57 protein-coding genes and 1 riboswitch (2 of these 58 only partly in view) are annotated in these 55651 nt (G+C 62.4%); of the genes, 29 read left to right on the plus strand and 28 right to left on the minus strand.

From position 1 onward, the window contains the following. Positions 1-669, minus strand: the 5' portion of a protein-coding gene (locus AUR04nite_RS06930) for a hypothetical protein (protein WP_141363335.1). 123 nt of this gene lie to the left of the window's left edge; 669 of the gene's 792 nt are visible here — the first part of the coding sequence; it begins with the start codon at positions 667-669; its stop codon lies off the left edge, out of view. Positions 670-1161: 492 nt separating this feature from the next. Between AUR04nite_RS06930 and AUR04nite_RS06935 the strand changes: the two genes are divergently transcribed. Beyond that, the gene (locus tag AUR04nite_RS06935; RefSeq protein WP_141363337.1) at positions 1162-1962 is read left to right on the plus strand and encodes a MerR family transcriptional regulator; all 801 of its coding nucleotides are present in this window, start codon (positions 1162-1164) and stop codon (positions 1960-1962) included. Between the two features lie 60 nt (positions 1963-2022). Here AUR04nite_RS06935 and AUR04nite_RS06940 read toward each other — a convergent pair whose 3' ends face one another. Further along, positions 2023-2232, minus strand: a complete 210-nt coding sequence (locus AUR04nite_RS06940; RefSeq protein WP_141363339.1) for a helix-turn-helix domain-containing protein — start codon at positions 2230-2232, stop codon at positions 2023-2025. A gap of 225 nt (positions 2233-2457) precedes the next feature. On the opposite strand from AUR04nite_RS06940, the gene AUR04nite_RS06945 reads away from it, so the two are divergent. Then, a complete protein-coding gene (locus AUR04nite_RS06945) occupies positions 2458-2946 on the plus strand; it encodes an Lrp/AsnC family transcriptional regulator (RefSeq protein WP_141363341.1) in 489 nt (162 codons plus the stop codon). Between the two features lie 185 nt (positions 2947-3131). Here AUR04nite_RS06945 and AUR04nite_RS06950 read toward each other — a convergent pair whose 3' ends face one another. From AUR04nite_RS06950 to AUR04nite_RS06970, 5 genes are all read right to left on the minus strand, one after another. Beyond that, entirely contained in the window at positions 3132-4352 is a 1221-nt protein-coding gene (locus AUR04nite_RS06950; RefSeq protein ID WP_141363343.1) for an MFS transporter, read from the minus strand. Between the two features lie 2 nt (positions 4353-4354). Beyond that, positions 4355-4762 (minus strand): arsenate-mycothiol transferase ArsC, encoded by a 408-nt coding sequence (locus tag AUR04nite_RS06955; protein WP_141363345.1) that lies wholly within the window; start codon positions 4760-4762, stop codon positions 4355-4357. Between the two features lie 72 nt (positions 4763-4834). Next, entirely contained in the window at positions 4835-6376 is a 1542-nt protein-coding gene (locus AUR04nite_RS06960) for an APC family permease (protein ID WP_141363347.1), read from the minus strand. Between the two features lie 148 nt (positions 6377-6524). Next, positions 6525-7397 (minus strand): universal stress protein, encoded by an 873-nt coding sequence (locus AUR04nite_RS06965; protein ID WP_141363349.1) that lies wholly within the window; start codon positions 7395-7397, stop codon positions 6525-6527. A gap of 3 nt (positions 7398-7400) precedes the next feature. After that, a complete protein-coding gene (locus AUR04nite_RS06970; RefSeq protein ID WP_141363351.1) occupies positions 7401-8822 on the minus strand; it encodes a flavin monoamine oxidase family protein in 1422 nt (473 codons plus the stop codon). Positions 8823-8930: 108 nt separating this feature from the next. Here AUR04nite_RS06970 and AUR04nite_RS06975 point away from each other — a divergent pair, with 108 nt between their 5' ends. Then, positions 8931-9584 (plus strand): TetR/AcrR family transcriptional regulator, encoded by a 654-nt coding sequence (locus AUR04nite_RS06975; protein ID WP_141363353.1) that lies wholly within the window; start codon positions 8931-8933, stop codon positions 9582-9584. After that, positions 9581-9799 (plus strand): LapA family protein, encoded by a 219-nt coding sequence (locus tag AUR04nite_RS06980; protein WP_141363355.1) that lies wholly within the window; start codon positions 9581-9583, stop codon positions 9797-9799. Before AUR04nite_RS06975 ends, AUR04nite_RS06980 begins: the two co-directional genes overlap by 4 nt. Positions 9800-9846: 47 nt before the next feature. On the opposite strand, the gene AUR04nite_RS17865 is transcribed toward AUR04nite_RS06980, so the two are convergent. The 11 genes from AUR04nite_RS17865 to AUR04nite_RS07030 form a co-directional block, all read right to left on the minus strand. Continuing rightward, the gene (locus AUR04nite_RS17865; RefSeq protein WP_218024644.1) at positions 9847-10035 is read right to left on the minus strand and encodes a hypothetical protein; all 189 of its coding nucleotides are present in this window, start codon (positions 10033-10035) and stop codon (positions 9847-9849) included. A gap of 168 nt (positions 10036-10203) precedes the next feature. Then, on the minus strand, positions 10204-10569 hold the full coding sequence (locus AUR04nite_RS06985) for a hypothetical protein (protein WP_141363357.1): 366 nt from the start codon (positions 10567-10569) through the stop codon (positions 10204-10206). Between the two features lie 195 nt (positions 10570-10764). Further along, the gene (locus AUR04nite_RS06990) at positions 10765-11463 is read right to left on the minus strand and encodes a potassium channel family protein (RefSeq protein ID WP_218024645.1); all 699 of its coding nucleotides are present in this window, start codon (positions 11461-11463) and stop codon (positions 10765-10767) included. Beyond that, a complete protein-coding gene (locus AUR04nite_RS06995) occupies positions 11456-12826 on the minus strand; it encodes a TrkH family potassium uptake protein (protein ID WP_141363360.1) in 1371 nt (456 codons plus the stop codon). Before AUR04nite_RS06995 ends, AUR04nite_RS06990 begins: the two co-directional genes overlap by 8 nt. 191 nt (positions 12827-13017) lie before the next feature. Next, positions 13018-13251 carry a hypothetical protein gene (locus tag AUR04nite_RS07000; protein ID WP_141363362.1) on the minus strand — a complete coding sequence of 78 codons (234 nt, stop codon included), beginning with the start codon at positions 13249-13251 and terminating at the stop codon, positions 13018-13020. 267 nt (positions 13252-13518) lie between these two features. Next, on the minus strand, positions 13519-14007 hold the full coding sequence (locus AUR04nite_RS07005) for an Lrp/AsnC family transcriptional regulator (protein ID WP_141363364.1): 489 nt from the start codon (positions 14005-14007) through the stop codon (positions 13519-13521). A 71-nt stretch (positions 14008-14078) separates the two neighbouring features. Then, on the minus strand, positions 14079-14549 hold the full coding sequence (locus AUR04nite_RS07010) for a DedA family protein (RefSeq protein WP_141363366.1): 471 nt from the start codon (positions 14547-14549) through the stop codon (positions 14079-14081). A 2-nt stretch (positions 14550-14551) separates the two neighbouring features. Further along, the gene (locus AUR04nite_RS07015) at positions 14552-15814 is read right to left on the minus strand and encodes an MFS transporter (protein ID WP_141363368.1); all 1263 of its coding nucleotides are present in this window, start codon (positions 15812-15814) and stop codon (positions 14552-14554) included. Positions 15815-15820: 6 nt separating this feature from the next. Then, on the minus strand, positions 15821-16954 hold the full coding sequence (locus AUR04nite_RS07020; protein WP_141363370.1) for an NAD(P)/FAD-dependent oxidoreductase: 1134 nt from the start codon (positions 16952-16954) through the stop codon (positions 15821-15823). Further along, positions 16955-17272: a bifunctional 3-phenylpropionate/cinnamic acid dioxygenase ferredoxin subunit gene (locus tag AUR04nite_RS07025; protein ID WP_141363372.1), complete on the minus strand. Its 318-nt coding sequence runs from the start codon at positions 17270-17272 to the stop codon at positions 16955-16957. It abuts the gene before it with no gap. Between the two features lie 74 nt (positions 17273-17346). Further along, entirely contained in the window at positions 17347-18261 is a 915-nt protein-coding gene (locus tag AUR04nite_RS07030; RefSeq protein WP_141363374.1) for an N-acetylglucosamine kinase, read from the minus strand. A 326-nt stretch (positions 18262-18587) separates the two neighbouring features. Between AUR04nite_RS07030 and AUR04nite_RS07035 the strand changes: the two genes are divergently transcribed. Together AUR04nite_RS07035 and AUR04nite_RS07040 are read left to right on the plus strand one after the other, a co-directional pair. Next, on the plus strand, positions 18588-19991 hold the full coding sequence (locus AUR04nite_RS07035) for a DUF3100 domain-containing protein (protein ID WP_246055427.1): 1404 nt from the start codon (positions 18588-18590) through the stop codon (positions 19989-19991). A 168-nt stretch (positions 19992-20159) separates the two neighbouring features. Continuing rightward, positions 20160-20603: a MarR family winged helix-turn-helix transcriptional regulator gene (locus AUR04nite_RS07040; protein ID WP_170184125.1), complete on the plus strand. Its 444-nt coding sequence runs from the start codon at positions 20160-20162 to the stop codon at positions 20601-20603. Positions 20604-20625: 22 nt separating this feature from the next. On the opposite strand, the gene AUR04nite_RS07045 is transcribed toward AUR04nite_RS07040, so the two are convergent. After that, a complete protein-coding gene (locus AUR04nite_RS07045; RefSeq protein ID WP_141363377.1) occupies positions 20626-23868 on the minus strand; it encodes a DEAD/DEAH box helicase in 3243 nt (1080 codons plus the stop codon). Positions 23869-24014: 146 nt separating this feature from the next. Next, positions 24015-24133: riboswitch (SAM riboswitch) on the plus strand. Positions 24134-24164: 31 nt separating this feature from the next. On the opposite strand from AUR04nite_RS07045, the gene AUR04nite_RS07050 reads away from it, so the two are divergent. The 14 genes from AUR04nite_RS07050 to AUR04nite_RS18120 all read left to right on the plus strand — a co-directional run bounded on the left by AUR04nite_RS07050 (position 24165) and on the right by AUR04nite_RS18120 (position 39125). After that, positions 24165-24716 carry an OsmC family protein gene (locus AUR04nite_RS07050; RefSeq protein WP_141363379.1) on the plus strand — a complete coding sequence of 184 codons (552 nt, stop codon included), beginning with the start codon at positions 24165-24167 and terminating at the stop codon, positions 24714-24716. Positions 24717-26027: 1311 nt separating this feature from the next. Continuing rightward, positions 26028-26906 carry a TetR family transcriptional regulator C-terminal domain-containing protein gene (locus AUR04nite_RS07055; RefSeq protein ID WP_141363381.1) on the plus strand — a complete coding sequence of 293 codons (879 nt, stop codon included), beginning with the start codon at positions 26028-26030 and terminating at the stop codon, positions 26904-26906. Next, positions 26903-27784, plus strand: coding sequence for a BKACE family enzyme (locus tag AUR04nite_RS07060; RefSeq protein ID WP_141363383.1), 882 nt, complete (start codon positions 26903-26905; stop codon positions 27782-27784). The genes AUR04nite_RS07055 and AUR04nite_RS07060 overlap by 4 nt, the downstream gene beginning before the upstream one ends. Before the next feature lie 8 nt (positions 27785-27792). Further along, complete coding sequence (locus AUR04nite_RS07065) at positions 27793-28761, plus strand: 3-hydroxyacyl-CoA dehydrogenase NAD-binding domain-containing protein (RefSeq protein ID WP_141363385.1); 969 nt, start codon at positions 27793-27795, stop codon at positions 28759-28761. Further along, positions 28758-29207, plus strand: a complete 450-nt coding sequence (locus AUR04nite_RS07070; protein ID WP_246055429.1) for a thioesterase family protein — start codon at positions 28758-28760, stop codon at positions 29205-29207. The genes AUR04nite_RS07065 and AUR04nite_RS07070 overlap by 4 nt, the downstream gene beginning before the upstream one ends. Before the next feature lie 29 nt (positions 29208-29236). Further along, a complete protein-coding gene (locus AUR04nite_RS07075) occupies positions 29237-30811 on the plus strand; it encodes an ABC transporter substrate-binding protein (RefSeq protein WP_307723227.1) in 1575 nt (524 codons plus the stop codon). Then, positions 30811-31767 carry an ABC transporter permease gene (locus AUR04nite_RS07080; RefSeq protein ID WP_141363612.1) on the plus strand — a complete coding sequence of 319 codons (957 nt, stop codon included), beginning with the start codon at positions 30811-30813 and terminating at the stop codon, positions 31765-31767. Before AUR04nite_RS07075 ends, AUR04nite_RS07080 begins: the two co-directional genes overlap by 1 nt. Then, a complete protein-coding gene (locus tag AUR04nite_RS07085) occupies positions 31764-32645 on the plus strand; it encodes an ABC transporter permease (RefSeq protein ID WP_141363387.1) in 882 nt (293 codons plus the stop codon). Before AUR04nite_RS07080 ends, AUR04nite_RS07085 begins: the two co-directional genes overlap by 4 nt. A gap of 1 nt (position 32646) precedes the next feature. Beyond that, on the plus strand, positions 32647-34314 hold the full coding sequence (locus tag AUR04nite_RS07090; protein ID WP_141363389.1) for an ABC transporter ATP-binding protein: 1668 nt from the start codon (positions 32647-32649) through the stop codon (positions 34312-34314). Between the two features lie 11 nt (positions 34315-34325). Beyond that, entirely contained in the window at positions 34326-35498 is a 1173-nt protein-coding gene (locus AUR04nite_RS07095) for a serine hydrolase domain-containing protein (protein WP_141363391.1), read from the plus strand. A gap of 1119 nt (positions 35499-36617) precedes the next feature. Then, complete coding sequence (locus AUR04nite_RS18105) at positions 36618-37094, plus strand: cytochrome P450 family protein (RefSeq protein ID WP_218024646.1); 477 nt, start codon at positions 36618-36620, stop codon at positions 37092-37094. Between the two features lie 18 nt (positions 37095-37112). Beyond that, complete coding sequence (locus AUR04nite_RS18110) at positions 37113-37280, plus strand: hypothetical protein (protein ID WP_218024647.1); 168 nt, start codon at positions 37113-37115, stop codon at positions 37278-37280. 3 nt (positions 37281-37283) lie between these two features. After that, the gene (locus AUR04nite_RS18115) at positions 37284-37772 is read left to right on the plus strand and encodes a cytochrome P450 (RefSeq protein ID WP_218024648.1); all 489 of its coding nucleotides are present in this window, start codon (positions 37284-37286) and stop codon (positions 37770-37772) included. 306 nt (positions 37773-38078) lie between these two features. Beyond that, a complete protein-coding gene (locus AUR04nite_RS18120; RefSeq protein ID WP_218024649.1) occupies positions 38079-39125 on the plus strand; it encodes a hypothetical protein in 1047 nt (348 codons plus the stop codon). 39 nt (positions 39126-39164) lie between these two features. On the opposite strand, the gene AUR04nite_RS07110 is transcribed toward AUR04nite_RS18120, so the two are convergent. Together AUR04nite_RS07110 and AUR04nite_RS07115 are read right to left on the minus strand one after the other, a co-directional pair. Further along, entirely contained in the window at positions 39165-39872 is a 708-nt protein-coding gene (locus AUR04nite_RS07110) for a FadR/GntR family transcriptional regulator (RefSeq protein WP_141363393.1), read from the minus strand. Positions 39873-39900: 28 nt separating this feature from the next. Beyond that, a complete protein-coding gene (locus AUR04nite_RS07115) occupies positions 39901-41577 on the minus strand; it encodes an L-lactate permease (protein WP_141363395.1) in 1677 nt (558 codons plus the stop codon). A gap of 146 nt (positions 41578-41723) precedes the next feature. Here AUR04nite_RS07115 and AUR04nite_RS07120 point away from each other — a divergent pair, with 146 nt between their 5' ends. The 3 genes from AUR04nite_RS07120 to AUR04nite_RS07130 are packed head-to-tail and all read left to right on the plus strand — an operon-like array spanning position 41724 to position 44586. Beyond that, positions 41724-42488, plus strand: a complete 765-nt coding sequence (locus tag AUR04nite_RS07120) for a (Fe-S)-binding protein (protein WP_141363397.1) — start codon at positions 41724-41726, stop codon at positions 42486-42488. A 17-nt stretch (positions 42489-42505) separates the two neighbouring features. Then, a complete protein-coding gene (locus AUR04nite_RS07125; protein WP_141363616.1) occupies positions 42506-43957 on the plus strand; it encodes a LutB/LldF family L-lactate oxidation iron-sulfur protein in 1452 nt (483 codons plus the stop codon). After that, positions 43954-44586 carry a LutC/YkgG family protein gene (locus tag AUR04nite_RS07130; RefSeq protein WP_141363399.1) on the plus strand — a complete coding sequence of 211 codons (633 nt, stop codon included), beginning with the start codon at positions 43954-43956 and terminating at the stop codon, positions 44584-44586. Before AUR04nite_RS07125 ends, AUR04nite_RS07130 begins: the two co-directional genes overlap by 4 nt. 75 nt (positions 44587-44661) lie before the next feature. On the opposite strand, the gene AUR04nite_RS07135 is transcribed toward AUR04nite_RS07130, so the two are convergent. Next, positions 44662-45156 (minus strand): DUF4188 domain-containing protein, encoded by a 495-nt coding sequence (locus AUR04nite_RS07135; RefSeq protein ID WP_141363401.1) that lies wholly within the window; start codon positions 45154-45156, stop codon positions 44662-44664. Between the two features lie 58 nt (positions 45157-45214). Here AUR04nite_RS07135 and AUR04nite_RS07140 point away from each other — a divergent pair, with 58 nt between their 5' ends. The 3 genes from AUR04nite_RS07140 (at position 45215) to AUR04nite_RS07150 (ending at position 47460) form a co-directional block, all read left to right on the plus strand. After that, complete coding sequence (locus AUR04nite_RS07140) at positions 45215-45796, plus strand: TetR/AcrR family transcriptional regulator (protein WP_141363403.1); 582 nt, start codon at positions 45215-45217, stop codon at positions 45794-45796. Beyond that, positions 45793-46953, plus strand: coding sequence for an MFS transporter (locus AUR04nite_RS07145; protein ID WP_141363405.1), 1161 nt, complete (start codon positions 45793-45795; stop codon positions 46951-46953). The genes AUR04nite_RS07140 and AUR04nite_RS07145 overlap by 4 nt, the downstream gene beginning before the upstream one ends. Positions 46954-47028: 75 nt before the next feature. Next, positions 47029-47460 (plus strand): DUF4190 domain-containing protein, encoded by a 432-nt coding sequence (locus AUR04nite_RS07150; protein ID WP_141363407.1) that lies wholly within the window; start codon positions 47029-47031, stop codon positions 47458-47460. A 98-nt stretch (positions 47461-47558) separates the two neighbouring features. Here the strand turns inward: AUR04nite_RS07150 and AUR04nite_RS07155 are convergent, their stop codons facing one another. After that, positions 47559-48116, minus strand: a complete 558-nt coding sequence (locus AUR04nite_RS07155) for a YceI family protein (RefSeq protein WP_141363409.1) — start codon at positions 48114-48116, stop codon at positions 47559-47561. Positions 48117-48337: 221 nt separating this feature from the next. Between AUR04nite_RS07155 and AUR04nite_RS17875 the strand changes: the two genes are divergently transcribed. Further along, a complete protein-coding gene (locus AUR04nite_RS17875) occupies positions 48338-48496 on the plus strand; it encodes a hypothetical protein (RefSeq protein WP_170184127.1) in 159 nt (52 codons plus the stop codon). A 50-nt stretch (positions 48497-48546) separates the two neighbouring features. Here AUR04nite_RS17875 and AUR04nite_RS07160 read toward each other — a convergent pair whose 3' ends face one another. Genes AUR04nite_RS07160 through AUR04nite_RS07175 form a run of 4 tightly spaced genes read right to left on the minus strand, consistent with a single transcriptional unit; the run spans position 48547 to position 52139 of the window. Continuing rightward, positions 48547-49524, minus strand: a complete 978-nt coding sequence (locus AUR04nite_RS07160; RefSeq protein WP_141363411.1) for a glycine betaine ABC transporter substrate-binding protein — start codon at positions 49522-49524, stop codon at positions 48547-48549. Next, the gene (locus AUR04nite_RS07165; protein WP_141363413.1) at positions 49521-50249 is read right to left on the minus strand and encodes an ABC transporter permease; all 729 of its coding nucleotides are present in this window, start codon (positions 50247-50249) and stop codon (positions 49521-49523) included. Before AUR04nite_RS07165 ends, AUR04nite_RS07160 begins: the two co-directional genes overlap by 4 nt. Continuing rightward, positions 50246-51505: an ABC transporter ATP-binding protein gene (locus AUR04nite_RS07170; protein WP_407646669.1), complete on the minus strand. Its 1260-nt coding sequence runs from the start codon at positions 51503-51505 to the stop codon at positions 50246-50248. Before AUR04nite_RS07170 ends, AUR04nite_RS07165 begins: the two co-directional genes overlap by 4 nt. Next, entirely contained in the window at positions 51498-52139 is a 642-nt protein-coding gene (locus AUR04nite_RS07175) for an ABC transporter permease (RefSeq protein ID WP_141363620.1), read from the minus strand. The genes AUR04nite_RS07170 and AUR04nite_RS07175 overlap by 8 nt, the downstream gene beginning before the upstream one ends. Positions 52140-52356: 217 nt before the next feature. Here AUR04nite_RS07175 and AUR04nite_RS07180 point away from each other — a divergent pair, with 217 nt between their 5' ends. Together AUR04nite_RS07180 and AUR04nite_RS07185 are read left to right on the plus strand one after the other, a co-directional pair. Further along, positions 52357-53214, plus strand: a complete 858-nt coding sequence (locus AUR04nite_RS07180) for a fumarylacetoacetate hydrolase family protein (RefSeq protein ID WP_141363414.1) — start codon at positions 52357-52359, stop codon at positions 53212-53214. Between the two features lie 309 nt (positions 53215-53523). After that, the gene (locus tag AUR04nite_RS07185; protein WP_141363416.1) at positions 53524-55005 is read left to right on the plus strand and encodes an alanine/glycine:cation symporter family protein; all 1482 of its coding nucleotides are present in this window, start codon (positions 53524-53526) and stop codon (positions 55003-55005) included. A gap of 56 nt (positions 55006-55061) precedes the next feature. Here AUR04nite_RS07185 and AUR04nite_RS07190 read toward each other — a convergent pair whose 3' ends face one another. After that, on the minus strand, positions 55062-55651 hold the final stretch of the coding sequence (locus AUR04nite_RS07190) for an HNH endonuclease (protein WP_141363418.1). The gene runs 841 nt beyond the window's last position; the window shows 590 of its 1431 coding nt (coding positions 842-1431); its start codon lies beyond the right edge, outside the window; it ends in the stop codon at positions 55062-55064.

Genomic DNA, 55651 nt, shown 5'->3' on the forward strand with positions numbered 1-55651 from the left:
GTTGGCGAAGCCAGCAGCCGCAGAGCCGAAGCTTCTGCCGCTGCTCGACCCCAGCGCCGCAAGCGCCGTAAACACCGCCGGCATCACCCACTGGATCGCCAGCGCCAGCAGCCACATGAGCAGGTGCACTGCCTTCATGAACCCCAAGATTCCCAAGGCCAAACCCAAAACCAGTGGACCCGCATAGTTCAGGTAGGCGCCGTACTCCCCTGCACCGCCGAGCAGCGAGGCGACAATCGTCAGCCACAGGCTGATTCCCGTGGTGAGCGCTGCGGTCAACAGCACGACGATTCCCAGCGGCAGCCGCACCAGCAGGAAATACAAGATCTGGCAGAGGACGAATGCGCTGCCGACGACCCACAGCTGGTGCACCGAAGCATCGGAGATCTTCCCAGCAAAAATTTTCGGATTGAATGCATACAGGCCTTGGAGCACAAAGCCGATGAGTCCCAGCGCCACGCCGACATCCGTGAGGACTGCGAATTTCACCGCACCACGAGCATTGCGCCGGACAAAGTAGGCGCTGAACAGCGTGAGAACAGAGAAGACCACCAGCAGACCCAGCATGTCATTTGATGCATGGGGGAAGATGGCGCTGTCATTCTTGCCGATCCACAGCCACGGCAGGACGACCACTGCCGTCATCAGCAGGCCCGCAACAATTTGCATCCACCAGTTTTGCCACACGCGCGCAGTTGATCTCAAAGTTGCTCCTTTGTGTTCCTCCGCGCTCATTCTGTCAGAGCTGGCGCGTGGACCGCGGTAGCCCAAGGTCGGCGTTTCATCCTCATGGCGGTTAACGCAGCGAACGGCCCGTATCCATTCCATACCCTGTGGAATGCATACGGGCCGTCCGATTCTCACCTCAGCCTCGATACGGATGGTCGATGCCCTCAAACAGGATGCGAGATAACTTTGGTCAAGCTGCCTGCCGGTGAAAGCCGCTTCGGCGGTAGCCTTTGCTGCTTCAACTGATTTCAGTAAACACCAGATTAGTCATAGTGTGCAATGACCTCATTTCTAATTGATCAGTCTGATCAATATGCTCCGAAACATTCCGTCACAACCGGCCATTCTGCACGACACACTGCCAAAAGTGATTCAGAACACTGACTGGACGCTGTTGACCTTGACGTTGCGTCAACCGTTAGCGTGAAACCCATGAACAACATCTCCGCAGCCAACCAAGACTCCAGCGCCTTCAGCATCGCCGAAGTCGCCAAGGCCGCCGGAGTCACCAGCCGCACCTTGCGGCACTACGACCACATCGGGCTTTTGGCCCCTGCTTACACAGCAGCGAACGGATACAGGTTCTACACCCAAGCAGAACTGGTCAGGCTGCAGCGGATCCTGCTGCTGCGCCAGCTCGGACTGGGCTTGGAAACCATCGGTGACGTTCTCGACTCCAAACAGGACCAAGAACTGGCGCTGCGCACACACGTCGAAGACCTGCTGCGGCAGCGCGAGAACCTCGATCGGCAGATCAGCGCCCTGCACCACACCATCAACTCACTATCAACAGGAGAAGCAATGAACTTGGACGCAGCCTTTGAAGGCTTCAACGAACAGTACAAGGACGAAGTCACCGCCCGCTGGGGTGCCGACGCCTACAAGAAATCGAACGACTGGTGGCGCTCCAAGTCTGCCGAAGAACGTTCAGACTTCATGGCCCTGGTCAAAGAGCTCAACGAAGACTGGGCCGCGGTGGGCGAAAGCGGTGCGGCACCAGACAGCGAGGCAGCCCAAGAACTTGCCGCCAGGCATGTCCGGTGGCTAGGCAGCGTCCCCGGAACCCCTGCCGCAACCGGTGATCCGCTGCAGCTGAAAATGTATGTCCTTGGCCTGGCAGAAATGTATGTTGCCGATGAGCGGTTCGCCAAGAACTACCAGGGTCATGCGCCCCTGGTCCGCGATGCGCTGCAGATTTTCATGGAAAACCTGCCGGAGGCCAAGGAGAACTAGATGCAGTCCGCCCTGCGGCATTTCCATCTTTGTTCCGGGATCCGTGGGGCGCTGCCGCCTTTAGTCAAGGTCGGATCCTTGGGCCAGGTCTTCACGGGCTTGGGCGTAGCGCTGTTGGATGTACTCTTCCAGCGCTTCGCGCTCGACGCGCCACATGCCGCGGCCGCCGATCTGAATTGCCTTGAGCTCTCCGCTTTTGACCAGGGCGCGGACCTGCGGGAGCTTCACATTCAGCTCTTCTGCGACGTCTTCCAACCGTAGAAACCTCATGAACTCAGATTACTGTCGTTAGTTGCCGTTTGCTGAACTTGGAAACGATTTGTGGATAACTCGCCCCAGCCCGCCGTGCGCCATCCCTTTTCCTTTCAGCATGTGAGATTGCAACAAAACCGGTCAGTCCGTGCAATACAGTTGGGGTCCACTGATCATTTTGACTAAAATCTAGTACTAGAGCTTGCGCTCTTCTTGCACACGCCGTCACAGGAGACTACACACATGACTTCGGATACGTATCAGCTCGACGAAACCGATCGACGTATCCTCTTGGCTCTTGATGCGGACCCGCGTGTGCCGATCATGATGCTGGCCCAGCAGCTGGGCCTGGCCCGCGGCACCGTGCAGACCCGGCTTGAGCGACTGGCGAATTCCGGTGCGCTGCGCCCGAACACCGCACGGATCCTTCCCGCTGCCATGGGCCGCGGCGTGAGCGCATTCGTCAGCGCAGAGCTGGACCAGGCCCGCCTCAACGAGGCCATCGCCGGCCTGCGCCAGATTCCCGAGGTCCTCGAATGCGTTGCGCCGGCAGGCGACACCGACCTGCTGCTGCGCGTCTCGGCCACCGATCCCGATGACCTGTACCGCGTCAGCGAAGAGATCCGCCTCTGCCCGGGCATTACCCGCACCTCGACCTCGATGATCCTGCGCGATGTCATTCCCTACCGCACCACCGAGCTGCTCAAGAAGCTCAGCGGAGACAAGCACTAGGAATCGGCAGCTGCCTGTACCAGCTCCCGTCCACAATTCTCTGGGCCGCTATGGGGCTGCGGCCAAGCTCGCACATAGCAAGGCTGCCTAGAGTAGTAACTACCTTCTTCAAGGTGCGAGTGATGATGATGTAATTCTGGCTCCGTTGCGCACGGCAACGGAGCCAGAATTCTTTTAACCCACAGCTACGCGTTGACCGCGTCCCTGCTCTTGCCCGGAAGATACTTGCGGGCACGGAACACCTGGATCATAGACAGACAGCACAGCGCGGCCAGCAGGGCGATGAACCACACCGGGTCCGCTGCCATGCGCCACAGGGCGAAGAAGGTCGGGAATGTAAACCCGATGAAGCAGCACATGTAGAACCTGCCGGTCAGCTTGCCGATGTCTGCGGGCCCGGCAAGGTCCAGGACCTGGCTCAGACCCGCGACCAGCAGGATGCCGTTGGCCGATCCCGACAGCACGAAAGCCGCGGCGCCCAGCACCAGCGAGCCGGTCAGCGATACGGCGATCATCACCAGCAGTGCCAGCAGTGACACCGCGAGGCCCGCCATCAGCAGCCGGATCCGGCCCACATCGTTGAAACGCTTAATCAACGGCTGGATCGCGGCGCCCATGCCCATCGTGACCACCACGGCCGTCGTGGTGTACAGCAAGGTCGACTGGCCCGGCGCTGAACTCAGCGCGGGCACCACGGCGAACCCGGTGGCTGCCATGCCGAAGACCCACGGGGCCGCCGGCAGCACCATCCGGGTGAACCTTTTCATGTTCGCTTCGCTGGTGTGCATCTGCGTCGGCGCTGGTGCGGCAGGCAGCGGCACCACTCCGAGCAGGAAATTCTCGCGTTCTTCCCTAGTCGTGAGCATCAGCAGCAGCCAGGCGGCGGTGGCCGCGGCGTGCACCGCATAGGCAAGTTCGGGGTTCTGGGTGCCGCCGACGATCGCCCCGGAAATGGCAGGTCCAATGGCGAAGCCCGCCGAAGTGCAGATCGCCGCCCGGGTGGCCCCGGCGGGTCCCGGGCTGATCAGCTTGACCCAGCTGGTCACGGCGACCATCGCCAGCCCCATGCCCAGGCCGGTGAAGATGCGCCCGGCATACAGGCCCAGCTCGTTGAACACCCCGGTCATCAGGGCCAGGGATCCGAGGATGGAGAAGCCGAGCGCCGCCAGGGTGAAGGGCTTGCGGCCGAATTTGTCGGCCAGCGGCCCGCCGAAGGCCAGGGCAGGGATCATGCCCAAAAGGTAGCTGCCCATCACGAGCATCGCTTCGAATTCGCTCAGTTCGCGGTGCTGCTGGTACCAGCTGATCAATGAGACATACTGGTTGGCGCACCAGCCGGTGAGGATCAGGCATATGCCGGGAAGCCACCACTTGGTGGCGGCCCGTAGGGTTTCTTGCAGGGAAATAGCTACTCCGTAAGTTCGTGGAAGAGTCCGCGCACGCGGCCGGCGATCTCGTCGCGGATCATGTTCATGCGCTCGGCTCCGGTCACGCCGTCTTCGCTGGGCTCATAGGTGACCCAGCGTTCGGTGGCGACCTCGGGGCCGAAGACCGGGTTGGCGTCGGTGCCGAGGATGACCACGCGGTCCACGTCCTTGGCCAGTTGCGCGTCGATCGGCTTGGGCGTTCCGCCGGCCATGTCCGCGCCGCACTCGGCCAGGGAGGTCACCGCTTCGTGATTGATGGCGGCTCCCGGGTTGGTGCCCGCCGAGTAGCTTTGCACCTTGCCCTCGGAGACGAGGTCCATCAGCGCGGCTGCCATCTGGGACTTGCCGGCGTTGCGGGAGCAAATGAACAGTACTGATGGTTTTGTCATAGACACAATTGAACCACCCAAAGCGCACTTTGGGTGGTTCAATGATGCTGCGTGACTTTTGGCCACAAGAGCCTAGATGCTCAGGTTTTTCTGTGCCTGGTTCTTGCCGGTTTTAATGGTCTCGCCCTTGAAGAAGGCCGGGTGCTTGACGCGGGTGTAGAGCATGACGATGACGCCGAGCAGCAGCACGCCCACGCCGAGGATGAACACCATGCCCACCCCGCCGATGTTCGAGCCGGAGCCATAGCTCGGCTTCATCGACTCGATGGCGGTGGCGAAGAACATCACCAGCAGGATGATGCCGCCGACCAGCGGCGCCAGGAACTTGAAGATGATGTTCCGGGCGCTGGCGAACAGCTCGTCGCGGAAGTACCAGACGCAGGCCAGCGCGGTCAGCCCGTAGTAGAAGCAGATCATCAGGCCCAGCGCGGTGATGGTGTCCCACAGCGCGTTCTCGGAGATCAACCGGGTGATCACGTAGAAGGCAGCGGCCGCCACGGCGGAGGCCACGGTGGCCACTGACGGGGACATGAACCGCGGGGAGATCTTCGCGAAGCTCGACGGCAGCGCCTTGTAGTAGCCCATGGCCAGCAGGGTGCGGGCCGGGGAGACCATGGTGGACTGCAGCGAGGCCGCGGAGGAGGACATGATCGCCAGGGACATCAAGATGGCCAGCGGGCCCATGACCGGGCCGGAGAGCACGGCGAAGATGGATTCCTGGTTATCTGGGTTTCCCGCGCCCAGGCCTGTGGTTCCCACGCCTGCCCAGTAGAGCACGCCGGTGGCCACCGCCAGGTACAGGGCGATGATGATCAGCACGGTCCAGGTTGCGCCGCGGCCCGGGACCTTGTTCGGGTCGGTGGTTTCTTCGTTCATGGTCAGGGTGACGTCCCAGCCCCAGAAGACGAAGATCGACAGCGAGATGCCTGCGGCGAAGGCGGTGAAGGATTCGACGCCCGCAGGGTTGAACATCTCGAAGGTGATCGGGGTGCGGTCGAACGGCGCATCGGAGGTGAAGGCCATGATCGCGAAGAGCAGCAGCACGCCGACCTGGAAGCCCACCAGCACGTACTGGAAGACCTTGGTGGCGTTCATGCCGCGGTAGGAAATGTAGGCGGCGATGGCGATGAAGACCAGCGTGGTGGGGATGTTGATCCACAGGTTCTTGGTCAGATCCGCGATCCAGTCCTGGCCGGTGAGCTGGGCGATGAGGATGTAGAAGAAGTCCACCGCCACGGCCGCCAGGTTGGAGAGCACGATCACCGTCGCGGCGATCAGTCCCCAGCCGCCCATCCAGCCGATCATCGGGCCGAAGGCGCGGGTGGCCCAGGTGAAGGAGGTGCCGGAGTCCGGCATGGCATTGTTCAGTTCGCGGTAGCCCAGGGCTACGAGCAGCATCGGAATGAAGCCGGCGATCAGGATGGCCGGGAGGCTGGTGCCCACCTCGGCGACGGTGGCGCCCAAGCCCGCGGTCAGCGTATACGCCGGGGCGATGCAGGAGATGCCGATGACAACCAAGCCCATGACACCGACGGTGCCCTTGGACAGACCCTTTTCATGCAGTCCCGAATCATTTGATTCGGGTGGGTTATCCTGCCTCAATTCTTGTGACATAGTGAGAAGCCTTTGAAATCGTGCGGCTCAACGCTGAGCCGCAGCCGCCCCGCACCGCGCTGAGCTGGCTCAGGCGGGCGGGTGCGCAGTGGGTGGAGTGTGCGCGGATTACAGAAATCGCGAGGGTGCGAGTTTCGACCTGTTCTTTCTACCGGGTCGTTTCCAGGGTGGGAATGACGCCGATCGGCACATTCAGGTTGCCCAAGATGCGCTGGGCTTTGGGGCCGATGAACAATCGGCGGTTCGCCGCCAGGCGCGAGGAGCCCAGCAGCGCCAGGTCCCCGGGCTGCCATGACAGCTGCGAAGAGGCGGCGTCGATGGTGCCGCCGATGACGATGTCGATCTGCGCTTCGATGCCCAGCTCCTCGATGACCTGCACCAGGTGCTCGCGCGTGTTCTTCACGTGGGCATCCAGGTCCTCGGCGGTGACTGCCACGTCCTTGTGCGCGACCAGGGTGGCCACGCGCAGCTTGACCTGGCGGGCCTCGGCGATGCGGGCCGACAGGTCGATCACCGCGCGCGCTCCGGGGCGGTCGCCCACGAAGCAGGTCAGCCGGGTGATCTTTCCGCCGGCGTTGCGCAGCGAGTCCAGCGAGGTCGGCGAGGACATGAACACCGCCAGCGGCGATGAATGCAGCAGCGCATTGGTAATGTTCCCGGGCATGAAGAAGCCGCCGACGTGGCGCTTGCGCCCGCCGAGCACGATGCCGTGGGCTTCAAATTCCTGGCCGAGTTCGATCAGCCCCTCGGCGATGGAGGAGACCGAGCGGGCCACCACGGAGGCGTTGATCCCTGCAGGAACCAGCGCCAGCGCCTGTGCGGCCCAGGCATCCACCTGGGCGGAGAGGATGGATTCATATCCATGGTCCCCGCCCGGGTAGATGGCGCTGAAGGGTGTGGCGGCCGGAAGCACGATCGCGATCTGCAAGGATGCGTTCTTGGTCCCGGCCACCACTGCGCTGGCCAATTCAATGGCCTCGGCGCCGCGTTCGTCGGCGGTATAACCTACGAGCAGTTTCATAGCTTAGGCGTTGGCCTTTTCGGTGAGGGTTGCGACGCCGTCGTAGGACTCGTCGTAGCTGGTGCCGTCCAGTTCGGCCAGGATGCGGGCTGCCGAGCGGCGGCCCATGCGCACTGCGCCGTCCACGTGCTGGAAGCCTTCGCCTGCCAGGTCCGAGGAGCTGAAGTAGATCGGGCCGACGTTGTCGTTCTGGGTCGGACCGAAGCGGTGCAGGCCGCCCAGGTCGTAGCTGGTGGCGTAGGCGCCGCGGGTCCACTCTTCGGAGCCGAAGTCCGAAAGGTAGAAGACCTTTGGATCCAGGGTCTTCTCGCCCAGGAACTCGGCCATGGCCTTGAGCACAACTTCCTTGCGCTCTTCGTCCGATTCCAGCGACCAGACCTTGTCTGCCTCAACATCGGAGATGAAGCCGACCAGGGTGCCGGTCTCTTCGCCGTCGAAGGTGTTGTCGTAGATTTCCTGGACCAGGTGGTTCGGGCCGAAGCAGGTGCCGGACAGGCCCTCTTCACGCCAGAACGGGGTCTCGTAGACTGCGTGCACCTTGATGACCAGGCCCATGGACTGGTGCTGGTGGGTGACCTGCTGCCAGCGAGGCAGCGGCGGGAAGTAGCTGATGCGGCTGTACAGGTTCGGCGGCACTGCCAGCACGACCTTCTTGGCCTTCACGGTGACGTCCGCGCCGTGGGCGACAACGCCTTCGTCGCTCCATTCCAGCTTCAGCACCGGGTTGTTCAGGAACAGGGTCTCTTCCGGCAGGCGCTTGGCCACCTCGATGGAGACGCCCTGCATGGAGGTCTTCATGCGGCGGTCCAGGATGAAGTCTTCGTCGACCAGGTTGTCGAAGGAGCCTGCGGAGGATGCCATGAGCACTGCCTGCAGTGCGGAGAAGGCGTGGGCGGGCTTGGTGAGCATGCCGCCGGCGATGAACAGGCCGATGTTGTTGCAGGCGGTCTCGTCATCCGAGTTGTTGCGCAGGAAGTGGTGGAAGGAAATGGTGTCCAGTTCGGCGGCGCGCGGGTGCTCCCATGGCTTGTCCGGGTTCATTTCGGCTGCCAGCTGGTTCATCAGCTCGATCAGCTTGTTCATTTCCGCCACGGTGGACTCTGCTACAGGGAAGTCGTCGCCCTCGTAGACGATCGCTTCGCCGGCTTCGGTGCGGTAGACGCTCTTGCCCTGCTTGTAGCGCTCGAAGGTCTCAATGCCCAGTTCTTCGATCAGCGAGTACAGGCCGGTCTGGTCCGGGCTGATCCACTGACCGCCGATCTCGATGGTGGCGCCGTCCATCTGCTCGGTCCAGGTGCGGCCGCCAACGCGGTCGCGGGCCTCGAGCACTGCCACGGTCTTTCCTGCCTTGCTCAGCTCGTAGGCTGCGGTCAGGCCCGATGGGCCGGCACCGATGACAACGACGTCGCGTTCCAGATTCTTCATTTCTACTCTCCCTGAACCTCAAAATGAATTTCGTTCATTTATCTTTCCTATAGCATAGGGTACGAACTTGAACTTGTGAAGCATTCCACGTCAACTAGGTGGTCAACAATGAGCGAACAGGCGCATCGGCGCGCTGGACGTCCCCGAAAAGCAGTACTGAATAAGGAACGGATCACCGAGCACGCGTTGAACCTGGTCTCCACCGACGGCTACGATGCACTGACCATGAGCAGGCTTGCCAAGTCCCTGGGCGTGGCCGCCTCAGCCCTGTACAACCATGTCTCCTCCAAGCAGGACCTGCTGCAGTGGATCCAGGAACTGGTGATGGCAGACATCGACGCCACGGTCTTCGACACCCTGGACATCGAGCCGGCCCTCATCCAGTGGGCCACCAGCTACCGGGACACCTTCGCCCGGCACATCCCGCTAATCCCGGTGATCGCCGTGCTGCCGGTCTCCGACTCCCCGCGCACCCTGGACATGTACGAGCGGGTGGCCGAGGCGCTGCGCGACTACGGGATGGACGACGGGGTGATCGTGCCAAGCATCGTCGCCCTCGAATCCTTCATCTTCGGTTCGGCCATGGACACCGCCGCCCCGCATGACATCTTTGAAACCAAGGACCACAAGGACGCCACCCCCAATTTCACCCAGGCCGTCGCCGACCAGCGCGCCACGGGACTAAATACCAGCGACGACTCCTTCCAGCGCGGCCTGGAAGCCCTGGTCGCAGGCCTCCTAGCAGCAGGGAGCAGATCATGAGCGAAGAACCCAAGTCCCGCATCTCCAAGATCACCGGAAAACAGTGGGCTTCCATCGCCCTGGTGGTGGTCGCTTTGGTCTTCATCCTGCAGAACCTGAACTATGTGCGGGTGGAGATCTTCCTCTTCCACACGACCGCGCCACTGTGGCTGATCCTGCTCGCCACACTTGCCGGCGGCTACCTCATCGGCCGCTTCTCCAAGCGCAGGGACTAGGAGCGAAGGAACCCCGGAACGCTGTAGCGTTCCGGGGTTCCTTTGGCTTAGTCCTCGACGATGGCCCACTCTCCGACTTCTTCGTTATCGGAGTCAAAGACGTCCTCCTGGGCCCCGGCGACGATGGGATACATCGTAATCTTCTCGGACCAGTCGCGCAGAATCTTCCGAAGCTCTTCAAGCGGCTTGAGCTGCATATTTTCAGTGTCGAAATTGACTTCCATAACAAAGCGCATGATGTGCTCCAATCCGTTCGGTTGCCGCCATACTATTCCTCGAAAAACTGAAATACGAGACTTGACAAGGGCTTGTCCAAACGGATTTTCGCAGAGCAAAATAATCTGGCCTTAAAAACGGAAGACGAGGCGTTATCGCCCCGTCTTCGCCAGAAAAAATTCAGTTTGTTACTGCATCGGCAGGTTGGCCAGCGAACTCATCGCCTCCGGGCCGCCGATCTTGTACAGGGCAAGCAGCAGCCCGCCGAAGATGGTTCCCAGCACCGCGCTGAAGCCCAGCGAGATCTTGGCCAGCGAGCGGACCTCCGAACGGCTGATCGCTGCTTCGTCGTTGAGGTACTTTTCGGCGGAGCGGCTGAAGCTTTCGGCGGGGGTGGTCAACGCGGTCAGCGTGATCACGTTCGAGGCCGAATCGGTGGCGCCGTCGCGCAGGTAGGCGATGGTGGTCTGCTGCTTGCGGTTCTGGCGCAGCTTGACAATGTTTGCACCATGTCGTGCCAACAGAATATCTTCGCCCAGTGGGATGGTTCCCATAACCGCCGCTCCTTCGTTGCCTGATTCTCTTTGCCTCTTGATATCAAGTAAAGCGCAGGAATTTTGACAACTTGTAGAAACCCCCTTGTTTTGTCGAGAACCACACATCATCCTGTGATGCAATCCGCATGATTCCGGGGCTAAACTAGGGTTTCTGGTGAGCTGGAGCATAGCCGCGGCGCCGCCGCACCGGCCCTATTCAGGCAGCTGCCCGAAGGCCTCGGTGTCCTCGATCGGGCCGAGCACCAGGATGCGGTCCCCCGGCTTGAGCACCGTCGACGCGTCGGCATTCTGCCACTTGCCATCAGCATTGGCACGGGCTGCCACGGTGACCCCATAGTGCTTGCGCAGATTACTGTCCCCCAAGCGCAGCCCGTGCAGCACCTTGGGCGAATTCATCTTCACCATGGCGAAGCCACTGTCGATTTCCACGTAGTCCATCATGGCGCCGCGCACCAGGTGGGCGACGCGCTTTCCCATGTCCTTCTCCGGATAGATGATGTGGTCCACGCCCAGCTGTTCGAGGATCAGCCCGTGCTGGTCATCCAGCGCCTTGGCCCACACATGGGGAACACCCATGCTCAAGAGCTTGGAACAGGTCAGGATGGATGCCTGCAGGTGGGTTCCGATGGCAACGACCACGCGGTCGAATTCGTTCAGCGACAGCTGCTCCAGCGCCTCACGCTTGGTGGCGTCGGCGCGGACCACCTGGGTCAGCTCGCCGTTCAGCTCCTGGACGATCTCCGAATCCAGATCGATGCCAAGCACGCTGGTGCCCGACTTCATCAGCTCCAGCGCCAGCGAGGCGCCGAAGCGGCCCAGGCCGATCACCGCGACGGAGTCGGCCTGCGCGATTTTCTTGGCCGCGCCGCGGCCCGAAGAGAAGTTAACCAATTGCTGGCCTTTCCTTAGGTAGTTCAAAAACTGCTTTCTTGTCGCGCAGGGCCAGGGCCGAGCCCAGCGAGAGCACCCCAACGCGTCCCAAATACATCAAGGCAATCAGCACCCATTCGCCGCTGGGCGGCAGGTCGGGGGTGATGCCGGTAGACAGGCCCACCGTGGCGAAGGCGGAGATCGCCTCGAAGAGGCACTCGTCCAGGGTGAAGTCGGTGACCACCAGCAAGATCATGGTGCCGCTCAAGACCGCCGCCACCGCCATGAGCACCACCGAGATGGCTTGGCGGTGCACCGAGCGGGACAGCCGCTTGCCGAAAATGTTCACGGCCGATTCGCCGCGCAGCTCGGTAAAGAGAATGAACAGCAGCACCGCGAAGGTGGTGATCTTGATGCCGCCGCCGGTGCCTGCGGGGCCCGCGCCGACGAACATCAGCACATCCATGCCAAGCCAGGTCGCTCCATGCATGGCGCCGATGTCGATGGAGTTGAATCCTGCGGTGCGGGTCTGCACGGATTGGAAGAAGCCTGCCAGCACCTTGTCCTGGATCGGCATGGGGCCCAGCGTGTCGGGGTTGCTCCATTCCATGCCGGTGATGAACACCGTGCCCACAGCCAGCAGCACCGCGGTGCCGACGAGCACGAGCTTGGTGTTCATCGACCATTTCAGCCGGTTGCGCGCATAGCGGCGGATCTGCAGGATGACGGGGAAACCCAGGCCGCCCAGGATGATGGCCGCCGCAATGGGAAGGCAGACCCAGGGGTCCGCGGCGAAGCCCACCAGATTGTCCGAGTACAGCGCGAAGCCCGCGTTGTTGAAGGCGGAGATTGCGTGGAAGGCCCCATAGGCCAGCGCCTTGCCGGGGTCATAGCCGTAGCCGAAGAAAAAGCGCCCTGCCAGCAGCAGGGCGATCGCGCCTTCGATGATGAAGGTGACCTTCACGATGGACAGCGAAGCGTTTTTGACGTCCTGCCCCTCCACAGCTTTGGCTTCGGTCTGGGTGGTGATCTTGGCCTTCAGGCTCAGCTTGCCCAGGATGCTCAGCGAAAACAGCGAAGCGACGAGCATGATGCCCAGGCCGCCGAGCTGGATCAGCACGATGATGACGATCTTGCCGAAAATGCTGAACTGCGTTGCGGTATCCAAGACCGCCAGGCCCGTCACGCAGACCGCTGAGGTCGCGGTGAAGATTGCGTCAATCAGATCGGTGTACTGGCCTGTGCTGGAAGAAAGCGGAGAAGCTAAAAGCAGCCCGCCGATGAGGATCGTTGCCGCAAATCCAACGGCGACGGTCCGCGCCGGCCGCGCCACAACATTCGAGCCGGAAACATGGATTCTCTGTTTCCTGCGGAGTTTGTTCATGAAGTCTTCGTATCGCTCAAACCATCTGTCTACGACACGTAGAACAGCCTTACGAATGGAAAACAGTACTCCTAGTTTGACCCGCTGCCAATAGTAATTCGCATCACATGAACCGCTGTGTTGGCCGCAGGAAAATGGGCAGAGAAAAGCGGAGGCAGTTCCCTGCCTCCGCTTGCCTCAAACTAGCGGCGTTATGCCGTCTTCAGGTTGCGCTGCTTCTGCTCGTGCTTTGCTGCACGGACCTGCGCGGCCAGCTCAGAGGTTTCCAGTTCCTCGGGAGCGGCAATATCGTATTTCTCTGCCTTGTCCAGCAATCGGGCGCGGATTTCGGCTCGATGAGTGCGGTTGTACTTGCGGACCATCACTACTGTCACAAGCGCCAAAACCAGCAGGGTGATCAGGGCAGTGATCGTCGTTGCTTCCATATTCATTGTCTTCTCGACCCCCTAACTTCAAAGTCGAGAATGGGCAGCCGGCTGGCGGGCTAGTCAGCCTGGTTCACTTTTTGAACGTGCCGGCGCATCATCCTCTATATAGTGAAGAACAACAAGTTTAGCAGTTTTATTCGAATCAGCCGAGTTGGCGGTTCATATCCTCGTGTAATATTCACAGGATTTCTCCCGAAATTCCGCAGTCTCACGCCGAGCCCAGCGCAGTTTTTCGAAAATGTCAGCCTGCCTGCCGGCCGCCTGTTAGAATTCCCCGGTGCCGTGGCTGTGCTCGAAGACCAGAGAGGTCTGGGTGGTGGCCACCGCGGGGTTTGCCGACAGGTTGTCCAGCACGAACTGGCGTACATCGGATGAATTGCGCACTGCAACATGCAGCACAAAGTCGTCCACCCCGCCGAGGAAGAAGAGCTGGCGCACCCCTGGCTTGCTGCGCATTTCATTGGCGAAGTTGGACATCAGGTGCCGGGCTCCCGGACGGATGCGCACGAAGATCAGCGCTTCAAGTTCCTGGCCGAGCACCTGCGGGTCGACCTCGATGGTGAACCGGGCGATCACTCCCGAATCGCGCAGCGCATTCAGTCGGGCCAGGCAGGTCGAGGCGGCGATGCCCAGCTCCTCGGCCAAGGAGTTGTTGGTCCGCCGCGAGTTCTTGGCAAGCAGCTGCAGCAGCTTCCGGTCGAGCTCATCGAGCTGCGCCGTGGCGACGTCACGGGAGTTGGTGCCGTTCAGCATCCAGTTACACCTGCTTTCAGCAAGACAACACGCTTGAGAACATCATACGGGGCAGGCGCCAGCCGGCCGGATCAGCTGTGGCTTGCCTGCTTGCGCCCGCGCAGCACAAGCCATGCAATCAGAGAAATCACGAGGACTCCGGCGACGATCCACGGCCAGTCCAAGGCGATCCAGGCATAGAAGACCGCCATGCCGATGGTGGTGTAGATCAGCGCCCAGGCCAGCGCGCCGACAGCCACCGCCGGGATATAGCGGCGCAGCGGCATCCGGCTCATGCCAGCCGAGGCATTGACCGCTGACTGGATGCCGACGGTCAAGAAGCTCAGCGGCACCGCAAGCATGCCCCAGCGGGCGATGAACCGCTGGGCCCGCTGGTACACGGGCCCGCGCAGGTGGCGCTCAAAACGCGTGTGCTCCACGCCCTTGGCGATGCCCCGGCCCACCCAATAGGTGGTGTTGCCGCGGATGAAGGCTCCGAAGAAGAAAAAGACATAGGTCACCGCAAAGGGTGCGTCGTCGACCAACCATTTGATTGCGTCCATGGCTAGGGGACGCTCTTGATTTGGCGCACCAGCACGGCGCCGACCAGCGAGATAATCGCCGAGATGATGAACAGCGTCGGATAGCCTCCGAACCAGGTGACCGACAGCCAGGCAATGAGCGGAGCGACCACCTGCGGCAGCGAGTTGGCGATATTGATGACGCCCAGGTCCTTGCCGCGCGAGTCGGCGAAGGGAAGCACCTGGGTCAGCAGCGCAAAGTCCACCGCAAGGTAGGAGCCGAAGCCGATGCCCAGCAGCACCGCCGCGGCGATGGCCACCGGGAAGGTGCTGGCCAGCGACAGGGTCAGCGCGGCTGCCGCGACAATCACCGAGGAGATGATCACGTACTTTTTCCGCTGGCCGTCCTTATCGGACAACTTGCCGGAAATCACGGAAGAAAATATCACGCAGAACGCATATACTGCGGTCAACACCAGAACACCTTGAGCTGGATCGGGATAGCGGACGGCGTCCTGCAGGAAGTAGAGCAGGTAGACCAGGCACAGCTGGCATCCCAGGTAGAGCATGAAGCGGGTCAGCCAGGCCCATCCGAAGCCCTTGTGCTTGACCGGGTTGATCCAGAAGCTCTTGACGAACTCCCCAAACTTCAGCGGCTCCAGCGCCCCCTTGGGCAGCGGCACGTCCTTGCGCATCATGACATAGGGGATGGAGCACAGCGCCACCGCGGTGGCCACAATCGCGTAGCCGAAGACCAGGTCCTGGGCGGCGACCATGCCGATGACCGCGCCGATCAGCGAACCCATGGTCTGGCCCAGGGCGACCAGGCCGCCGACCACGCCGCGCTGCTCCACCGGAACCTTGTCGGGAATGGCGGCGAAGATCGCCGCCAGCGCGGCATTGCCCGCAGCCTGCATCAGAGCCCAGCCCAGCACCAGCATGCTCACGGTCTGCGCGGTGGACATCAGCAGCAGCGCCAGCGCCGCACAGATGGTTCCGCAGAAGACCCATGGGATGCGCCGGCCGTAGCGCGAGGTGCTGCGGTCGCTGAGCGCGCCGAACAGCGGGTTGGCCACCAGCGAGACGGCCGCGCCCACGCCGGTGACCAGCGAGAGGATCGCATTCTTCTGGCTTGCGTCCAGCTGCTGCGCATGGAGCCCCAGCAGCACCTGGATCGGCGCGAAGAAGCCGATGTTGATGCCTACGTGGACGACCACCAGTGCGGTGATCCATCCTGCCCCAACCCGCCGGGTGGGTATCTGCAATGCTGCTGGGACGGCAGGGACGTCCTGTGCTCCTGCGGTCATTGGCGGCTACCTTCCCAATTCGCGGGCCGAGACGGCCGGGTCTTCAAGCTGTTCCAGAGCTGGGGTCCTGCCCTTGGCGATCAGCCTTTTCACTGCCTTGGCCATCAGTCCGCCGTCGATCATGGAGGCGGCAACAAGGTTTCCGCCGCCGTCCAGGCCGAAGACGACCTGAATCTTGCCGCGCCGGTTGTAGCGCTTGACCACCGACTCGACGGCGGAGAAATCTCCCACGCTTTCAACATGGGCTTCGTGGCGGTCGGACCAGAACCATGGCACTGTATGGTCCGGGGCCTCGGTGCCGAGGATTGTGGCGGCGGCAATCGCCGCATCTTCCATGGCGGCTTCCCAGTGCACCGCACGGCGCGCTCCTGCCACGCGGGCCGCGTCGCCGATGGCAAGGATCTGCGTGTGCCCCAGGCAGCGCTGCTGCGCATCGACCAGGATTCCGTCATCCACCTGCAGCCCCGCCGATTCGGCGAGCGCAGTCTCGGGATCCACGCCGATCGCGGCGACGATGATCTCCGCCTCGAAGCGCTTGCCAGAGACCATCGCGTGGTTCGGTCCGAGTTCGGTCACCGCTCCGGTCAGCGTGGTGATGCCATGCACCGCATGCTCTGCATGCAGCTGCTGGGCCAGGTCCTCGCCCATGATGGCCGACAGTGGCGCGTTGGAGCTGGAGACCAGGGTGACCTGGGCGCCGAGCATCTTGGCGGTGGAAGCGAATTCAGCGCCCACCAGGCCTGCGCCGATGATCAGCACGCGCTGGCCGAACATCCCGGTGTCAAGTTCTTGAGACAGCGCCGCGGCATCCGCGGCGGTGTGCAGGGTGCGGGCGTACTGCGCTCCGGGCACCTGCAGGCGGCGCGGGGTGGTGCCGGTGGCGAGCACGATGTAGTCCTCATCGCTTTCCAGCGCAGGCAGTTCGCTGATCTCTTCCTGGATCAGGTTGATGCGGTGCTCCTGGTACCAGGAGATCGGCGCGAAGGGCTCGACCTGCAGCGACTTGCTCAGCGGCGGCCTGTCATAGGGCAGGCCCTGGGCGTCGGAAATCGTGATGGCGCCGGCGTAGCCGCCGCGCACCAGTTCCCTGGCCAGGGTGTGTCCGGCGACCCCTGCCCCGATGATGTGTACGGACGGCATCTAGATGTCGAGTTCCAGGTTGCCGTCCACCACGTCGACCTTGTAGGTGCGCGCATCAACGGTGGCAGGCAGGCACAGGGCCTTGCCGGTGCGCAGGTCAAAGCTTGCGGCATGCATGGGGCATTCGATTTCGCAGCCTTCCACCCAGCCTTCGGACAGCGATGCCACCTCGTGAGTGCATTCGTCGGCCAGCGCATAGAAGTTGCCGTCTTCGGCGTGGAATACGGCGATGTCTTCAGCGGCTCCGCTGTCTTTCGCCTCTACCAGCAGTCCTTCACCTTCTGGCAGCTGGTCTGCGGGACCGACCCGGTAGCTCACGATAACTCCTTTGATGCGCGAATACTTCTGAAACTATTCTGTCACCTATTTATCGGTTGCACCTAGCTGATAGGTCACGCTTGGCGGATCATTTGGCGCAGCGGGTGGCCTGCTGACAGCTGGTCCATCAGCTCGATCCCCTCCAGCCCCTGCCCCAGCGGCTCGACGAGAACCGCGCCGGGCGCGAGCCGCTCAAGCGCCGCGGCGAAAGCTAGGCGCATCGGCTGGGAGCCCAGCACTCCCCCGATGCCTGCCACCCGCGCATCGCCTGTTCCCAGCAGGCGGCAGCGACGCAGGGCCGTGGCGGCGCTGTGCGCCAGCTCTTGCGCCGCTTCATCGATGATCCGTGAGCTGGCGGCATCCTGCCCTGCCAGCTGCGCCGCGTGCCTGGCAAAGGAGGCGACCACGGCGATCTTCTGCGGGTCTGCCTGCAGCCGGATATATGCCTGCTCCAGGTCATCCCAGTGCTGGCGGACGATCGGGGTCAGCGCGGTGGGCTCGCCGCGGCCGTCGTGCTCGCGCATCACCGCCTGCAGCACCCGCGCGCCGATCCAATAGCCGCTGCCCGCATCGCCCATGATGCTGCCCCAGCCATCCACCCGGGCAAGGGCCGAGTCCCCGACTCCCAGCACCACCACGCCGGTGCCGGCGGCGACCACCACCCCGGTCTTTTCCCCCAGCGCGCCGAGGTAGCTGGACACCGAGTCATGGGCCAGGAAGATCCGCTGGCTTTCGCCAAGGTCCAGCAGCGACTTGAGCGCGGCGGGATCTTCTTCCGTCTTGGTCAGCCCGGTGGTGCCGATGCAGAAGCTGTCGAAGTCCTGCCCGAAGTGCCGCTTGGCCGCGGCAATGGCGCTAGCCAGCTGCGGCAGCACCGGCTGGTCGGTGAGCACGCCGGGCAGCACCAAGGTCCGTGACCGGTCCCTGTCCGCCCTGATCCGGATTTCGCTCTGGCCGCCGTCGATTGCAAGCACCGAACGCTGCTCCATCAGATCCAGTTTCCCCGCTGCTTTTGCCCTTTGACCTTGCCCACCGCACGTCCTTTCTGCCACGGGCACTGCGTAGGCGCCAAATTTTTTCCCAGTTTTTTCGGCAAGTTTCACACCCACAAGCGTGAAATTGTCATTAAGTATCCCAGATCACAAGCTATTTGACGGAATACCAAAGCGTCGCCGCACGCAGCGCATCCTGACTTGCGTTAATTAAGTTTTGCAATTTCTATTGCAATATCCGATAGCGGGCCTTACATTTTTCTGTATACCAAAATATGTGTCGGGGGTCTCTTTCCGACAACAGCTACCCAGGGATTGACGCCATGGCTCAAGATTCAACAGCATCCACCGCGGCACCTGCCGAACGTGACATCAACCGGGCGAAGTCCCAGCTCTTCTCCCCTAATGCTTGGCAGTGGGGATCGATGATCCTCCTATCCACCGGCATCTGCGCCGTAGCAATTTTGCTCGGCACCCATAAGATCCCGCTGGGCAACGCCGCCATAGTCCTGATGCCAGTGCTGTGGGCTGTGCTGATGGGCGCGGTGATCGGAGTCCAGAAGATCAAGCCGATCTCCGGGCAGAACCGTGCGGTGTCCTCCGTACTGCTCGACGTGAGCATCGTGCTCTTCTTGGCCGCCTTGGGCGTCAGCGTCGGACCGGCCCTGTCCGAGCTGACCAACATCGGTCCGGCGATCATTCTGCAGGAAGTCGGGCACATCTTCGGCACCGTGATTTTGGCACTCCCTGTCGGCGTGGCATTGGGCATGGGTAAGATGGCCATCGGCTCCACGTGGGCTATCGACCGCGAGTCATACCTTGCCTACGCACTGCAGCGCTTCGGCGTGAAGTCACCGATCTACCGCGGCGTCTTCTCCGTATGGCTGCTGGGCAGCGTCTTCGGAGCGGTCTTCATCTCCCTGCTTGCAGGCCTCATGGGAGGACTGGGCATCTTCGACGCCCGCGCCCTGGCCCTGGGCCTCGGTCTGGGCTCCGGCTCGATGATGCTCGGCGGCGTCGCCGCCCTGTCGGTGATCTACCCGGATCAGGCAGGCGAAATCATGGCCCTGGCCGCGCTGTCGAACCTGGTGACCAACCTCGTAGGCTTCTACGCCGGCGTCTTCCTCTCCCTGCCGCTCTCGCAACGCCTGTACAAGTTCTGGTCCCGCCTCTTCCGCCGCAATGACGACGGCCTCAAGCTGGCCGCCGACGGCTCCATCAAGCCAAGCAAGTCAAGCAAGAAGGCCGTCAAAACGCTGAACGTCGACGGCGTGAGCGTCGACCCTGCGGTACGCATGAAGCCTTCGGCGTGGATCATCGCCTTTGCCGCAAGCCTTGTCGCAGGCTTCTTCCTCAACGCGCTGGGCACCAAACATGCAGGATCCAATGAGATCTACGGCGTGCTCATCCTCGGTGCGCTGACCGCCATTGCCTTCCTGATTTCCAAGCTGATCCCTTCGGTTCCACCCAGCGTATGGGTTCTGGCCCTTGGCACGCTGGTCTCCGCACCCTTCATGCCGACGGCTCCGCTGGTGACCACGCTGACCGAACACCTTGATGCATTGTTCGTCGGCTTGGGCTCCATCGCCCTGCTGGGGCTGAATCTGGGACGCGACGTCAATGCGCTGAAGTCATTGAACTGGAAGATCGTCGTCGTTGCGATGATTACCTTCACCGCCAGCTTCGCAGGCGCAGTCATCTTGGCCCAGTTCGTCATCCACGTCTAAATAAACACGCACAAGCTTTCCCACCGACAGCCGTCTCGAATCAGCACTGCGCTAATTCGAGGCGGCTGTTTTCACATTTCCGGATTAGTCTGAAATGCCGTTGAATGAACGTGCACAATAGCGTCGTTTACAACGAGGAATTCGTGATTCCTCACTAGAATGGAAAGCATGCAAGAAGACCAACTGATGCAGAGCGTGGAAGAAGAATTCACCGCTTTGCTGCTGCGCGCCCGGCAGATGCTCATCCGCCGCGCCAAGATCATCCATCCCGAGCTGCAGGATCCGGGCTACCGGCTGCTGGCAGTCGTGATCCGCGATGAGGGGCAGCAGCAGTCGGTCCTTGCCGAAAAGCTGCGCTTGGACAAGGCCACGGTCTCCCGTCTGGTGCAGCATCTGGAATCGCTGAACCTGGTCTCCCGCGCCCCGGACCCCAATGACCGCCGGGCCCAGCTGGTCTCCGCCACCGCGGTGGCCCGCGAAAAGTGGCGCAGCAGCGGCGAGGCCCTGCGCCAGGGGCTGCGCGCCCACCTCAGCGAATGGGAAGCTTCCGAGCTGAAAGACTTCAGCGAGCTGCTGCACCGCCTGAACACCAGCTTCGAGGAGATACTCTAGCCGCGCATCCGCAGCGGCGCGGCTACTGCATCAGCGCCAGGAAATCATCCGCGCCCAGCACCGCCGAGGCTCCGGCCTGAGCGTCCTCGCCCAGCACGTCGTTGAACAGCGCTGTCTTCTTGGCCTGCAGGGCAAGCACCTTGGACTCGATGGTGTCCTTGGCGACCAGCCGGTACACGTACACCGGGTTTTCCTGCCCGATGCGGTGCGCGCGGTCGATGGCCTGGGACTCGGCCGCAGGGTTCCACCATGGGTCAAGCAGGATGCAGTAGTCGGCGGTGGTCAGGTTGATGCCGAAGCCGCCGGATTTCAGAGAGATGAAGAACAGCGGGAAGTCCCCGCTGCTGAACCCGTCGATCAGCTCCTTGCGCTTGGGCCCCGACGTGCCGCCGTCAAGATAGCCGTGCTCGATCCCCAGCCCCGCCGCCACGTCCTTGGCCTTGCGCAGGAAGGACGTGAACTGGCTGAAGATCAGCACCTTGTGGCCCTCGGCCACCGCGTCGGCGATCATCTCCCGCAGCATCTCGAGCTTAGCGCTGGGCCCATTGCCCTCGTCGACCAGCGAGGGGTCCAGGGCCAGCTGGCGCAGCAGGGTCAGCGACTGCAGGATCTTGAAGCGGTTCGAGTCCACGTCCTGGACCAGGCCCAGCACCTCCTGGCGCACCCGCTGGAAGCGGCGGTCATAGGCCTTGCGGTGCGCCGGCTCCAGCTCCACCTCAAGCACCTGCTCGGTCTTGGCGGGAAGCTCCGGAACCACCTGCTCCTTGGTGCGGCGCAGCACGAAGGGGCGCAGCCGCTTCTTCAGCCGGGCCAGGCGCGCCGAATCCCCGTCGGCGATCGGCTTGTCGTAGTTCTCCTTGAAGGCCTTCAGCCCGCCCAGCAGTCCCGGGGCCGCCAAGGATACCAGCGCCCACAGCTCCAGCAGGTTGTTCTCCATCGGGGTGCCGGTGACCACCAGCTTGCAGGGCACGTCGATCTGGCGCGCCTGCTTGTAGCCCTTGGAGGCATGGTTCTTGATCTGCTGCGCCTCGTCCAGGATCATCACGCTGAAACCCGCCTGTTCGAACTCCTCAAAGGCCAGGCGGAAGATCGTGTAGCTGGTGACCACCAGCTGCGCGTCGCCGATCTGCTCGATGATCCCGGCCCCAGCCTTCTTGGCGGTGGCGGTGACGGCCCGGGTGCGCAGCTGCGGGGCGAAGCGCGCCGCCTCGTTCACCCAGTTGCCCACCACGGAGGTCGGCGCCAGCACCAGGAACTTCTGCTCGGGGTTTTCCACGCGCGCCTTGTCCAGGCAGGCGAGCAGCTGCACGGTTTTGCCCAGGCCCATGTCATCTGCCAGCACCCCGCCAAGGTGATGGGTGCGCAGGAAGTCCAGCCAGGACAGCCCGTGTTCCTGGTAGGGGCGTAGCGAAGCGGTGAAGGTGGCCGGAGGCTGCACCGAGGCCAGGGTTTCGCCGCTGCCCAGCTCCTTCATGGTTTCAAGCCACTGGTTTTCCTGGGCTTCGATGATGCCTAGGCCCACCAGCTCCTGCCACCAGTCGATGCTCAGCTTGTGGATGCGCAGGCCCGTGGCGCTCACCGTGCCCAGCTCCCCCGCTTCGGTGACCAGCTGGCGCAGGGTCTTGAACTCCTCGCCGGCGATCGGGATCACCGTGTTGTCTTCGAGCACTAGGTAGTCTTCCTGCGCGGTCAGGGCCGCCAGCAGCTCGGCGAAGGGGATCTTCACCCCGTCGATCACCACGTCCACCGACAGGTCGAACCAGTCGTTGGCGCTTTCCCCGACCTGGACGTTGACCTGTGCCGGCTGCGCGTTCAGCTTGTAGTCCGGCAGCTTCGCGCCGTCGAGCACGTGCACATCCGGATGCTCTTCAAGCATCGGCAGCGTGTAGAGCATGAAGTCGATGGATTCGCTGCTGCCCAGGCTGCGCTCCGGGTACACGCCCTGCTTGGTCACCGCGCCCAGCGGCGCCTCGCCGCCCAGCTTCGCATCGATGCTGTCGATGATTTCCTTCTCCACGCCGCGCTGGCGCGGCGTGTTCTCCGGGTAGTTCCACGTGAAACTTGAGGTCAATGCGGTCTTCTGCGCGTCCTCCCGGTGGCGCAGGGCCAGATCCAGGTAGAGCACCGGGCGCGGCGGCTTGGGGATCTTGTAGCTTGCATCGGTGCTCTGCAGCGGCGCCAGCTGGCGCATGCGCGGCAGGTACTCTTCCTCGAAGGTGCGCACTTCTGCGCCGGGGACCATCATCGCCCCGGCGCTGACGAAGTCCTTGAACTCGGGGGCCACCGGTTCGCTGAAGGCAGCCAGCGACAGCGTCTTGGCGCGCTCCAGATGAGATGAGGCGTAGGCCAGCAGCGCCGGTGGCTGCCCGACGGCAAGCACGTGTTCGGCCTCGCCGTTCGGCGCCCGCAGGATGGCCTCCGCGCTGAGGTATTCAGGGCTCTTGTGGAAGTTCACGAAGGCCTGGGCGGGCTCGCGGTCAAAGTGGATCTCGCTGCGCGAGGCAGCGTTGCCGTTCACGATCGCCACTCCCGCGTCCCGCATGGCTTCGAAGGCCTCCACCAGGTCCCGGCCTGGCAGTTCGTTGAGGTTCACCCAGTCCTGGATGTCCCAGACGTGGCCGTAGCGCTGGTGCTGCAGCCGCTCGGTGAGTATCTTCAACTCATTGACCGCGCGGCGCTGCTCCTTGGAGAAGCGGGCGTCGAACTGCAGCCCGCGCCAGGTCACCCCCGTCTGCACCCAAGGGCTGCGGCTTCCCTGCCGTGCAGGCCGCGCGCTCAGCTGCAGGAACTTCTGCCCGCGGAAGCCCTGGGAACTGGTGACCTTCAGGATCAGTCCCAGCGGCTCTTCATCGACCTCGAAGCGGTCGACGTCGTCCTGGATTTCGGGGATCAGCCGGGTCAGCGTCCGAGCCCACTGCGGCAGCTTCGGCTTGTTCCACGTTTGCACCGCCGCCGGGACGTCGGAGACCACGAACCCGCCCTCTTCCAGCTGCGTTGCCTCCACCAGCAGGGCCGCCACGTCGTGGCAGGAGTAGTCGTTCGGGTGTTCTTCGCAGCGGCTGGCAAAGCGCACGCTCGAATCCACCAGGTCCAGCTGCAGGGTCACAAAGGCCTGCATCACCCACCCGGAGACCACTGTGCGGCCCACGGTGTGCTTCTTGTCTGCGATGGTGACCTGGCCGGCGTTGGCGATCATCCAGCCCTGGTTGTATTCGGCCTCGGTCACCAGGGTTTGGGCTGCAACCGGCGTCAGCTGATATTCCATGCTCACTGTTTCGTTGATCGGCTCCGGCGCTGTGCCGCCGCAGAATTCGACCCCATTCTATCGGCGGGCCCGACGGTTAAGCTGTGACGAAACATGACACGCAGGGTTTACTTGCCGGGCACCCAGCGGATAGAAATGAACCACTGAATCACGAGTTCCGATCACTTAGGCCCTGGCCGATCGGACGGCAACCCCAACGCCATTGTGCGGGGTGCCCCAGGTGAAGATTCGACGGACCTGAAAGACAGGTTCGTAAGCAATGGCGCCCCTTGCGCCAGAAAGGGGATCATTTCCTCATGTCCAACGCAGCATCCACCATCTCCGTCGCCGAAGACCGCTCCGCCCGCCTGCAGAGCGCCGGCACTGGCTGGGGCGAACGAATCTCCGCTTCCCCGGAAAATGCCAAGCTGACATTCACCGTTCAAGGCGAGGGCTTCGGTTCGGTAGCCAGCAACATCCGCGCCGGAAAGCACACCTTCACCGTGGACGAGCCTGCCGCCTTAGGCGGCGACGACCTCGCCGCAAGCCCCGTGGAATACGCACTGGGCGCGCTGATCTCCTGCCAGGTAGTGGTCTACCGCCTCTATGCCGAACAGCTGGGCATCCAAGTAGACGACGTGAAGATCGTCGCCGACGGCCATCTGGATGTGCGCGGCCTGTTCGGCATCGACAAATCGATCCGCCCCGGCTTCACCTCGGTGGACCTCGACGTGCAGATCTCGGGCCCGGAGACCGCACAGCGCTATGACGAGCTGCGCCAGGCAGTGGACGCCCACTGCCCTGTGCTCGACCTCTTCGCCAACCCCGTGCCGGTGACCACCGCCGTCACCGTGGTTGCCGATAACTAGCCTCACAGCGCTCGAACTGCCTTCGACTTCCGCGCCGCACCGGGTTCTGAACTGCCCGGTGCGGCGCGTTTGCTTTTATGCCTCTGCACACCCCTGCTGCCCGCATCGACGAAGCCCTCAAAGAACTAAGAAATGTGGCGGGACGAATACGCGGTGCCTGAAAAGGCAATCCATAAGCGTCAATGATCAGATGGAGCTTGTCTGTTGCCTGGTGCGCATCACGGTGCCACAATATAAGCACGCAGTTATTTGGGCGAAGCCCGGTGCTGGTTACACCGGACCTCGCTGGCCGCTTGGCTAACCAAATGGCAGCAGCTCAATAACGAGCCTGATAAGGGCCACGATAAGCCGGGAGATGTCTAACATCAGCCCGGCTTTCGTGCCCCTAGACTTGTTTTCACAAGCTTTCGAGCCTTTCTTGGGCTTCTTTCCCATGGAAACCACCTCGCTTTCTGCCCGTGAGAACGAGCCCGCGAACCGTGAAGGTCCACAAGAATGCAGAATTCACGGCCCACGTGCCCGCTGCGGCCCATGAGGCGGAAAGACCAGCAGCGAACCACTGATACTCCACAGGCTATAAAACCGTCAGAGCATCGGGTTAGGTTCCTTGCCAACCGTGGATAGCCCTGGTCCAGCGCGGCAAGTTCTCGACGTACTGCGGGCTATGGCCACAGAATTCCAGCTGACGATCAACTGTGCAGATCCGCAGCCACGGTTCAGTTCTGGGCTCCCGCCCCGGGCTATGTTTTTAGATCTCATCCGGCGGAACATGCGATCACGCGCGAATACTGCTCGTCTTGCCCGAAAGCAAAAATCCGAGAACCTAGCTTCGACGAGTTCCGGACGACAAGACGGTCAGAAATCGCTGGCACCTGAGCTGCACCACCCGTTAGTGCTCACTTTGACGGCTACCAAACGGCAGGAGTGCTAGCCAAAGGTGCGTGGGAAGCTCAATCAGAAAAAACGGCACAACTCAGGTTTTGAACTTTTAAGCACATCCGCAACCCCTCGCCCCGGCCGTCATCAGAAAAATTTTTTGCCACCTTCCTCGCCATATTTTCGATCGCCCTACACGCCTCTCAGACCCCATGACTTCCATCTCAGCACTTCACAGCGCTGATATATCAACCGACTATCAACCTTGACTTTTTTAGTCAAGAACATGGAAATACCGAAGTCGACCACCAGTTTCGCCGGACATTCCAAGCACGCCCAAGCGCTCCACTGTAAAAGGTTTTTGCCTATCGCAATTTTCTGATCGCGAATCAGAAACTATTGCACTTATCGCAAACCATGCCTAGCGTGTTAGCCATGTCACAAACCCAGAGCATTGAAGCAGATATCGCGGCTCGCTCGCGGCTTGCCATCATGAGCTCCGGGCTGGTCCAGCGTGAAATTTCCCGCCTTACGGGAATCGAAGAAAGCAAGCTTTCCAAGTCGCTGCGCGGCAACCGAAAGTTCACCACGTTGGAAATCATTCAACTGGCAACCGTCACCGGCGTGACTGCCAGCTGGCTGATGACTGGTTCAGATTCCGGGCCCTCATCCAGTGCGGCCCCGGATGAAGACCTGCTGCCCTCGCGTTTGGAGGGCAACGACAGACATGCCATGCGCCGGCGCACCCTGGTGGAAAGCGCTTGGTGGCTCTTCGCCGAACACGGGTTCGACTCAGTGCGGATCTCCGACATCGCCCGGCGCTGTTCGCTGAGCACACCTACGGTCCACTACTACTTCGCCAGCAAGCAGGAACTCTTCGCCGAGGTGCTGCGCTATTCCATCAAGCTCGCCTACGACCGCCAGGTGGCCGAGTTGGAAGGCATGACGCACCCGGTGCAAAGGCTCAAGCGACTGGTTGAACTGCAGCTTCCGCAAGGCGAGCTGCGCGTAGCCGAGTGGTCTATCTGGCTGCAGACCTGGGTGAAACTGGCGGTTGGTGAAACGGGGTTGTCCACGCACACCCCCGGCTACCAGCGCTGGGGAAAAACAGTCAGGGACACGATCCTCGCTGGCCAAGAAAGCGGGCACATCGTCAAGCAGGATCCTGAAATGCTCACCACGGAGCTGACCGCTCTGATCGACGGCATGGGCATCAAGGTCATGACCGGGCTGCTCAGTGCCACCGCAATGTATGAACATATCTGCCGCTATATCGACCGAAATCTAACTACCAAGCAAGGAGAAGGCTCATGAGCCGAAAGGTCATCGTCACCTGTGCACTAACCGGAGCTGGAGACACAGTTGGCAAAAGCGAACACGTCCCGGTGACCCCCGAGCAGATCGCCGCCAACGCCATCGAGGCGGCCCGCGCCGGCGCCTCGGTAGTGCACATCCACGTGCGAGACCCGAAGACCGGCCAAGGATCCCGCGAAGACGCCTACTACGAAGAAGTTGTGCGGATCGTCGCCGAATCAGACGTGGACCCGGTCATCAACCTGACTGCCGGCATGGGCGGAGACCTGTTCATCGACCCCGCCAACCCCACCCAGCACCTGGAAGGCACAGACCTGGTCTCGGGGCTGGAGCGGCTGAGCCATGTGGAGAAGATCCGCCCAGAGCTGTGCACCCTCGACTGCGGCTCGCTGAACTTCGGCGAGGGCTCGCAGCTGTACATCAGCACCCCGGACATGATGCGCGAAGGCGCGGCCCGCATCCGCGAGCTGGGGGTGAAGCCCGAACTTGAAATCTTCGACACCGGCAACCTCTGGTTCGCCAATGTCATGGTCGAAGAAGGGCTGCTGGATCCGCCGCCGCTGTACCAGCTGTGCATGGGCATCCCCTACGGCGCACCGGTGAACACCGGCCTGCTCAAAGCCATGGTGCAGATGCTCCCCGAGGGAGCGGAATTCACCTCCTTCGCCATCGGCCGCCACCAGCTGGACTGGGTCGAGCAGTCCGTGGCCCTGGGCGGACACGTGCGCGTGGGCCTGGAGGACAACCTCTACCTCTCCAAGGGCGTCAAAGCCACCAACGCGCAGCTGACCGAACGCGCCATCGACATCGTCAAATCCCTGGGCCACAGCGTCGCCACTCCTGATGAGGCCCGCGAAATCCTGAAGCTGGAAAGGTAATCCCACCGATGAGCAACTACCCTCAGTACGACTCGATCGACACCGTCGCCTGCATCGGCGCCGGCACCATCGGCGGCGGCTGGGCCGCCTACTTCCTGGCCCGTGGCCTGAAGGTCAAGGTCTGGGATCCCGCCCCGGATGCCAAGGACCGGCTGCAGGTGCTGATCGACACCGCCTGGCCGGCGCTGACCGAGCTGGGCCTGGAGCCCGGCGCCGACCCGCACAACTTCACCGTGCACACCGACTTGGCAGAGGCCGTGGCTTCGGTCGGATTCGTTCAGGAAAGCGCCCCGGAGGACCTGGGGCTCAAACGCGGCCTGCTGGCCCAGCTGGCCGCCGCCACTGCGGATGACGTCGTCATCGGCTCCTCCACCTCCGGCTACGGCATTACCGAGATGGCCACCGAGGCTCAGGATGCCACACGCCTGGTGGTCGGCCACCCCTTCAACCCGCCGTACCTGATCCCGCTGGTCGAGGTGGTCGGCGGCGAGGGCACCGATCCTGAAGCCACCACATGGGCCTCGGGCTGGTACGAATACATCGGCAAGTCGGTGATCACCATGGACCGCGAGGTCCCCGGCTTCATCGCCAACCGGCTGCAGGAAGCCCTGTGGCGCGAGGCGCTGCACATGGTGAACAACGGCGAAGCCACCGTGGAGCAGATCGACGCCTCGATCACCGAGGGCCCGGGGCTGCGCTGGGCGCTGCAGGGTCCGATGCTGACCTTCCACCTGGCCGGAGGTCCCGGCGGCATGGCCCACATGCTGGACCACTTCGGCCCTTCGCTGAAGTCCCCGTGGACCCGCCTTGAAGCACCGGAGCTGACCGACTCGCTGCGCAACGATGTGGTGGCCGGCTGCGAGCGCGAATCCGGCACCCGCAGCATCAACGACCTGGTGGCCGAGCGAGACAAGGCGATCATCGCGATCCGCAAGATCGTTGATTCCATCCGCAGCGAATCGGTGGCCCAGCAGTGAACGTCTCCGAGCTGAGCGACTACCGCGTGGTGGTGCCGCCCGAGTGGATCGACTACAACGGGCACATGTCCGAGGCCTTCTACGTGCTGGCCTTCGGCGACGCCACCACCGCAGTCATGGACCAGCTGGGCATGGGCGAGGCCTACCGCGAGGCCTCGGGCAGCTCGCTGTACACGGTGGAGGCGCACGTGCGCTACCTCTCAGAGTCCTCGCTGGGCCAGGAACTGCGCATCCGCTCCACCATCGCCGGGCACGGGGCCAAGAAGCTGCACCTGTGCCACGAGATGTACCGCGGGGAGGAACTGATCGCCACCGAAGAAGTCATGACCCTGCATGTGGACCAGGCGACGAGTTCCACCTCGCCGTTTCCCGAACACATTGCGCAGCTGATCGCCGGCATCGCGCCGAGCCGTCCCGAGTGGAGCGGCCGGGCCATCGCCAGCTAGCGGCCAGCCGCCAAGGAAAGTAGAGAACTTTGAGCACTGAACCCTCACAGCTGCCCAGCCGCCGAGCGGTCTTGGGCGGGGGCATGGCATTGGGCCTGGGCCTGCTACTGTCAGCCTGTTCCAGCGCCGGCGCCTCCGTCCTGGAAGCCCCGAGCGGTCCTCCGCGCCGCGGCGGCACGCTGCGCGTAGGCCTGGCCGGCGGCGGCGCGGCGGATTCCCTGGATCCGCATTCGCCGGTGAGCACCACGGACATCGCCCGCGTGGTCAACCTCTACGAGTCGCTGCTGTACCGCGATGAAAACTTCGAGCTCAAGCCGCTGCTGGCGGTGAAGGTCATCCCGGATGCCAGCGCGAAAGTCTGGACTGCCACGCTGCGGCCGGGGGTGAAGTTCCACAACGGCGCCCCGGTCACCGCGCAGGATGTGGTGGCCACCTTCAAGCGCATCACCAATCCCAAGGATCCCAAATCCGGTGCGGCATCCCTGGCGATCCTGGACGAGGTGGTGGCCCTTGATGCCGAAACAGTCGAATTCAGGCTCAACACCGCATCGGCCACCTTCGACGATTCGCTGGGGCAATATGCGCTGGGCATCGTCCCGGCGGACTTCGACGTCTTGCATCCTGTGGGCACCGGCCCGTTCAAGGCCAAGAGCTTCGACGCCGGGCGCCAATCTGTATTCGTGCGCAATGACGGCTACTGGCGGGAGAATGAACCGTATCTGGACGAGCTGGTCATCCTGAACTTCTCGGACCAGGATGCGCTGATCAATTCGCTGCTTTCCAGCCAGGTAGACGCCATTGGGCAGATCCCGCTGGCGCTGCTGGAAGTCATCGGCGCCGACCCGCGCATCACTGTGCTCAAGTCCCCTACCGGCGGCTGGATGCCCTTCACCATGCGCGTGGACAAGAAGCCCTTTGACGACGTGCGGGTGCGGCAGGCCTTCAGGCTGGCGGTGGACCGCGAGCAGATGATCCAACAGGTGCTCAGCGGGCACGGCACCGTAGGCAACGACCTCTACGCACCCTTCGATCCGGGCTTCGCCGCAGCCCTGCCGCAGCGCACCCAGGACATCGCCAAAGCCAAGGCCCTGCTCGCGGACGCCGGCTACCCCAAGGGGCTGGACATCGAGCTGGTCACCGCGCCGATCCAGTCAGGTGCCGTGGAAGCTGCGCAGGTCTTCGCACAGCAGGCGGCCGCCGCGGGCATCCGGGTGAAGATCCGGCAGGTGGAAACCACCACCTTCTTCGGGGACAACTATCTTGACTGGACCTTCGCCCAGGACTTCTGGTACACCCGCAACTTCCTTCCCCAGGTCAGTTCCAGTTCGCTGCCCGACAGCCCATTCAATGAAACGCACTGGGACAACAAAAAGTTCACCGCGCTGGTGGACCGCGCCAACCAGGAAGTTGACGAAGCCAGGCGCAACCAGCTGATTGCCGAGGCCCAAAAGATCGAATACGAGCAGGGCGGCTACATCATCTGGGGTTTCCCGGACCAAGCCGATGCCTACCAAAAATATGTGGCAGGCCTGGTGCCGAACAAGACCGGCCTGGCGCTGTCCGGATTCGAATTCCGCCGTGCGTGGATTGGAGTATCCCAATGATTTCGCGAATGATTCTGCGCCGGCTGGTGGTCAGCCTGGGCATTTTGCTGGTGGTCTCGCTGCTGGTGTTCTTTGCCACCCTGCTGTTGCCCGGCGACCCGGCCCAGGCGATCCTGGGCCAGCAGGCCACCGAGGACCGGCTGGCCGCGCTGCGCGAGCAGATGAACCTCAACGACCCGTGGTGGCAGCGCTATCTGGCCTGGCTGGGCGGGATCTTCACCGGCAACCTCGGCATCTCCGCAGCCACCGGAGGGTCCGTGGCGGCGCTGCTGAGCGAGCGGATCTCCGCCTCGCTGGTGCTGCTGGCAGTTGCCGGAGTGATCGCCATCCCCGTGGGCATCATCGTCGGCACCTACTCGGCGCTGCGCCGCGACAGGGGCTTCGACCGCGCGGCCACCGGCGTCTCGCTGGTGCTCGCCTCGCTGCCCGAGTTCGTGATCGGCGTAGTGCTGATTGCGCTGCTGTCCACCACGGTGTTCAAGCTGCTGCCCTCGGTGACCATGGCTCCCCCGGGCGAAGCCGTCTGGAACTACCCGCTGCAGCTGGTGCTGCCCACCCTGACGCTGGTGCTGGTGGTCATCCCGTATATCATCCGCATGATGCGCGCCACCATGCTTGAGGTGCTGGACTCCGGCTATGTGGAAATGGCACGGCTCAAGGGAGTTCCCGAACGCCAGGTCATCACCCGCCACGCCATCCCCCACGCGCTGGGCCCGGTGGCCCAGGTGGTGGCCATCCAGCTGGCATGGATGGCCGGCGGCGTGGTGGTCATCGAGTTCCTCTTCCGCTACCCGGGCATCGGCCAGGCGCTGGTGGACGCGGTGACCAACCGCGATGTGCAGGTGGTCCAGGCGATCTCGATCATCATCGCCGCCGCCTATGTGGTGGTCAACCTGCTGGCCGATGTCGTGGGCATGGTCACCAACCCTAAGCTACGGACGGAGAGTGCGGCATGAGCGCGGCAGCCGAAGTACTTGAACGGCCAGCAAAGCTGGAAAAGAAGCCCAACCTGCTGATGCGCACCCTGCGCCAGAAGCAGGCGAAGATCGGACTGGCGCTGACGCTGCTGGTGTTGGCGATTGCGCTGTTCGGGCCGCTGGCCCTGCCCTGGCTCACCGGGTCCACCAGCACCGAATTCACCGGCCGCCCCTTCACCTCCACCGGCCTGTTCGGCACCGACAACCTGGGCCGCGACGTGTTCTCCCGCTTCCTGGACGGTGGGCTGAAGCTGCTGGTCTACTCGGCGCTGGCCACTGGAATCGGCATGCTGTTGGGCGTCGTGCTGGGCATGGTCGCGGCCTACTCGGGACGCCGGCTCGACGGACTGCTGATGCGCGGCAACGACGTGCTGCTGGCCCTGCCGCAGCTGGTCTTCGCGATGCTGGCGATCACCGTGCTCGGCCCTCAGGGCTGGGTGCTGGTGCTGGTCATCGGCGTCACCCACGCCCCGCGCGTGGCCCGCGTCACCCGCTCCGCCGCGGCCGCGGTGATCACCGAGGACTACATCCGCGCCAGCGAAATGTACGCGGTTCCGCGCTGGAAGATCCTGCTCACCGAGGTGCTGCCGAATATCACCGGCCCGCTGATGGTGGAGCTGGGACTGCGCATGACCTATTCCATCGGCTTCGTCGCCGCGCTGTCCTTCCTGGGCATGGGCATGCAGCCGCCGAACGCCGACTGGGGCCTGATGATCAACGAGAATCGCATCGCGCTGGTCGTCCAGCCGTGGGGTGTGATCCTGCCGGTGCTGGCCATCGCTGTGCTCACCGTGGGAACCAACCTGCTCACCGACTCGCTGGCCCGGGCCTCGGCCAATATCAACGTGGGGAACTAACATGACTGCCACTACCACCGAATCAAGCGTGATCACCTCGGCATTGAGCGTGCGGGACCTGGACATCTTCACGGAGCAGGACCGACAGGTGCTGTTCGGGGTCGAGTTCGATCTGCAGCCAGGCCGGATCCTGGCCCTGGTCGGCGAGTCCGGCTCCGGCAAGACCACCGCCGGGCTTGCCTGCATGGGGCACTTCCGCAAGGGTCTGGCCCGCGGCACCGGCACCATCACCCTGGGCCGCAGCGGCACGCAGAACGTGCTCCAGATGCCTCAGCAGGAGCTGCGCGCACTGCGCGGAAGGCACATCGCCTATGTGCCGCAGGATCCAGCGCTGTCGCTGAACCCCGCCCAGCGCATCGGGGCCCAGATCCTGGAGGTCCTGCAGATCCACGGCTACGGGGACTCGACCGCCGAACGCCGCGAACGGGTCGGCCAGGTGCTCGCCGAGGTCGGGCTGAAAAACGACGAAGCCTACCAGCACCGCTACCCGCACCAGCTCTCGGGCGGACAGCAGCAGCGCGTGGGCATCGCCATGGCCTTCGCCTGCCGGCCCTCGGTCATTGTTCTGGACGAGCCGACCACCGGGCTGGATGTCAGCACCCAGGCACTGGTGCTGGAAACCATCAAGGAGCTTTCTGAACGCCACCAGGTAGCCGGCCTGTACATCACCCACGACCTCGCGGTAGTTGCCGAGCTGGCCGACGAGGTGGCTGTGATGCTGCGCGGGCGCATCGTAGAACACGGCAGCGCCCGCGAGGTTCTCTACTCCCCGCAGCACGACTACACCAAGGCGCTCTTGGATGCGGTGCCGGACCTCGAAGGCTGCCACCAAGTCGGCGAGGTGCAGGCCATCACCTCTGAGCAGGTCCAGGTGCAGGCCCATCAGATCCGCCAGAAGCTTGAACTGCCTGCCGACGCGCAGCCGCTGCTGCAGGTGAAGAATTTGGCCCTGAGCTATGGCGCGGCGAAGATCCTCAACGGCATCAATCTGAGCCTAGATCCTGGCGAATCGATGATGCTGCTGGGCGAATCCGGCTCCGGCAAGACCACGCTCTCGCGCTGCGTGGCAGGGCTGAACGACGACTACACGGGCACCGTCGCGCTGAACGGGGTGGAACTTGCCCCCGGCACCCGCAAGCGCACCGCGTCCCAGCGCCAGCACATCCAGTACATCTTCCAGTCCCCGTTTTCTTCGTTGAATCCGCGCCGCACCATTTCCGAGTCCGTCGAGGTTCCGCTGGTCATGGCAGGGGTGCGCAGCAAGTCCCACCGCCGCGACCGGGTGCTCGAAGCGCTGGACCAGGTGCGCCTGGGCAAGTCCTATATGGACCGCCGCCCGGGAGACCTGAGCGGCGGCGAACGCCAGCGCGCGGCCATCGCCCGCGCACTGGTCAATGCCCCGTCGCTGCTGGTCTGCGATGAAATCACCAGCGCCCTGGACGTCTCGGTACAGGCCTCGATCCTGGATCTGCTGCGCACCATCCAGGCCGAACGCCAGATGTCGTTGCTCTTCGTGACCCACAACATTGCGCTGGCACGGCATATCTCCCAGCGCATCGCAGTGCTGCAGCAGGGCAAGATCGTTGACTATGGCCACACCGATGCGGTGCTGGAAAACCCACAGCACGAATACACCCAACAGCTGCTCGCCCACATCCCCTCCTTCTAGGAAGCACGCCCATGACTTCTGCTTCAACGATCACCGCAAGCGCCGGACCGGATCTGTCCGAGGAGGACTTCGCACGCATCCGCAGCGTGTTCGCAGAACACGTGCAGGCGGGTGCTGGCGGCATGGCATTCTGCGTCTACCGCGAAGGACGCCCGCTGCTGCAGTGCTACGGCGGCATGAGCGCCCCGGAGGATTTGGAGCAGGCCGAAGGCACTGCCGCCCAGGAGTGGGACCAAGCAACCCTGGCGGTGCTCTTCTCCGGCACCAAGGGGATCATGGCGGTCATCGCGGCAATCCTCATGGAACGCGGGCTGCTGGATCCGCAGGCTCCGGTGTGCTCCTATTGGTCGGAGTTCGCCGCGGCTGGCAAGGAACGGGTCACCGTGGCCCAGGTGCTCTCCCACACCGTGGGACTGGTCTACCCGGATCCTGCCCCGGCGCCGGAAAACCGCTACGACAACCGTCTTGTGGCCCAGATCCTCGCCGCGCAGGAACCGCTGTGGGAGCCCGGAACTTTGGTTGCCTACCATGCGATCACCTACGGCTACCTGGTGACCGAACTGTTTTTCCGGGTCACCGGCAAACAGCCCGGAGAGCTGGTGCAGGAGCTTCTGGCAGAACCCTACGGTCTGGATTTGTTTCTGGGGCTGCCTGAAGCCGAAGACCACCGGCTGGCTACAATCTTCCGTGCCCAGAACTACGCGATTTCCACTTTCCTGACAGATCCGGAGCGCCGCAAGATCGTTGAACGCATGTACGGCGACACACTGCTGGCCGGAGAAGATCCCTTCAATTCAGTGCCCCTGCGCCGGGCGCAGATGGCAGCCGGCGGCGGGATCGGCAGCGCTGATGCAATGGCGAAGCTCTACTCGCTGCTGGTCAGCCCGGATGAGCCGATCGTCTCTGCCGATACCCTGCAGCTGAGCACCACCACCTTCTCCGAGGGCGTCGATGCAATCAACGACAGACCGCTGCGCTTCGGGCTGGGCTTCGAGCTCGCCGATCCGCTGGGCACCTATGGCCCGGTGGCACCGGCCTTCGGACATTCGGGAGCCGGCGGCGGGCTGCACGGTGCGTGGCCGGGCAAGAACCTCGGCTTCTCCTTGCTGATCAATGAGATGCAGTCGGAAGACCGCGACCGCCGGGCCAAGGACCTGCTGGCCGCGTTAGCCCGGATCTTCTAGGACCCACCACAGATTCTGCACCCTTTGGATGGGCAGGCGCTGGGGTGACTCGGCCTAGTCTTGGCTGAAGCACGGCATCGTCTGCAGCAAGGCACGCGGCCATCGCAGCATGGACAATGTCGATGCGGTCGAATGCAGCTTGAACCGGGAACTTGTCGAAGTCGCAACCTTGCGTACCAAATTGTTGACCGTCTTGACAAAGATGCATCTACCCGGCGGGTTTGTGCACTGAATCGATCATTCGAGCAAACAGGTCTGTCATCAAGATCGCAGTCATATAGCCAGTAGAAATAATCAAGTCTTAGAGCTTGGCATCTGCAACGCGAGCTGAGCGAACAGCCTTTTGAACTCTTGAGCTGTCTGCTGTCTAGGCCTCAAGACATGCACTCCGTCTATGCCGCGTGCTGCGGCCTCGTGCCTAACCCAACCAGAGTCACCCATCCAACGCAGCTCTTCCTGCAGTAAATGCCAGTTAACTTGGCACTTTGCGTTCATCGATCGATGACTGTGCTGACCAGTGGATAACCAATATTCCCTTGGAAGAAGCCGATAAAGTGGAACTCAGCTACACGCCTTCGTTATGCATCGGGGATTCATTTCTCAACGCATGGAACCGTGCTGGAACGGTCGATGTGGGCTAGCGAAGCAGAATCAAGGTCTTCTGCTTCGATGGCCCATCATCCAGCAACGGGAAGTGGGGTGAAATTATGGCGAAGCCTAAAGACCATTGCAGCTGCTGCAAGAAAAAGACGAAAGCCACGGCAGTCTCAAATCTCTTGGCCGGGATTCGACTGCTCGTGGCTCTCGTTAAGGTCATTGTTGAAACCATGGTCTAAGTGGTCAATCGACCAGCAGCTCCGATGTTACCAGCACCGGGGCCACCCTTATTTCAGGGCTTCAGAAAACGTGATCAGCCGACAGCTTCACAGGTTTTCATCCTTTCGGACACCTGCATTGTGTCACTCTCTGCGCATAGCTTACAAGCGGTGAGCCAGTTACGTTAGCACAAATAAGGGCCCTGCTAGTGCGAGCACCAGACTATCCCCCAGACGATGCCCTTGCCATGCTCCCTGCGTGCTCTTAGGCTGGCAGTCAAAGGCCAGGTCCGGAAGGATCAATGTGTCTGCGCAGGAAATCATTGAATGGGATCCGCGTGATCCCGAAGTGCTCAACGACCAAATCGCCGCCTACGACAAGCTCCGAGCCCAATGCCCCGTCGCCCACAGCGACTTCCTCGGCTACTCGATCCTCCGCCACCACGACGTCATGACGGTGCTGGAAGACTACGAAACCTTCAGTAACAACATCTCAGACAGGCTCACGGTCCCCAACGGCATGGGCCCGCCGGAGCACACTCCCTACCGCGGAATCAATGACCGCTACTTCACCCCCGCGGTCATGGCCCGCTTCGAGCCGGTCTGCCGCCAGATCGCAGCGGAGCTGATCGACACCTTGCCGCGCGGGCAGAAGCTGAACTTCTCTGAGGCCTTCGCGAAGATCTACGCGCTGCAGGTGCAAAGCGCGTTCTTGGGCTGGCCCAAATCACTTGAGGAGCCGCTGCGCCGCTGGACCATCAAGAACCTCGCCGCTACCTAGGAGCAAAACCGCACGGCAATGCAGCAGATCGCCATCGAGTTCGACGGCTATATCCGCCAGCTGCTCTCTGACCACCGCCGTGCGGGAGACGACGCACCGAAGGACCTGACCACCAGCCTGATGAATGAGCGGGTCTTCAACCGCATCATGACTGACGAGGAGCTGGTCAGCCTGCTGCGCAACTGAACCGTGGGCGAACTGAGCACCATCTCCACAGGCGTGGGCATCATGGCCAAGCTGCTTTTCGAAGCACCCGAACTGTGGCGGCGTCTGCGGGACAACCCGCAGCTGGTCGATGCCTTCACCGACGAGGTGCTACGTTCCCATGCCCCGCTGATGTCCAACCGCCGCGTCGCCACCCGAGACATCGAGATCGCCGGGGTCAGAATCCCTGAAGGCGAGCGGGTCACCGTCATGTGGGCCTCGGCCAACCGCGACGAATCGGTGTTCGGGGATCCCGATGACATCAGGCTGGACCGCGACCCGCGCCTCAACCTTGTCTACGGCGCCGGAATCCACGGATGCCCTGGCGCGCCGCCGGCCCGCCTTGAACTGCGGGTGCTGATTGAAGAACTGATTCTCCGCGTGCAGCGCTTCGTCCCGATCGCGAACGAGCCACCAGTGCGGGCGTTCTTCCCGGGCAGCGGGTTCAGCAACCTGCTGCTTATCATCTGGTAGGTCCGGGTTAAGTCTGCAGGGTTTCGCGGCGCCTGCACTCATCGAAAGCCGCAATTCCAAGAACGATTGCTGGCAGTTCCGGATGGACCTGCCGCAAGCGGTTGTCGCTGCAAAGGCTTCACGCCCAGGCGGAAAATCCCGTGCTTCTTTTCCCCGGTGGCATGCGATCGCCCGATTTGTGCAAGCGCGCTTGCACAAATGGGTCTTCGTCACAGCTCATCCACCCGTACTGGGGCGGTCAAAACGTCGGATGCACGCGATAATTTCAAGTCATCATCCGGGACACCGCACAGGAGATATCATCCAATGGCTGACTACCGCTCTTTCGACCGTTCACAGCTGATCGCCCGTTATTGCCAGCTGACTTCCTCTACGGAAATGTCCTGGAGTTCAGAAATGAGCCGGCAGGAACTCATTGACGAAATCATGCGGTTTGAAGCCAATGAACAGCGCTACTTCATCCTGCCTCCACCTGCGGTGCGCCGGACGTCAGGCTCTTTCGACTTCGATCTCCCATTTACCCTCGACGATGGACAGAGCATCTATTTAAGCTGGGAATCGGATCCCGTAGAAGCGGCTTGGTTCCTCGATGAAGACAAGATGGACCAGCGCAAATGGAACATCAAGGAAGACCTACCCTCGGGGACTAAGATTCTTACCGTTCTGGCTACTACACCGCCGTTGGTTGCATGCCTAGAGACCGTCAAATCACTCGAAGGCCGTGAGATCGATGTGAACCGCGATGGCCTGTTTACCGTGCCGATCTCTCTGAACGATGTTGAAGAGCTCGCTGGACTGCGCCTTCCCCGTGCTTCGCGATGGATCGAACCTTCCGACGGAAACAGCGTTCTTGAAGCTCTGGGCTCATTGCTCGAGACACCTCGGCCATTGATGCTCGCCGCCGGCACATGCCGCATGGGTTCGGAAACCGAGGCGACCACCGCCATCCACACGCTCGCTCTGATTCAACAAGAAGACGATAAAACCCGCATGTGCGATGGCTGCCAACGGGAAGTGGCCGCCACCTCGGCTCATTTCTTCCGCGATCAGCAAACCGACGCAACGTGGGACATCCAAGACCACGTGGACGACGTCGGCCTGCTCTGTGCTACCTGCCACCAGCTGCTGCACGCTCCAACGCTGAAGCAGTTTCAGAGCGCGCTAATCGCCTGCCCGCAGTGCGGCGCCCGCAATCCCAAGAAATACATTTGGGGCATGCCTGCATTCCCGCCGGACGAGGACGAATACGTCGTCGGCGGCTGCTGCCTTCCCAATGAGGGCATACCCGAGTATTCCTGCAGGGAGTGTGGAACCAGCTTCGGCGGCGACGGCCCGCGCGCCTTGACCTATTAAGCAGGCAGGGCCCCTCACTGAGGGGCCCTGCCTGTTCAGCTACCGCGTCTGCGCGTAGAACCAGTTGATGTGTTCTTCGAGCAGCTGCGCCGCCCGTTCGCGCTGGTTGGTGGCGAAGGCGTGGTGGATTGCCTTGTGTTGGCGGCGCAGCACCTTGACCACCGGCTGCCAGGCTTCGTCGCTCGGAATCGATTCTGCAACGTAGTCGCTGATCGAATGCCTCAGCGACTCCATCATGGACTCAACCACCGCGTTGCCTGCCATGGAGGCCAGCAGCACATGGAATTCTGCGTCGATCCGGTGGAATGCATCCCGCGAAAGCTGTGGGTCGTCCATGCGCATGATCAGCACCGCGGTGCGGTCGATGACCTGCTGTGCATAAATCGGATCGCGGGGGTTCATCTGCGCGGCCCAAGTTTCAAGCAGCATGCGGGCTTCCACAATTTCCCGCACGTTAATCCCCTTGGCCGCCACATGCAGGCGCAGCGCCTGGGAGATTCCAGCCGACGGGTCGGAGATGATCACCGCGCCAGAATTCGGACCTGAGCCCGTAGAGGTGCGGATGATGCCCATGACATCGAGGATGCGGATCGCATCGCGCACCGAGGCCCGCGAGATTCCGTGCTGCTCCGCGAGCGCTCGTTCACCGGGGAGCTGGTCCCCCAGGGACAGCTTTCCAGTTCTTAAGTCGTCCTCCACCGATTCGAGGACAATCTGGTACGCACGCGGAGCTGGGTTTCTAGGCATCGGAACTCAATTTTAGCGTGTTGCCGCGCTACGGGAGCATCCAGGAAAGCACCGGAGTGGACTGCAGGTAGACCAGCACGCACAGCGCCAGCAGCATGCCTACCGACCAGCCGGCAACCTTCTTCAGGATGACCGACTCCTTGCCTTCCATATTCACCGCGGTGGCCGCGATGGCAAGGTTCTGTGGGGAGATCAGCTTGCCGACCACGCCGCCGGAGGTGTTGGCCGCGACCAGCAGGGTCGGGTCGATGCCGGCGTTCATGCCTGCGGTCTGCTGCAGCTTGGCGAACAGCGCATTGGCAGAGGTATCCGAGCCGGTCACCGCGGTGCCGATCCAGCCGAGGATCGGCGAGAGGAACGCGAACGCTCCGCCGGTCCCGGCAAGCCAGGTGCCGATGGTGATGGTCTGGCCGGACAGGTTCATCACGTAGGCAAGGCCCAGCACCGACAGGATGGTCAGCGCTGCCCAGCGCATGTTGTAGATGGTGGCGCCGACCTGGGACATGCCCTTGCCGAAGCTCATCTTGTACTTGCCGTTGGCATCATTCAGCGAGTAGACCAGCGCGACGATGGTGCCGGTGATCAGCAGCAGCGTGCCCGGCGAGGAAAGCCAAGAGAAGTTGTACATGGTGGCGGAGATCGCCTTGCCATCGGCGCCGACGACCACGCCGTGCAGTCCCGGCCAGCCGAACTTGATGTCGGTGCTTGCCAGCCACTTGGGAATGTCGATGCCGAAGCGCCACAGCTTGGCCACGCCGAAGACCACGATGACCAGCAGGTAAGGGAACAGCGCCATCCAGGTGTTCGAGACATCCAGCTTCTTGCCGTGTTCGGTCGGCAGCGCGGCTGCTTCTGGGGTCAGCACGCGGGCGCGGGATTCCTCCGCGCCCTTCGGGGTCCAGAAGCGCAGCAGGACTACAGCGGCGGCCAGGCCCACCAGCGAGGCGACCACGTCGGTCAGCTCATAGGAGAAGTAGGTGGCGCAGGCCCACTGGGCGACGCCGAAGGAGATGCCGACGGTCAGGGTGGCCGGCAGGGTCTGGCGCAGGCCGCGCCAGCCGTCGATGACCAGCACCAGGATCGATGGCACGAACAGCGCCAGCAGCGGCGACTGGTGGCCGATCACTGCGCCGATTTCGGAAGCGGGGATGCCGGTCAGGGCGCCGGCGGTGGTGATCGGGGTTGCCACGGCGCCGAAGGCCACCGGAGCGGTGTTGGCGATCAGCACCGCGCAGGCAGCGCGCAGCGGCGAAAGGCCCAGGGCCAGCAGCATGGTCGCGGTGATCGCCACCGGTGCGCCGAATCCTGCCAGCGCCTCCAGCAGGCCGCCAAAGCAGAACGCGATCAGCACGGTCTGGATGCGCACATCGCCGCCGCCGATCACGTCGAAGACGCGGCGCATGTCCTCGAAGCGCCCGGAGACCACGGTGACCTGGTAGAGGAAGATCGCCATGACCACGATCCACACAATCGGGAATGCTCCGAAGACCGTGCCCATGACGCCGGAGTTCAGTGCCAGCCCCACCGGCATGTTCCAGCCGAGAATTGCGACGATGATTGCCACCGCCAGCGAGCCGAGTCCTGCCCAGTGGGCCTTGACTTTGACGACTGCCAGCAGGATGAAGAAGGTGAGCAGAGGCACCAGCGCGACGAGCGCCGAGACGGCGACGCTGCCCGCTATGGGGTCTGTTGTTGGGGTAAACACGGTGTGGGCGTCCTTACTTGTGATGGTCTGACCATACGTGGTCCGACCACTAACGGTACAAGGTGAGAGCCGTCACAAACAAGTCTTGCTTTTGGGAATTTCTCGGCATAGTATGGTCAGACCACACAGTAAGAGAGTTAACTAGTATGCGGATTGCACTCTTTGCCACTTGCATCGTGGATGCAATGTATCCCCAAACAGCCAAGTCCACCGTCAAAATCCTGGAGCGCCTGGGCCACGAGGTCATCTTCCCCGCAGGGCAGGCATGCTGTGGCCAAATGCACATGAACTCCGGATATATGCCAGAAGCGCTCCCGGTAGTGGAGAACCACGTCAGGGCCTTCGACACCGACGACTACGACGTCGCCGTCGCTCCCTCGGGCTCCTGCGTCGCCTCGGTCAAGCACCAGCACGCCTTTTTGGCCGACCGCCTGGGCAAGCCGGAGCTGAAGGAACGCGCCACCGCGGTAGGCAAGCGCACCTATGAACTCTCCCAGCTGCTGGTGGACGTCCTGGGCATCACCAACGCCGCCGAACAGCTGGGCAGCTACTTCCCCGAAACCATCACCTATCACCCCTCCTGCCACGGCATGCGCCTGCTCAAGCTCGGCGACCGCCAGCTGGACCTGCTCAAGACCGTCGGCGGCATCACCGTCAACGAACTGCCGGAGGCCGACCAGTGCTGCGGCTTCGGCGGCACCTTCTCCATCAAGAACCCAGATGTCTCCTCGGCAATGCTAGATGACAAGGTCAACAACATCTGCTCCACCGGCGCCTCGGCCTGCGCCGGCGGCGACGCCTCCTGCCTGATGCACATCGGCGGCGGCCTGTCCCGCACCGGGGCCAAGCCCAAGACCCTGCACCTGGCAGACATCCTCGCAAGCACCATGGAAGAGACGGTGGCACTGTGACTCAGGTATTCCTCGGCATGCCGGCCGGCGGACTCGGCAACCTCGTAGAGACCGAGCCCTTCCCGGCCGCGGCGCACCGCGAACTGGGCAACACCCAGATGCGCAAGAACCTGCGCCATGCCACCCACACCATCCGCGACAAGCGCCTGCGCGTGGTCGGCGAGCTCCCCGACTGGGAGCAGCTGCGCGATGCAGGCAGCGCCATCAAGAACTCGGCGATGTTCAACCTCGAGGAGCGCCTGCTGGAGTTCGAGAAGAACTTCACCGCCCGTGGCGGCGTGGTCCACTGGGCCCGCGATGCCGACGAGGCGAACACCATCGTGCGCGATCTGATCCGCGAGACCGGCTCCACCGAGGTCGTGAAGGTCAAGTCCATGGCCACCCAGGAGATCGGGCTCAACGAGTATCTGGAAACCCAGGGCATCGAGGCCTTCGAAACCGATCTGGCCGAGCTGATCGTCCAGCTGGGCCACGACAAGCCAAGCCACATCCTGGTCCCCGCCATCCACAAGAACCGCACCGAGGTGCGCGATATCTTCCTCAAGGAAATGCCGGATGTGGACCCGGCGCTCACTGATGAGCCGGCCAAGCTGGCGGAGGCCGCCCGCAAGCACCTGCGCGCCAAGTTCCTCTCCGCCAAGGTGGCCATCTCCGGCGCGAACTTCGCGTTGGCTGACACCGGCACCCTGGGCGTGGTGGAATCCGAGGGCAACGGCCGCATGTGCCTGACCCTTCCCGAAACCCTGATCACCGTCATGGGCATCGAGAAGGTGCTGCCACACACCGATGACATCGAAGTGATGATGCAGCTGCTGCCGCGCTCTTCCACCGGCGAGCGCATGAACCCCTACACCTCCATGTGGACCGGCGTCACCGAGGACGACGGGCCGCAGAACGTGCACATCGTGCTGCTGGACAACGGCCGCTCGCGCGTGCTGTCGGATTCTTTCGGCCGCTCCGCGCTGAACTGCATCCGCTGCTCGGCCTGCATGAACGTATGCCCGGTCTACGAGCGCACTGGCGGCCACGCCTATGGCTCCACCTACCCGGGCCCTATCGGCGCGATCCTCTCCCCGCTGATGACGGGCATCGAGGTGGAGAAGAACAACTCCCTGCCTTACGCCTCCTCGCTGTGCGGCGCCTGCTTCGACGCCTGCCCGGTGAAGATCAACATCCCGGAGATCCTGGTGCACCTGCGTGGCGAAGACGTCGACTCGCAGCGCGATAAGCACAAGATCCCCACCCAGATGGATCTGCTGATGAAGGGCGGCTCCTGGGTGCTGGGCAAGGGCAAGAACATGAAGCTGGTGGAGAAGGCCCTGCCGCTGGGCCGCCTGGCCGCCGGCAAGAACAAGAAGATCAAGAAGCTGCCGGGCATCGCCGCAGGCTGGACCCAGTCCCGCGATATCCCCGCCCCTCCGGCCCAGTCCTTCCGCGACTGGTGGAGCGCAGAGAAGGAGTCCAAGTGAGCGCGAAAGACGAAATCCTAGGCCGTATCCGCACCGCGCTGGCCGACGCCCCGCAGGCTCCGGAAGTCCCCCGCGGCTACCGCACCTCCTCCGAGCTGGACGAGGAGGCGCTCATCGAGCTGCTGGTCGACCGCCTAGTCGACTACAAGGCAGGGGTGGACGTCATCGAGGAATCCCAGATCCCGCAGCTCGTTGCGGACAAGCTGGCCGGCGCAAGCTCCGTGGTCACCCCGCAGGGCCTTAACCCTCAGTGGCTTTCGGCGCTGCCCGGCACCATCGCCCGGCACGTGGACGCGCCGGGCGACCGCCGCAGCGTGGCCGAGCTGGATGCGATCAGCGCGGTGGTCACCTCTTCCGCGGTGTCCATCGCAGAATCCGGCACGATCATCCTGGACGGCGAGCCGGACCAGGGCCGCCGCGCCATCTCGCTGGTCCCGGACCACCACGTGTGCATCGTCCCGGTGTCCACCGTGGTGCAGCTGCTGCCCGAGGCAATGCCGCGGCTGACCATCACTCGTCCGCTGACCTGGATTTCAGGCCCGTCGGCCACCAGCGACATCGAGCTTGAACGCGTCGAGGGCGTGCACGGTCCGCGCACCCTGGACGTGTTGCTGGTCCGCGGCATGTAGTCCGCCAGTTCTCCGCAGCCGGTTCCCTTTCCAAACCTCCAGGGGGAGCCGGCTGCGTTGTTCTGTCCGCCGGTTTCAGGCCCGTCCCTGCGCTATGGGATGCAGCCCCATGCGCTGCTTCGCAGTGCGGGTGGACGGGGTAATTTTCTGGTGCCCCACCGCCTTGGCCAACCCGAACTTCGGCATGTCCCCGTAGACCGCCTCCATGCGTCCGGCCTCCACGCTGTAGGTCTCATGCCAGATCCCCACATCCCCGCTGCCGATGCCGCCCATGAATTCGCGCCAGGCCGCCAGGTGCGGGGCGTCCTTGTCCGCCGCGAAGCGCCGCAGGTGCTCGGGCGATTTCCAATAGGACAGCAGCAGCGTGGTGCGCCCGCCCCAGTTGTGGAAGCCCAGCAGTCCGGATTCCGGGTGCTGCATCAGGTAGTTCAGCATCGGGGCCATGCGCGAGGCGGTGCGCAGCGTCTTTCCGATCTTCCACCAGCGGTTCGCGCGCATGCCGATCAGGAAGACCGTCACCTGCTGCGCCTGCGGATCGGCAATATAACGTCCCTCAAAGACCCTACCCATGGCCTTGCCCCCATTCCATAACGATGTTATGAAACGATGTTACGATAGGCTAGTCCTCGTGGCAAGACCTAAAATCTACGACGAGCAGCTGCGCAGCCGGCTGCTGGAGCTGACAGCTGAAGTCATCCGCACCCAGGGGCCCGCGGGGCTTTCACTGCGCCAACTGGCAGGCAGCGCCGGCACCTCGACCTCCGCGGTGTACGCGCTGTTCGGCAGCAAGGACGAGCTGCTCGATGCGCTCACCGCCCACGCCTTCGCCTCTTTCGGCGCCAAGCAGCAGGAGGCGCTGCCCCGCGGGCTGCGCGCCTTGGGCCTCACTTACCGGCAGTGGGCGCTGGAGCACAGCGCCCTGTACTCGCTGATGTTTGCCCAGCCGCTGACCCAGCTGTCCGAGGCCACTTTGCAGATTGCGCAGGATTCGCTGGCAAGCCTTGTCGCCGCGGTGTCACAGCGCCGGGCCGAAGACCCGCTGAACGCCGCGGTGCTAATCTGGGCCCAGGTCCACGGTGCGCTCAGCCTTGAACTTGCGCAGGCCGGACCGCCGGAGACCAGCTGGCAGCAGATCTACGAACGGCTGCTGGACCAAATCGAAGCCTCGCTCCCCCAAGCTCCGCAGCACGGCAAGGACCAGCGCGCATGATCGGCGCAGGCGCCCCAGCGCAGCGCATCAACGACTCCTCCCTGCGATTCATCGGCTTCCTGTCATTCTTCGACCGCTACGGCATGCCGCCGATGCTGCTGATGCTCGCCGCCGGAACCCAGCTCGACTTCGCGCAGGCAGTGGAGCTGGTGGCCGCCTACTCGCTGTGCTACGCCATCGGCCAGCCCTTCTGGGGGCTGGTCAGCGACAAGTTCGGCCGGCTGGCGGTGCTGCGCAGTTCGCTGGTCGGCGCCGCGCTTGGCTCGCTGGCAAGCATCATGTTCACCAGCTATCTGCCGCTGCTGATGGCGCGTTCCTTCACCGGCCTGATGTTCGGCGCCATGTACCCTACGCTGCTGACCGTGCTGGGAGATACCCGCCAGGGCATCGAGCGGGCCAAGGGGCTCTCGGATCTGCAGATCTACTCTTCGCTGGGAACCACCCTGGCCACCCTGAGCGCCGGCGCACTCGCCGCCTACCTGGACTGGCGCGTGGTCTTCGCCCTGCCCGCACTCGGAGCGACCGCCGCGCTGTTGATGCTGCGCGGCGTCCAGGAACCTGCGCATGAGCGCGCAGGATTCAACTTCGCCGCCGCGCTGCGGCCAAAGAACCTCGGGCTGTACGCGATTGTCTTCGTCGAGGGCGCCCTGCTCATGGGCCTGCTGACCTACGTCGTCCCCGCCCTGCAGCAGACCGGCGTCTCAGTCGCGCTCTCCGGGGTGCTCGGCTGCGCCTTCGCGCTCGGCGTCATCCTTGGCGCCAGGGCGATGCGCCGCCTGGTAACAAAGTTCAGCCGCACCTGGCTGATCGGCATCGGCGGCGGCATCCTCGCCGCGAGCTTCATCCCCTCGGCGTTCTTCTTCTCCCCCGCATCGCTGACCATGACCGCGCTGCTTTTCGGCGCCGCCAACGCCATCATGCATTCATCCATGCAGGGCTGGGCCACTGACATCACCCCGGAGGCCCGGGCCACGACGGTGTCGTTGTTCGTGTTCGCGCTGTTCTTCGGCGCATCGAGCATCACCTACCTGACCGCGGGCCTCGCCGCCCAAGCCGACTACGCACGCATCTTCACCATTGGGCTGGCGATCAGCCTCGCGCTGGTGGTCATCGCCTGCACCTCGCACGCAGCCTGGGCCAAGAAGAATTCCCGTTAGCTCCAAAGGCCCGTTATGGCAGATAATGTTTATTCAAGGGACTCACCGAAAACCTTCAGCGATGGGAACGAACCAATGACAACTCCTAATAACGAGCCGACCAACCCGTACACCTCAGGCAATTCCGGCTCCTCGCAGCAGTACCCCTCGTACCAGTCGCCGCAGTATCAGGGACAGAATCAGCAGTACAACCAGCAATACGGACAGCAGCCAGGCTATGGCTACCCCGGGTACCCGATGATGAACCCGGAAGGAGCCCAACTGGCGCAGACTTCCATGATCTTCGGCATCCTGTCGCTGTTCCTGCTGGGCCTAATCTTCGGCCCTATCGCCATCGTGAAGGCCAACCGCGCCGAGCGCGAGTTCAACACTTCCGCCACGGTCGGCAAGGTGACCGGCTGGATCGGCACCATCCTCGCCAGCCTGGTCGTCGTTTACTTCATCTTCATCTTCTTCGTCATCGGAGCAATCGGCGCCAGCGGAGGCTTTGACAGCCAGGCGTTCTAATTTCCGCAGCTTAACAACAAAACCTCCAGACCACATGGTCTGGAGGTTTTATTGGTATCGGCCCTCTTTGCGCCAGTTATTTGGCGGTGGGAGGAAAATTACTCAGCGGTTGGCAGCACGAAGGAAGCATCGATTTCGATCTTGACCTTGTCGCTGACCAGCACGCCGCCTGCTTCAAGAGCGGCATTCCAGGTGATGCCGAATTCCTTGCGGGAGATGGTGGTCGAAGCGAAGAAGCCTGCGCGGGTTGCACCGAAGGCGTCGACTGCCTGGCCGCCCAGTTCTGCTGCCAGTTCAACTTCCTTGGTCACGCCGCGGATGGTCAGGTCGCCGACGACAACCAGGTCGTCTGCGTCGCCCTTGATGCTGGTGGACTTGAAGGTCATGGTTGGGAACTGCTCTGCGTCGAAGAAGTCAGCGCTCTTCAGGTGGCCGTCGCGGTTTGCATCCTTGGTGTTCACCGAAGCGATCTGGATGTTTGCCTCGACCGAGGAAGCTTCGATGGTCTCTGCAATGGTCAGGGTTGCATCGAATTCGGTGAAGCTGCCGCGGACCTTGGAGATGCCTGCGTGGCGGACCGAGAAGCCTACCTCGGAGTGCGATGCGTCCAGGGTCCAAACGCCAGCGGTCAGTGGGGAAGTTGCAGTTGCAGTCATGGTCAAGCCCTTTCTTCTGCATCAAGCATTTAGTTGATGCATCAATTTGTTTCGTTGTATCCAGTATGGCACTAAAGAAGTTGAACCGTCAATCAGTTTTTTCGAAAAAGTTGAAACTCTTCGGTCCGACATCCAAAAAACCGCATCTGATTAGTTATTTAACGTCAATGAAACTTTTCGTAACCCTTCCAACGAGCTGCTTCCATCCTTACACTGGGCTCATGAGCACAGATAAACAGGAACCCAATACTCAAGAACAGGAAGCTGAACTTTCTGCAGAGCTGGAAGAGGTCTGGCAGGAAGAATCAGTCACCACGGCTGCCGCCACCGAGACCGCCGACGAGGTCGACGGCGAACTCGGCACGCGCGAGGGGGCTTAAAGATGAACGGGGCACGCGCCTGTCAATGGTGCGTGCCCCGTTCATGCCAACTAGGGTTTAGCCACCAAACCCTCATCAACCATCCACTCGAAGGCCACGTCTGAGGGCTCCCGGCCCACGACATCCACCTGATAGTTCATCTCCATCAGGGCCTCGTCGGTCAGCAGCGGGGCGATCTGATTCATTAAGTCCTTGACCTGTGGGTAGCGCTTGATGAATTCCCCGTTGAACGCCGGCGCCGCGTTGTAGCTTGGGAAGTAGTCCAGGTCGTCTTCCAATACCGTCAAGTCCAGCGCCTTGATTCGCCCGTCGGTGGTGAAGACCTCGCCGAAGTTGCAGGCGCCGTCGGCGGTTGCCTGGTAGATCGCGCCGACGTCGTACAGCCCGATGTTGTCTTCCGAAACGCTGGTGCCGCGGTCGATTCCATAGTGCTCAAGCATTGGGGTCAGCCCGTCGCGCCGCGAGTTGAATTCCGGGTCGACGCAGAAGGTCAGCTCCTTGCTGTCGAGCTCCTTGAGTTGGGACAGCTTGGTGATGCCCAGCCGGTCGGCGTTCTTCCTGTTCATCGCCAAGGCGTAGGTGTTGTTCAGCGGGGCGGGCTCGCCCCAAACAATATCGTTGGGAATATCTGCATCCCGCACCGCTTCCCACTGCTTGCGCGAGCCGTCCACCGGCTGCTCATTGCCCAGGTAGGTCAGCCACGCGGTGCCCGTGTATTCCCACAGCAGGCTGGCATCGCCGGAGAGCAGCAGCTGCCGGGCAGGCTGCGAACCGGGGACGTTGGTCAGGTCGGTGACGTCGAAGCCGGCGGTCTTCATCGCGATGACGGTGATCTTCCCCAGGAGGATCTGCTCGGTGAACGACTTGGAGGTGACAGTTGCCTTCGCATTGTCGGGCAGCCCCTCCATGGGCTGGATCTTCGCCGGAGACGCTTCGGGCACCGTGCCGGTTGAAGGGCTCAGCCCGCAGCCGGTCAGCCCAATCATCAGGGCCGCTGACATGGCGGCAAGTTTTAGAGTGCGTTTCATGAAAGTCCCTTCGGTCGGGCCAGCTGTTCCACCAGACGTCCGACCCAGTCGATGGTCAGCGCCAACAGTGCAACGAGCAGGGAGCCGGCGATGAGCACGACGTTCAGGTTCAGGTTCACGCCGGTGGTGATCAGGATTCCCAACCCGCCGCCGTTGATGAAGGTGGCCAGCGTGGCAGTGCCCACCAACAGCACCAGGGCGGTTCGAATTCCGGCGAGCATCACCGGAACCGCTAGGGGCAGTTCGATCTTGAAGAGCACCGCAAGCTGGCTCATTCCGATGCCCCGCCCTGCCTCGACAAGCCGCTGGTCCACCTGCTGCAAGCCCACGATGGTATTCGAGAGCACCGGAAGAATCGCATAGATCACCAGCGAAACGATGGCGGTTCGGGCGCCGAAGCCCAGCCAGAACGCCAACAGCACAATCACGCCGATCGCCGGCGCCGCCTGCCCGAAGTTGGCAACCGCGCGCACCGCCGGCGCCGCCTTGCGCACCGAGGGTCGGGTGAGCAGGATACCCAGCGGAATCGCGATCAGCAGAACAATCACTGCGGAAATCAAGGTGATCTCAAGATGCTGCTGGGTATATTTCAGAATGGTTGCCGGGTCCAGCGTCTGGCGCTCAGTCTCGGTGAGATCTGCAGTGACCAGCCAGATCACCAGGATCGCGAAGGCCGCCGCGATGCCCAGCAGCTGGAAAATCAGTCCGCGTCGCTCTGCGCTCATGCCGATTCACCACTTGAGGAGCCCTGCTCGATGTCCACGACATTGATCGCGCCGGAGTTCAGGCCGACCGGCGCTTCATGGTCCTGGTCCATGGAGGCGTTCGCCGCGGCGATGGCTTCCATGACCGTCTGCACCGTGATCAGGCCCTTGAAGACATCGCGCGGACCGGTGACGATCGCCGATTCCGCGCTGGCTACCAGCATGGTGTCCAAGGCATCGTTCAAGGTCGCCTGCTCGCCGACCACGGGAAGATCCGGATCGTAGGTGCCCTCGATGATTTCTGCACGCGAGAGCTGGCGGCGGTCCAGCCGGCGCAGCGGCCGCCCTCGCGAATCGAGGACCACTGCGAATTTGCGCCCGGCGCCCTGGATCTGGGAAAGGACGTCCGAGGCGCGCTTGCCCGGCGTCGTCGTCACGGTGCCAAGGAGTTCAACTTCGTTGACGCGGGTCAGCGTCAGCTGCTTCAAGCCGGCGCCGGAGCCGATGAAGTTCTCCACGAATTCGCTGGCAGGGTTCGCCAGGATGCGCTCGGGCGAATCATATTGCTCCAGCTGGGCGCCTTCGTTGAAGATCGCGATCCAATCGCCGAGCTTGACCGCTTCGTCGAAGTCGTGGGTCACGCAGACGATGGTCTTCTGCACCTCGGACTGGATGTTGAGCAGCTCGTCCTGCAGGCGCTGGCGCGTAATCGGGTCCACCGCGCCAAACGGCTCGTCCATGAGCAGAACCGGAGGGTCCGCCGCCAGGGCGCGGGCCACGCCTACGCGCTGCTGCTGTCCGCCCGAGAGTTCTTTCGGGAACCTGTCCCGGTACAGCTCAGGATCCAGCGATACCAGCTCCAGCAGCTCGTCGACGCGGGCGGCGATCTTTTCCTTGCTCCAGCCAAGCATCTTGGGAACCATGGCGATATTGGTGGCAACAGTCATGTGAGGGAACAGGCCGCCAGCCTGGATCACATAGCCGATGCGCCGGCGCAGCTCGTCGCCGTTCATGCCGGTGACGTCTTCGCCGTTGATGACGATCTGGCCGCTGGTGGGCTCGATCAGCCGGTTGATCATTTTCAAGGTAGTAGTTTTGCCGCAGCCCGAAGGGCCGACGAACATCACGATGGAACCTGCCGGAATTTCCAGGGTCAGCCCGCCGACCGCCGACTTTTTCTGCCCGGGGTAAGTCTTGGTGACTTCCTCGAGCATGATGGAGGCGCCGGTGACGTTGCCGCTCGGCTCGGAAGTTGAAGAAATCTTTGGATCAGACACGAATACCTCGCGGGGTCGTCAGTCGGCCGATGCCGAGCAGAATGAGATCGAGAATCAGGGCAAGAATGACAACGCCCACTACACCGGTGACTACCGATTCAAGTGAGTTTGCACCGCCCAGGCGGGAGAGCCCAGAGAAGATGAAGCCGCCCAGCCCAGGTCCCAAGGCGAAGGCGACTACCGCGGCAACGCCCATGACCATCTGTGCTGAGATGCGTACGCCGGTAAGGATCACCGGCCAGGCAATGGGAATTTCGACCGCAAACAGGGTCTTGAACCTGCTCATGCCGATGCCCCGGGCTGATTCCACAACGGTCGGCTCAATATTGTTTAGGCCCACGATGGCATTGCGCAGGATGGGCAGGGCGGCGAAGAACGTCACCACAATGACTGCCGGCGTTACGCCGAATCCGAAGGGAACAATCAACAGGCCGATCAGGGCAAATGATGGAACGGTCAGCCCGACGGCGCTGATGCTGTTGGCGATGCCCGCCAGAGTTTTATTTCGATAAACCAGAACCGCGATCAGTACCGCGATGACTGTCGCAAGGATCAAGCACTGTACGACAAGCGAAAAATGTTGCCACGAGGCAAAGAGTATTTGGCGATATCGTTCGCCAATAAAGTCACCCACATTAAAACCTACTTCACTTAAGTTGCGTATCAATTCACTCGTTTTCGAGGCGCTCCGGCCCCGAGTCTTTTGCCCAGCTTAGTGTCCTTTCTGAAGCAAAACCAGTTGATCTTTTGCAACTTGCCAGCTGACTAGTAGGTATTTATCCACTGATTGCGCCATTTAGATTTTCTGCTAAGTGCGTGCGCCATGAAGCCAAATGTAGTTCGATAGATATATGAAACTTGCTACGCTCCGACTCGCCAGCGACCCCGGCCACACTACGGCCGCGGTCATCGAAGAAGGTAGGGCCTACTACCTGGATAATCTCGATTCGGTCCAGCGCTTCCTGCGCCTTGCCGACGATATCCAGCAAGAGGTCATCGCCCGTGCACTGGTTGGTGACTCCATCGCCGAAGGCGAGGCGAACTATGCGCCGGTCATCCCGAATCCCAGCAAGGTCTATTGCATCGGCCTGAACTACAAAGCGCACGCCGCGGAGGTCGGCAAGGAGCTGCCCCAGTACCCCACGGTCTTCGCAAAGTTCGCCTCCACCTTGTGCGGCGCAAACGACGTAGTTGAAATCCCGAGCGAGGACCATCGCATCGACTACGAGGCCGAACTGGCTATCGTCATCGGCAAACCGGGGCGCCGCATCGCCGCGGAAGATGCGGCCGAGCACATCGCCGGCTACAGCGTCAGCAGCGACGTTTCAATGCGCGGATATCAAGGCCGGACGTCCGAATGGCTCCAAGGCAAGGTCTGGGACAAGACCAACCCACTCGGCCCATGGCTGGTAACCAGCGATGAGCTGAAAGCCGACGCCCGCATCACCAGCGTCGTCAACGGCGAGACTGTCCAGGACAGCAGCATCGACGACCTGATTTTCTCCGCCAATGACCTGATTGCCTACATCTCGACCTTCAACGAGCTGCAGCCAGGAGATGTCATCCTTACCGGAACCCCGGCAGGCGTGGCCTTGGGCCGCCGCAACGAACACGGCCGCCACCCTTGGCTCAAGGACGGGGACGTGCTGGAAACAAGCATCGAGGGCCTAGGCACCTCCACGATCAAGTTCTCGGCTGCCGTCAACTAGCAGCCAAGGCACCCCGGGATTCCGCATGCGCTTTGCGTCGATTCCCGGGGTGTGCTGTTTAACTCTGCCCCAAAACCACCGCTCAATATTTTCCGCACCAAAGTCCTCATAATCTGCAGAAAATCTGTTTTTTCACGTAATTCGCGCATAAAGTCGCGAAAATCCTAATTTTTCCGAATTTTGTTCCCCTGTCATAAAACCGCCTGTGACTTAGAACTCTTCATCATATAAGGTGTGTCACATTGGAGCTTTGCAACGAACATTGCAGAGTTCCACCATCATCACTCGCAAGTATGAAGGAACAACTTAATGGAAGAGTTAAGTACTGTTTTAGGCGATATTTCGTCGGTAATTTGGGGGCCTTATGTCCTTATTCCCCTGCTCTTGGGCACCGGCCTCTACCTGACTATCCGCTTGGGCGGCGTGCAATTCGTCAAGCTCGCGGCGTCGCTTCGACTGGGCCTGATCAAGCGCAAGGACGCGGGCGCAGAAGGCGATGTTTCCCAGTTCCAGGCACTGACCACCGCGCTGGCCGCTACCGTCGGCACCGGTAATATCGTCGGCGTGGCTACGGCCATCGGCATTGGCGGCCCGGGCGCGCTGTTCTGGATGTGGGTTACCGGCCTGCTCGGCATGGCATCGAAGTATTCGGAGGCCTACCTCGGCGTCCGCTTCCGCGGAACCGACGCCGCAGGCGAAAAGTCCGGCGGCCCCCAGTACTACCTGGAGCGCGGAATCAAGGGTCCTTTCGGCAAGTTCCTCGCACTGTTCTTCGCCATTGCGGCAACCATCGCCTGCTTCGGCATCGGCAACATGACCCAGGGCAACTCGATCGCAGCCAACCTTGAGAACTCCTTCAGCGTCTCACCTTGGGTCACCGGTGCGGTGCTGACCGTGCTCTCCCTGGCAGTTCTGGTGGGCGGCATCAAGTCCATCGGCCGCGTTACCGCCGGCTTCGTCCCAGTGATGATCGTGTTCTACATTGCTGCGTCGCTCTACATCCTGATCGCCAACGTTGCTGATATCCCTGCCGCTTTCGGCCAGATCTTCACCGATGCATTCACCGGCACCTCTGCAGTTGGTGGCTTCGCCGGCTCGGCCATCATCATCGCCGTTCAGTTCGGTGTTGCCCGCGGCATCTTCTCCAACGAGTCCGGCATGGGTTCGGCGGCTATCGCTGCGGCCGCGGCACAGACCACCCACCCTGTCCGCCAGGGCCTGGTCTCCATGACCCAGACCTTCATCGACACCATCATCGTCGTAACCTGCACCGGCTTGGTCATCATCACCACCGGGGCGTGGAACATGATCGATCCAGACACTGGCGAACAGATTTCCGCTGCGCTGATGACCGGCGAAGCCTTCACCCACGGCCTGCCAGGACAGTGGGGACACTGGATCGTCACCATCGGACTGGTGATGTTCGCCTTCTCCACGATTCTGGGCTGGTGCTACTACGGTGAGCGCAACATCGAGCGCCTGATTGGACGAGGTGCAGTGATGCCATTCCGAGTCCTGTTCTCGATCGTCGTCTTCATCGGCTGCACCACCGAGCTGACCGTGATTTGGAACTTCTCCGACATGATGAACGGCTTGATGGCACTGCCAAACCTCATCGGCCTGCTGATCCTCTCTGGCTTGATCGCCAAGGAAACCCGCTGGTACCTGAAACATGATCCAAAGCTGGAAGCCAGCAAGGCCCAGATCGAGGACTTCATGATCGGCCGCGAGGGCTGGGAGGAATGGAAGTCCGGCGACGTCGTCGGCTCTGCACACTCCAGCCGCAGATAGGCTGCTGAACTGACAGCGGTGGCGCACTCCAAAACGGAGTGCGCCACCGCTGTTTTTCATTCCCAGGCAGCGAACCTGCGCTTGAAGCCGCTGAGCCAGCGGGCGTCTTGGATGAGCTGGGGAAAAGGCTCATGGTCCCAGCCAGTCACAGGCGGAGCCTGGGACACAAAGTGCATCCCGGCATTCTTGATCACCGTCACCTGTGGGTGTTCCAATGCGACATACTCTTTCCAGCCGATCTTTTCCTTGGCCTGGTTGCAGATCGAGCACTTGCCCTGTCCGTTGCCGGCACTGGTTTCTCCACCGAGGTAGTGCTGGATGATGTGGTCGGCCTCTTCGACGAGGCCGTCGCAATAGGGCGTTCGACAGGTACGGTCCCTGACCCTGATGAACTTCTTGAGCTTCTTCGGGAAAGCTCTTGCCTTGGAGTCCATCGCGATCAGTTCCGAGCCTCCGGGAGCTGTATAGAGCCGGATAATGTCGGTCACCGTCTCTAGATGATCCAGATAGTCTTCGTATTCGCCTTCGCGGAGCTTGCGGATGTCAACCTCGTCGCCCTGGAATGACCCGGCAATCAGTTCCCGGGCAATCTGGGAGGAAATATATCCGTACCCTTCCAGATAGGCAGGCTCCTTGTTGCCCAGGA

The sequence above is a fragment of the Glutamicibacter uratoxydans genome, assembly GCF_006539925.1.
GTDB lineage: Bacteria > Actinomycetota > Actinomycetes > Actinomycetales > Micrococcaceae > Glutamicibacter > Glutamicibacter uratoxydans.

Excerpts from the sequence above, each read along its gene's own strand:
- AUR04nite_RS07150 (WP_141363407.1), top strand. The coding sequence starts at position 47,029 with ATGACAACTCCTAATAACGAGCCGACCAACCCGTACACCTCAGGCAAT.
- AUR04nite_RS07020 (WP_141363370.1), bottom strand. The coding sequence starts at position 16,954 with ATGCCGTCCGTACACATCATCGGGGCAGGGGTCGCCGGACACACCCTG.
- AUR04nite_RS07145 (WP_141363405.1), top strand. The coding sequence starts at position 45,793 with ATGATCGGCGCAGGCGCCCCAGCGCAGCGCATCAACGACTCCTCCCTG.
- AUR04nite_RS17875 (WP_170184127.1), top strand. The coding sequence starts at position 48,338 with ATGAGCACAGATAAACAGGAACCCAATACTCAAGAACAGGAAGCTGAA.
- AUR04nite_RS06935 (WP_141363337.1), top strand. The coding sequence starts at position 1,162 with ATGAACAACATCTCCGCAGCCAACCAAGACTCCAGCGCCTTCAGCATC.
- AUR04nite_RS07005 (WP_141363364.1), bottom strand. The coding sequence starts at position 14,007 with ATGCTGAACGGCACCAACTCCCGTGACGTCGCCACGGCGCAGCTCGAT.
- AUR04nite_RS06955 (WP_141363345.1), bottom strand. The coding sequence starts at position 4,762 with ATGACAAAACCATCAGTACTGTTCATTTGCTCCCGCAACGCCGGCAAG.
- AUR04nite_RS07010 (WP_141363366.1), bottom strand. The coding sequence starts at position 14,549 with ATGGACGCAATCAAATGGTTGGTCGACGACGCACCCTTTGCGGTGACC.
- AUR04nite_RS07095 (WP_141363391.1), top strand. The coding sequence starts at position 34,326 with ATGACTTCTGCTTCAACGATCACCGCAAGCGCCGGACCGGATCTGTCC.
- AUR04nite_RS07125 (WP_141363616.1), top strand. The coding sequence starts at position 42,506 with ATGCCGGCCGGCGGACTCGGCAACCTCGTAGAGACCGAGCCCTTCCCG.
- AUR04nite_RS07035 (WP_246055427.1), top strand. The coding sequence starts at position 18,588 with ATGGCTCAAGATTCAACAGCATCCACCGCGGCACCTGCCGAACGTGAC.
- AUR04nite_RS07135 (WP_141363401.1), bottom strand. The coding sequence starts at position 45,156 with ATGGGTAGGGTCTTTGAGGGACGTTATATTGCCGATCCGCAGGCGCAG.
- AUR04nite_RS07050 (WP_141363379.1), top strand. The coding sequence starts at position 24,165 with ATGTCCAACGCAGCATCCACCATCTCCGTCGCCGAAGACCGCTCCGCC.
- AUR04nite_RS07180 (WP_141363414.1), top strand. The coding sequence starts at position 52,357 with ATGAAACTTGCTACGCTCCGACTCGCCAGCGACCCCGGCCACACTACG.
- AUR04nite_RS07040 (WP_170184125.1), top strand. The coding sequence starts at position 20,160 with ATGCAAGAAGACCAACTGATGCAGAGCGTGGAAGAAGAATTCACCGCT.
- AUR04nite_RS07015 (WP_141363368.1), bottom strand. The coding sequence starts at position 15,814 with ATGACCGCAGGAGCACAGGACGTCCCTGCCGTCCCAGCAGCATTGCAG.
- AUR04nite_RS07085 (WP_141363387.1), top strand. The coding sequence starts at position 31,764 with ATGAGCGCGGCAGCCGAAGTACTTGAACGGCCAGCAAAGCTGGAAAAG.
- AUR04nite_RS07185 (WP_141363416.1), top strand. The coding sequence starts at position 53,524 with ATGGAAGAGTTAAGTACTGTTTTAGGCGATATTTCGTCGGTAATTTGG.
- AUR04nite_RS06940 (WP_141363339.1), bottom strand. The coding sequence starts at position 2,232 with ATGAGGTTTCTACGGTTGGAAGACGTCGCAGAAGAGCTGAATGTGAAG.
- AUR04nite_RS07155 (WP_141363409.1), bottom strand. The coding sequence starts at position 48,116 with ATGACTGCAACTGCAACTTCCCCACTGACCGCTGGCGTTTGGACCCTG.
- AUR04nite_RS06965 (WP_141363349.1), bottom strand. The coding sequence starts at position 7,397 with ATGAAACTGCTCGTAGGTTATACCGCCGACGAACGCGGCGCCGAGGCC.
- AUR04nite_RS18120 (WP_218024649.1), top strand. The coding sequence starts at position 38,079 with ATGGCTGACTACCGCTCTTTCGACCGTTCACAGCTGATCGCCCGTTAT.
- AUR04nite_RS06970 (WP_141363351.1), bottom strand. The coding sequence starts at position 8,822 with ATGAAGAATCTGGAACGCGACGTCGTTGTCATCGGTGCCGGCCCATCG.
- AUR04nite_RS07000 (WP_141363362.1), bottom strand. The coding sequence starts at position 13,251 with ATGGAAGCAACGACGATCACTGCCCTGATCACCCTGCTGGTTTTGGCG.
- AUR04nite_RS18110 (WP_218024647.1), top strand. The coding sequence starts at position 37,113 with ATGCAGCAGATCGCCATCGAGTTCGACGGCTATATCCGCCAGCTGCTC.
- AUR04nite_RS06975 (WP_141363353.1), top strand. The coding sequence starts at position 8,931 with ATGAGCGAACAGGCGCATCGGCGCGCTGGACGTCCCCGAAAAGCAGTA.
- AUR04nite_RS07065 (WP_141363385.1), top strand. The coding sequence starts at position 27,793 with ATGAGCAACTACCCTCAGTACGACTCGATCGACACCGTCGCCTGCATC.
- AUR04nite_RS07165 (WP_141363413.1), bottom strand. The coding sequence starts at position 50,249 with ATGAGCGCAGAGCGACGCGGACTGATTTTCCAGCTGCTGGGCATCGCG.
- AUR04nite_RS06980 (WP_141363355.1), top strand. The coding sequence starts at position 9,581 with ATGAGCGAAGAACCCAAGTCCCGCATCTCCAAGATCACCGGAAAACAG.
- AUR04nite_RS07090 (WP_141363389.1), top strand. The coding sequence starts at position 32,647 with ATGACTGCCACTACCACCGAATCAAGCGTGATCACCTCGGCATTGAGC.
- AUR04nite_RS07045 (WP_141363377.1), bottom strand. The coding sequence starts at position 23,868 with ATGGAATATCAGCTGACGCCGGTTGCAGCCCAAACCCTGGTGACCGAG.
- AUR04nite_RS07055 (WP_141363381.1), top strand. The coding sequence starts at position 26,028 with ATGTCACAAACCCAGAGCATTGAAGCAGATATCGCGGCTCGCTCGCGG.
- AUR04nite_RS06985 (WP_141363357.1), bottom strand. The coding sequence starts at position 10,569 with ATGGGAACCATCCCACTGGGCGAAGATATTCTGTTGGCACGACATGGT.
- AUR04nite_RS07030 (WP_141363374.1), bottom strand. The coding sequence starts at position 18,261 with ATGGAGCAGCGTTCGGTGCTTGCAATCGACGGCGGCCAGAGCGAAATC.
- AUR04nite_RS07120 (WP_141363397.1), top strand. The coding sequence starts at position 41,724 with ATGCGGATTGCACTCTTTGCCACTTGCATCGTGGATGCAATGTATCCC.
- AUR04nite_RS07060 (WP_141363383.1), top strand. The coding sequence starts at position 26,903 with ATGAGCCGAAAGGTCATCGTCACCTGTGCACTAACCGGAGCTGGAGAC.
- AUR04nite_RS06960 (WP_141363347.1), bottom strand. The coding sequence starts at position 6,376 with ATGTCACAAGAATTGAGGCAGGATAACCCACCCGAATCAAATGATTCG.
- AUR04nite_RS07160 (WP_141363411.1), bottom strand. The coding sequence starts at position 49,524 with ATGAAACGCACTCTAAAACTTGCCGCCATGTCAGCGGCCCTGATGATT.
- AUR04nite_RS06995 (WP_141363360.1), bottom strand. The coding sequence starts at position 12,826 with ATGAACAAACTCCGCAGGAAACAGAGAATCCATGTTTCCGGCTCGAAT.
- AUR04nite_RS17865 (WP_218024644.1), bottom strand. The coding sequence starts at position 10,035 with ATGCGCTTTGTTATGGAAGTCAATTTCGACACTGAAAATATGCAGCTC.
- AUR04nite_RS06945 (WP_141363341.1), top strand. The coding sequence starts at position 2,458 with ATGACTTCGGATACGTATCAGCTCGACGAAACCGATCGACGTATCCTC.
- AUR04nite_RS07110 (WP_141363393.1), bottom strand. The coding sequence starts at position 39,872 with ATGCCTAGAAACCCAGCTCCGCGTGCGTACCAGATTGTCCTCGAATCG.